Source organism: Paenibacillus rhizoryzae (assembly GCF_059686995.1).
Map to the genome: position 1 here is coordinate 691,567 of NZ_JCAALT010000001.1, position 57,671 is coordinate 749,237.

General features: G+C 50.9%; 56 protein-coding genes (2 of these 56 only partly in view). 50 read left to right on the forward strand and 6 right to left on the reverse strand.

The genetic code is table 11. From position 1 onward, the window contains the following. The 10 genes from AC6ESO_RS03070 to AC6ESO_RS03115 form a co-directional block, all read left to right on the forward strand. A protein-coding gene (locus AC6ESO_RS03070) for an SAM-dependent methyltransferase (protein WP_497090089.1) crosses the window boundary here: on the forward strand, positions 1 to 794 show its 3' portion. The gene continues 223 nt to the left of window position 1, outside the view; 794 of the gene's 1,017 nt are visible here — the last part of the coding sequence; its start codon lies off the left edge, out of view; it ends in the stop codon at positions 792 to 794. A gap of 163 nt (positions 795 to 957) precedes the next feature. Beyond that, positions 958 to 2,589, forward strand: coding sequence for a serine/threonine protein kinase (locus AC6ESO_RS03075; protein ID WP_497090090.1), 1,632 nt, complete (start codon positions 958 to 960; stop codon positions 2,587 to 2,589). Positions 2,590 to 2,643: 54 nt separating this feature from the next. Next, positions 2,644 to 4,203 (forward strand): ABC-F family ATP-binding cassette domain-containing protein, encoded by a 1,560-nt coding sequence (locus AC6ESO_RS03080; protein ID WP_497090091.1) that lies wholly within the window; start codon positions 2,644 to 2,646, stop codon positions 4,201 to 4,203. A 132-nt stretch (positions 4,204 to 4,335) separates the two neighbouring features. Beyond that, the gene (locus tag AC6ESO_RS03085) at positions 4,336 to 5,034 is read left to right on the forward strand and encodes a response regulator transcription factor (RefSeq protein WP_091215739.1); all 699 of its coding nucleotides are present in this window, start codon (positions 4,336 to 4,338) and stop codon (positions 5,032 to 5,034) included. After that, positions 5,031 to 6,386: an ATP-binding protein gene (locus AC6ESO_RS03090; protein WP_494817305.1), complete on the forward strand. Its 1,356-nt coding sequence runs from the start codon at positions 5,031 to 5,033 to the stop codon at positions 6,384 to 6,386. Before AC6ESO_RS03085 ends, AC6ESO_RS03090 begins: the two co-directional genes overlap by 4 nt. A gap of 31 nt (positions 6,387 to 6,417) precedes the next feature. Continuing rightward, entirely contained in the window at positions 6,418 to 7,281 is an 864-nt protein-coding gene (locus tag AC6ESO_RS03095; protein ID WP_497090092.1) for a carbon-nitrogen hydrolase family protein, read from the forward strand. A gap of 38 nt (positions 7,282 to 7,319) precedes the next feature. Then, positions 7,320 to 7,985 (forward strand): GNAT family N-acetyltransferase, encoded by a 666-nt coding sequence (locus tag AC6ESO_RS03100; protein ID WP_497090093.1) that lies wholly within the window; start codon positions 7,320 to 7,322, stop codon positions 7,983 to 7,985. Between the two features lie 17 nt (positions 7,986 to 8,002). Continuing rightward, the gene (locus AC6ESO_RS03105) at positions 8,003 to 8,671 is read left to right on the forward strand and encodes a GNAT family N-acetyltransferase (RefSeq protein ID WP_497090094.1); all 669 of its coding nucleotides are present in this window, start codon (positions 8,003 to 8,005) and stop codon (positions 8,669 to 8,671) included. Between the two features lie 45 nt (positions 8,672 to 8,716). After that, entirely contained in the window at positions 8,717 to 9,496 is a 780-nt protein-coding gene (locus tag AC6ESO_RS03110) for an MBL fold metallo-hydrolase (RefSeq protein WP_497090095.1), read from the forward strand. A 458-nt stretch (positions 9,497 to 9,954) separates the two neighbouring features. Then, on the forward strand, positions 9,955 to 11,943 hold the full coding sequence (locus tag AC6ESO_RS03115; protein WP_497090096.1) for an endonuclease MutS2: 1,989 nt from the start codon (positions 9,955 to 9,957) through the stop codon (positions 11,941 to 11,943). Positions 11,944 to 11,988: 45 nt separating this feature from the next. On the opposite strand, the gene AC6ESO_RS03120 is transcribed toward AC6ESO_RS03115, so the two are convergent. Continuing rightward, positions 11,989 to 12,630: a thiamine diphosphokinase gene (locus AC6ESO_RS03120; protein WP_497090097.1), complete on the reverse strand. Its 642-nt coding sequence runs from the start codon at positions 12,628 to 12,630 to the stop codon at positions 11,989 to 11,991. A gap of 211 nt (positions 12,631 to 12,841) precedes the next feature. Here AC6ESO_RS03120 and AC6ESO_RS03125 point away from each other — a divergent pair, with 211 nt between their 5' ends. Beyond that, positions 12,842 to 13,522 (forward strand): TRIC cation channel family protein, encoded by a 681-nt coding sequence (locus AC6ESO_RS03125; protein ID WP_494817779.1) that lies wholly within the window; start codon positions 12,842 to 12,844, stop codon positions 13,520 to 13,522. Next, the gene (locus AC6ESO_RS03130) at positions 13,519 to 13,995 is read left to right on the forward strand and encodes a low molecular weight protein-tyrosine-phosphatase (RefSeq protein WP_497090098.1); all 477 of its coding nucleotides are present in this window, start codon (positions 13,519 to 13,521) and stop codon (positions 13,993 to 13,995) included. Before AC6ESO_RS03125 ends, AC6ESO_RS03130 begins: the two co-directional genes overlap by 4 nt. A gap of 66 nt (positions 13,996 to 14,061) precedes the next feature. Here the strand turns inward: AC6ESO_RS03130 and AC6ESO_RS03135 are convergent, their stop codons facing one another. Then, positions 14,062 to 14,802, reverse strand: a complete 741-nt coding sequence (locus tag AC6ESO_RS03135; RefSeq protein WP_497090099.1) for an alpha/beta hydrolase — start codon at positions 14,800 to 14,802, stop codon at positions 14,062 to 14,064. A 282-nt stretch (positions 14,803 to 15,084) separates the two neighbouring features. On the opposite strand from AC6ESO_RS03135, the gene pdhA reads away from it, so the two are divergent. The 11 genes from pdhA (at position 15,085) to AC6ESO_RS03190 (ending at position 27,687) form a co-directional block, all read left to right on the forward strand. Next, the gene (gene pdhA, locus AC6ESO_RS03140) at positions 15,085 to 16,152 is read left to right on the forward strand and encodes a pyruvate dehydrogenase (acetyl-transferring) E1 component subunit alpha (RefSeq protein WP_091215764.1); all 1,068 of its coding nucleotides are present in this window, start codon (positions 15,085 to 15,087) and stop codon (positions 16,150 to 16,152) included. Positions 16,153 to 16,194: 42 nt separating this feature from the next. Next, a complete protein-coding gene (locus AC6ESO_RS03145) occupies positions 16,195 to 17,172 on the forward strand; it encodes an alpha-ketoacid dehydrogenase subunit beta (RefSeq protein WP_497090100.1) in 978 nt (325 codons plus the stop codon). Between the two features lie 54 nt (positions 17,173 to 17,226). Next, a complete protein-coding gene (locus AC6ESO_RS03150; protein WP_497090101.1) occupies positions 17,227 to 18,561 on the forward strand; it encodes a dihydrolipoamide acetyltransferase family protein in 1,335 nt (444 codons plus the stop codon). 4 nt (positions 18,562 to 18,565) lie between these two features. Next, on the forward strand, positions 18,566 to 19,981 hold the full coding sequence (lpdA, locus tag AC6ESO_RS03155) for a dihydrolipoyl dehydrogenase (protein ID WP_497090102.1): 1,416 nt from the start codon (positions 18,566 to 18,568) through the stop codon (positions 19,979 to 19,981). Between the two features lie 112 nt (positions 19,982 to 20,093). Beyond that, the gene (locus tag AC6ESO_RS03160) at positions 20,094 to 20,588 is read left to right on the forward strand and encodes an acyl-CoA thioesterase (protein WP_497090103.1); all 495 of its coding nucleotides are present in this window, start codon (positions 20,094 to 20,096) and stop codon (positions 20,586 to 20,588) included. Positions 20,589 to 20,647: 59 nt separating this feature from the next. Further along, positions 20,648 to 21,442 (forward strand): thymidylate synthase, encoded by a 795-nt coding sequence (gene thyA, locus AC6ESO_RS03165; protein WP_497090104.1) that lies wholly within the window; start codon positions 20,648 to 20,650, stop codon positions 21,440 to 21,442. Between the two features lie 15 nt (positions 21,443 to 21,457). Next, on the forward strand, positions 21,458 to 21,955 hold the full coding sequence (locus AC6ESO_RS03170) for a dihydrofolate reductase (RefSeq protein ID WP_497090105.1): 498 nt from the start codon (positions 21,458 to 21,460) through the stop codon (positions 21,953 to 21,955). Positions 21,956 to 22,180: 225 nt separating this feature from the next. Further along, positions 22,181 to 23,668, forward strand: coding sequence for a glutamate synthase small subunit (locus AC6ESO_RS03175; protein WP_494817320.1), 1,488 nt, complete (start codon positions 22,181 to 22,183; stop codon positions 23,666 to 23,668). A 68-nt stretch (positions 23,669 to 23,736) separates the two neighbouring features. Beyond that, the gene (locus AC6ESO_RS03180) at positions 23,737 to 24,054 is read left to right on the forward strand and encodes a hypothetical protein (RefSeq protein ID WP_497090106.1); all 318 of its coding nucleotides are present in this window, start codon (positions 23,737 to 23,739) and stop codon (positions 24,052 to 24,054) included. A gap of 57 nt (positions 24,055 to 24,111) precedes the next feature. Then, complete coding sequence (locus AC6ESO_RS03185; RefSeq protein ID WP_497090107.1) at positions 24,112 to 25,251, forward strand: hypothetical protein; 1,140 nt, start codon at positions 24,112 to 24,114, stop codon at positions 25,249 to 25,251. 12 nt (positions 25,252 to 25,263) lie between these two features. Further along, positions 25,264 to 27,687, forward strand: a complete 2,424-nt coding sequence (locus tag AC6ESO_RS03190) for a DNA topoisomerase 3 (RefSeq protein ID WP_497090108.1) — start codon at positions 25,264 to 25,266, stop codon at positions 27,685 to 27,687. 72 nt (positions 27,688 to 27,759) lie between these two features. Here AC6ESO_RS03190 and AC6ESO_RS03195 read toward each other — a convergent pair whose 3' ends face one another. Next, positions 27,760 to 28,503 (reverse strand): HAD hydrolase-like protein, encoded by a 744-nt coding sequence (locus AC6ESO_RS03195; RefSeq protein WP_494817324.1) that lies wholly within the window; start codon positions 28,501 to 28,503, stop codon positions 27,760 to 27,762. Between the two features lie 128 nt (positions 28,504 to 28,631). Here AC6ESO_RS03195 and AC6ESO_RS03200 point away from each other — a divergent pair, with 128 nt between their 5' ends. Beyond that, positions 28,632 to 28,772 carry a hypothetical protein gene (locus AC6ESO_RS03200; RefSeq protein ID WP_494817325.1) on the forward strand — a complete coding sequence of 47 codons (141 nt, stop codon included), beginning with the start codon at positions 28,632 to 28,634 and terminating at the stop codon, positions 28,770 to 28,772. Between the two features lie 88 nt (positions 28,773 to 28,860). Here the strand turns inward: AC6ESO_RS03200 and AC6ESO_RS03205 are convergent, their stop codons facing one another. Beyond that, complete coding sequence (locus tag AC6ESO_RS03205; protein ID WP_091215788.1) at positions 28,861 to 29,082, reverse strand: hypothetical protein; 222 nt, start codon at positions 29,080 to 29,082, stop codon at positions 28,861 to 28,863. Positions 29,083 to 29,254: 172 nt separating this feature from the next. Here AC6ESO_RS03205 and AC6ESO_RS03210 point away from each other — a divergent pair, with 172 nt between their 5' ends. From AC6ESO_RS03210 to AC6ESO_RS03265, 12 genes are all read left to right on the forward strand, one after another. Beyond that, positions 29,255 to 29,980, forward strand: a complete 726-nt coding sequence (locus AC6ESO_RS03210; protein ID WP_497090109.1) for a phosphonate ABC transporter ATP-binding protein — start codon at positions 29,255 to 29,257, stop codon at positions 29,978 to 29,980. Then, positions 29,977 to 30,477 carry a GNAT family N-acetyltransferase gene (locus AC6ESO_RS03215; RefSeq protein ID WP_497090110.1) on the forward strand — a complete coding sequence of 167 codons (501 nt, stop codon included), beginning with the start codon at positions 29,977 to 29,979 and terminating at the stop codon, positions 30,475 to 30,477. Before AC6ESO_RS03210 ends, AC6ESO_RS03215 begins: the two co-directional genes overlap by 4 nt. A 53-nt stretch (positions 30,478 to 30,530) precedes the next feature. Continuing rightward, entirely contained in the window at positions 30,531 to 31,142 is a 612-nt protein-coding gene (locus AC6ESO_RS03220) for a DUF3298 and DUF4163 domain-containing protein (RefSeq protein WP_497090111.1), read from the forward strand. Between the two features lie 19 nt (positions 31,143 to 31,161). Further along, the gene (locus tag AC6ESO_RS03225; RefSeq protein WP_497090112.1) at positions 31,162 to 31,755 is read left to right on the forward strand and encodes a response regulator; all 594 of its coding nucleotides are present in this window, start codon (positions 31,162 to 31,164) and stop codon (positions 31,753 to 31,755) included. Between the two features lie 104 nt (positions 31,756 to 31,859). Continuing rightward, positions 31,860 to 33,533, forward strand: coding sequence for an APC family permease (locus AC6ESO_RS03230; RefSeq protein WP_497090113.1), 1,674 nt, complete (start codon positions 31,860 to 31,862; stop codon positions 33,531 to 33,533). Positions 33,534 to 33,810: 277 nt separating this feature from the next. Further along, positions 33,811 to 34,470: an MOSC domain-containing protein gene (locus AC6ESO_RS03235; RefSeq protein ID WP_497090114.1), complete on the forward strand. Its 660-nt coding sequence runs from the start codon at positions 33,811 to 33,813 to the stop codon at positions 34,468 to 34,470. A gap of 50 nt (positions 34,471 to 34,520) precedes the next feature. Next, entirely contained in the window at positions 34,521 to 35,540 is a 1,020-nt protein-coding gene (locus AC6ESO_RS03240) for a phosphotransferase (protein ID WP_497090115.1), read from the forward strand. A 130-nt stretch (positions 35,541 to 35,670) separates the two neighbouring features. Further along, complete coding sequence (locus tag AC6ESO_RS03245; protein ID WP_497090116.1) at positions 35,671 to 36,591, forward strand: polysaccharide deacetylase family protein; 921 nt, start codon at positions 35,671 to 35,673, stop codon at positions 36,589 to 36,591. Positions 36,592 to 36,818: 227 nt separating this feature from the next. After that, a complete protein-coding gene (locus AC6ESO_RS03250) occupies positions 36,819 to 37,829 on the forward strand; it encodes a 2-oxoacid:acceptor oxidoreductase family protein (RefSeq protein ID WP_494817334.1) in 1,011 nt (336 codons plus the stop codon). Between the two features lie 38 nt (positions 37,830 to 37,867). After that, complete coding sequence (locus AC6ESO_RS03255) at positions 37,868 to 40,174, forward strand: thiamine pyrophosphate-dependent enzyme (RefSeq protein WP_497090117.1); 2,307 nt, start codon at positions 37,868 to 37,870, stop codon at positions 40,172 to 40,174. Between the two features lie 79 nt (positions 40,175 to 40,253). After that, positions 40,254 to 40,544 (forward strand): hypothetical protein, encoded by a 291-nt coding sequence (locus AC6ESO_RS03260; RefSeq protein ID WP_497090118.1) that lies wholly within the window; start codon positions 40,254 to 40,256, stop codon positions 40,542 to 40,544. A 26-nt stretch (positions 40,545 to 40,570) separates the two neighbouring features. Beyond that, positions 40,571 to 41,098, forward strand: coding sequence for a hypothetical protein (locus AC6ESO_RS03265; RefSeq protein ID WP_494817337.1), 528 nt, complete (start codon positions 40,571 to 40,573; stop codon positions 41,096 to 41,098). Positions 41,099 to 41,192: 94 nt separating this feature from the next. On the opposite strand, the gene AC6ESO_RS03270 is transcribed toward AC6ESO_RS03265, so the two are convergent. Next, a complete protein-coding gene (locus AC6ESO_RS03270) occupies positions 41,193 to 42,179 on the reverse strand; it encodes a YpdA family putative bacillithiol disulfide reductase (RefSeq protein WP_497090119.1) in 987 nt (328 codons plus the stop codon). A 198-nt stretch (positions 42,180 to 42,377) separates the two neighbouring features. On the opposite strand from AC6ESO_RS03270, the gene AC6ESO_RS03275 reads away from it, so the two are divergent. Beyond that, complete coding sequence (locus AC6ESO_RS03275; RefSeq protein WP_497090120.1) at positions 42,378 to 42,911, forward strand: ADP-heptose synthase; 534 nt, start codon at positions 42,378 to 42,380, stop codon at positions 42,909 to 42,911. 66 nt (positions 42,912 to 42,977) lie between these two features. On the opposite strand, the gene AC6ESO_RS03280 is transcribed toward AC6ESO_RS03275, so the two are convergent. Further along, positions 42,978 to 43,190 (reverse strand): hypothetical protein, encoded by a 213-nt coding sequence (locus tag AC6ESO_RS03280; RefSeq protein WP_497090121.1) that lies wholly within the window; start codon positions 43,188 to 43,190, stop codon positions 42,978 to 42,980. A 72-nt stretch (positions 43,191 to 43,262) separates the two neighbouring features. Between AC6ESO_RS03280 and AC6ESO_RS03285 the strand changes: the two genes are divergently transcribed. The 13 genes from AC6ESO_RS03285 to AC6ESO_RS03345 form a co-directional block, all read left to right on the forward strand. After that, positions 43,263 to 45,011, forward strand: a complete 1,749-nt coding sequence (locus AC6ESO_RS03285; protein ID WP_497090122.1) for an ABC transporter ATP-binding protein — start codon at positions 43,263 to 43,265, stop codon at positions 45,009 to 45,011. 57 nt (positions 45,012 to 45,068) lie between these two features. After that, positions 45,069 to 46,877, forward strand: coding sequence for an ABC transporter ATP-binding protein (locus AC6ESO_RS03290; protein WP_497090123.1), 1,809 nt, complete (start codon positions 45,069 to 45,071; stop codon positions 46,875 to 46,877). Positions 46,878 to 47,075: 198 nt separating this feature from the next. After that, a complete protein-coding gene (locus AC6ESO_RS03295; RefSeq protein WP_210658353.1) occupies positions 47,076 to 47,348 on the forward strand; it encodes a hypothetical protein in 273 nt (90 codons plus the stop codon). 323 nt (positions 47,349 to 47,671) lie between these two features. Then, positions 47,672 to 48,949: a serine--tRNA ligase gene (gene serS, locus AC6ESO_RS03300; protein ID WP_497090481.1), complete on the forward strand. Its 1,278-nt coding sequence runs from the start codon at positions 47,672 to 47,674 to the stop codon at positions 48,947 to 48,949. Between the two features lie 93 nt (positions 48,950 to 49,042). After that, complete coding sequence (locus tag AC6ESO_RS03305; RefSeq protein ID WP_497090124.1) at positions 49,043 to 50,008, forward strand: AAA family ATPase; 966 nt, start codon at positions 49,043 to 49,045, stop codon at positions 50,006 to 50,008. A 28-nt stretch (positions 50,009 to 50,036) separates the two neighbouring features. Continuing rightward, the gene (locus AC6ESO_RS03310; RefSeq protein ID WP_497090125.1) at positions 50,037 to 51,131 is read left to right on the forward strand and encodes a DUF58 domain-containing protein; all 1,095 of its coding nucleotides are present in this window, start codon (positions 50,037 to 50,039) and stop codon (positions 51,129 to 51,131) included. Then, positions 51,128 to 52,444, forward strand: a complete 1,317-nt coding sequence (locus tag AC6ESO_RS03315; protein WP_497090126.1) for a DUF4129 domain-containing protein — start codon at positions 51,128 to 51,130, stop codon at positions 52,442 to 52,444. Before AC6ESO_RS03310 ends, AC6ESO_RS03315 begins: the two co-directional genes overlap by 4 nt. 77 nt (positions 52,445 to 52,521) lie before the next feature. Further along, positions 52,522 to 52,872 carry a hypothetical protein gene (locus AC6ESO_RS03320; RefSeq protein WP_497090127.1) on the forward strand — a complete coding sequence of 117 codons (351 nt, stop codon included), beginning with the start codon at positions 52,522 to 52,524 and terminating at the stop codon, positions 52,870 to 52,872. 219 nt (positions 52,873 to 53,091) lie between these two features. After that, positions 53,092 to 54,090 (forward strand): XdhC family protein, encoded by a 999-nt coding sequence (locus AC6ESO_RS03325; protein WP_497090482.1) that lies wholly within the window; start codon positions 53,092 to 53,094, stop codon positions 54,088 to 54,090. Then, a complete protein-coding gene (locus AC6ESO_RS03330; protein ID WP_497090128.1) occupies positions 54,087 to 54,725 on the forward strand; it encodes a nucleotidyltransferase family protein in 639 nt (212 codons plus the stop codon). Before AC6ESO_RS03325 ends, AC6ESO_RS03330 begins: the two co-directional genes overlap by 4 nt. Before the next feature lie 116 nt (positions 54,726 to 54,841). Further along, positions 54,842 to 56,023 (forward strand): BMP family ABC transporter substrate-binding protein, encoded by a 1,182-nt coding sequence (locus AC6ESO_RS03335; RefSeq protein WP_497090129.1) that lies wholly within the window; start codon positions 54,842 to 54,844, stop codon positions 56,021 to 56,023. A 25-nt stretch (positions 56,024 to 56,048) separates the two neighbouring features. Further along, on the forward strand, positions 56,049 to 57,596 hold the full coding sequence (locus tag AC6ESO_RS03340; RefSeq protein ID WP_497090130.1) for an ABC transporter ATP-binding protein: 1,548 nt from the start codon (positions 56,049 to 56,051) through the stop codon (positions 57,594 to 57,596). After that, positions 57,593 to 57,671: the beginning of an ABC transporter permease gene (locus AC6ESO_RS03345; protein ID WP_497090131.1), read on the forward strand. The gene runs 1,034 nt beyond the window's last position; 79 of the gene's 1,113 nt are visible here — the first part of the coding sequence; the start codon lies at positions 57,593 to 57,595; the stop codon falls past the right edge of the window. Before AC6ESO_RS03340 ends, AC6ESO_RS03345 begins: the two co-directional genes overlap by 4 nt.

Genomic DNA, 57,671 nt, shown 5'->3' on the forward strand with positions numbered 1-57,671 from the left:
GCAATGCCGATGATTTGCAGGCGCTTTCGGAGCTGATGCGCAGCGCAAGAATGCGCTGCGAGGAAGGGACGACGGCTATCCATCTCAGACGAATGGACGGAACGCCGTTCATCTACTCTGCCGCTGATACAAAGGCAGTGCTGGATGCTGTGATCATGGAGCTGGGCGGAGAAACGACGATGCAATCGCCGGAGCAAATCTTCTCCATCTTTGCAGCGTCCGAGGAGCTGTATGTGGGCTGGGGTACGCCTGCCGAGCAGCTGTCGGACTGGCCGGGCGGCGCGGTACGGTTTCAACGCGAGGAAGGCCAGATTTCGCGGGCGAAGTTTAAACTTCTTGAAGCGGAGCGGGCTTTTAAAGTGTACTTCGAAACGTTCCGCGAAGCGCTCGATATCGGAGCTGCGCCAGGCGGATGGACGCATTTGCTGCTGGAGCGCGGACTGCGCGTGACGGCGATTGACCCTGCGGAGCTGCACCCAACGCTGGCAGCTTACCCGCGTCTTACGAAGATGAAGAAGAACGCGTCGGATGTGAACTTCCCGGCGAATACGTTTGACTTGCTCGTGTGCGATATGAGCTGGAGTCCGATGCAGATGGCGAAGCTTGTATTGGAGAAAACGGATGCGCTGACAGATGGCGCAACGGCGATCATCACAATTAAGCTAATGCATAAGAAGCCGCTGCAGACGATTCGCGACGTGATCTCCAAGCTGGAATCGGCATTCGAGTTGAAGAAAGCGAAGCAATTGTTTCACAATCGCGACGAAATTACGTTATACTTAGTGAAACGATAGAAGGTACGGTATATCGATGAAAGATTACCGATCATCGCTCGCCGATTACCGGAGTTACAACCACACTTAAACAATTTCAAGATACGGGAAAGCATCCCGAATGAACAGACCATGTCTGTACGTTCGAGGTGCTTTTTTGCGTCTTGTCTGGGGAGGCGATTGGATGAGCACAACAAACAGGAATCAGGATTTGCTGAAGGATGGCGTTATTATCGGAGGCCGATACCGCATTGTCCGATTAATTGGCAAAGGTGGCATGGGCGAGGTCTATGCGGCAGAGGATCTGCGTTTACATGGGAAGCTCCGTGCGCTCAAGGCTTCAACTGCTAAACTCGAAAGTGTGAACGGAGCAGAAGAGGCAGCACTGCTGATGCGATTGAACCATCCTCATTTGCCGTTAATAGTGGATTATTTTCCGTGTATCGAAGAACTGGGCTGTGAAGTTGTTGTCATGGATTTCATTGACGGAATCACGCTTCAAGCTGATTTGACTTCTCGCGGCGGTGAAATTCGTCTCGCGGACATCGTTGCAATCGGAAGTCAACTGTGCGACGCGCTGCACTACCTGCACAGCCAGCGCCCGCCGATCATTCATCGGGATTTGAAGCCGACGAATGTGATGATAGATCGCGGAGGTTTTGTGCGTTTGATTGATTTTGGGATTGCCAGAGAATTCAAGCCGGGGAAAGCACACGATACGGTCATGCTTGGAACGCCGGGCTTTTCGGCACCGGAACAGGAAGGGGTGCATCAAAGTGATGCGCGTACGGATGTATTTGGACTAGGTGCACTGCTCTATTACCTACTAAGCGGTGGCAACCGGTACAACACGAAGGAAGGAGCCGTAACGAACAGATCATTACCGAGCTGGTTGCCCAATAAGATGTCTGAGGTTTTATCCCGCATGCTGGATCCGAATCCAATAAGCAGATACAGCACAATGCTGGAGGCGAAGTATGCCCTTGAAGCATGCTTAGCCAACGAGCCACCTACAGCACATCATTTCATGGTCCAAACTGTTCATCACCGGAAGATTCACCGTCGTGCCATCATGGTGGCTTCACTTTCACCCGGCGCAGGTGCGACCTTCACAACCCTTTCGCTTGCACATTTACTCGAGCGCCAAGGGATCTCTTGTACAGCGATCGAACATCCGGAGCTCGAACCGGAATGGCATGCCTTATTGTACGCACCGGATTTACAGCTTCGACTTAGGTCGACGTCGCAGCAAGCATGGCAAGGCAAATACCGAACCTTTCATTCGCCATCTCGGCTGCTCAAATGGCATGCACTTGAGCCTGATCGCCGCCTATCTGCTGATGCGGAACCCACAATTAAATATCGGCTTATTTCAGAGTCGGCAGAATCGCCAGTCGTTCTTACGGATATTTCCAGCAAATGGACTACTAACTCTGAACTGGCACTTGAATTAACGCAATGCGATGAATTGATCTTCGTGGTGGATCCCTCCGCCTATAAATGGACGCCGCAGCGATTGCAATCGGCGGAACGCATTTGCTTCGAACGCTCGAAGGCCGGCCGCAAGACTTACTGGGTTGCAAATAAAGACATATCGTTTCGCAATCGGAGTGAATGGCTGAATGCTATTCCTGAGAAACCGGCTTGTTCTGTTCCTCTGCTTCCGCCCGATCAACTGGCCGATTTGCTCTGGTCAGGCAAGTGGGCAACGTCCCACAAAAATTGGCTAAGCCTTCTGGAACGCGCCTTTCAGCCTATTTTGCAAGAAATAGTTGCAGTCTCCCGGCACATTCCATCACATCCTGTGATACAATGAGTTGCGAGCGCAGCAATTAAGGCGCTTAATTATCATTGGAAAGCGAGCTTGATCATGAGTTTATTGACGATAGAGGAATTATCCCATAGCTTCGGTGACCGCACTTTATTCAAAAATGTATCCTTCCGGCTGCTCGCCGGCGAACGTGTCGGACTTGTTGGCGCGAACGGTACGGGCAAGTCGACGATGATGAATATACTAACAGGGAAATTGTTAAAGGACAGCGGGAAGGTCGAATGGACACCGCGCGTCAGATACGGCTATTTGGATCAACATACGAAGCTTGTTCCGGGCAAGACTATACGTGATGTGCTGAAAGATGCATTTCTTCCTTTGCTGGAGTTGGAACGGGAGCTCAATGAGATCGCGGGCCAAATGGGAGATGCCGATCCCGATCAGCTTGAAGTGCTGCTCGTTCGTATGGGCGAAATTCAAGAGGAGCTTGAAATCGGAGACTTCTATCTGCTGGATGTGAAGGTCGATGAGATGGCCAACGGTCTCGGATTGAGTGTCATTGGTCTTGATCGTGACGTCGCATCGCTAAGCGGCGGACAGCGTACGAAGGTACTGCTGGCGAAGCTGCTGCTGGAGAAACCGATGGTTCTGCTGCTCGATGAGCCGACGAACTACTTGGATGAAGAGCACATTACATGGCTGACGCACTACTTGAAGAACTATCCATACGCCTTTATTCTTATATCCCATGACACGGGCTTTATGAACGAGGTCGTGAATGTTATTTATCACTTGGAGTTCACGAAGCTCACGCGTTATGCCGCTAATTACGAGAAGTTCTTGACGATGGCGGACATGAACAAAGCGCAGCATATCGATGCTTACGAGAAGCAGAAGGAATACATTAAGAAGCAAGAAGAGTTTATACAGAAGAATAAAGCGCGTGCTTCAACGAGCGGCCGGGCTAAGAGCCGTGAGAAGCAGCTTGACCGGATTGAGCGTATCGAGAAGCCGGAGGAAGCTGCGAAGCAGACCTTTGTATTCAAAGAAGCGCGCACAAGCGGCAAAACCGTCTTCGAAGCAACAGGACTCACGATCGGGTACAGCAAACCGCTGATTCCGCCAATGAATATGCTTGTGGAGCGGGGAGATAAGATTGCGATTGTCGGCAGTAACGGCGTAGGTAAATCGACCCTGCTGAAGACGATTCTAGGCAAAATCGATCCGCTTGGCGGCACGATCTACCGCGGTGACTATTTATTCCCTGCTTATTTCGAGCAAGAGGTGAAAGCACCGAATTTAACGCCGCTGGATGATGTGTGGAACGAGTTTTCCAGCATGAATCAGCATGAAGTACGCGCTGCCCTGGCACGCTGCGGCCTGAAGAATGAGCATATTACGCGCGCGCTGAACCAGCTCAGCGGTGGCGAGCAGGCTAAGGTTCGTCTATGTAAGCTGCTCATGCGTGAAAGCAACTGGGTTGCGTTCGATGAGCCGACCAACCATTTAGACATCCATGCGAAAGCAGAACTTAAACGTGCGCTCGCGTCCTACAAAGGGACCATCATTCTCGTTTCCCATGAACCTGATTTCTATGAGGATTGGGTAACGAAGGTGTGGGATGTTGAACAATGGTCGTTGCAGCACGCAATGAACTAAACGGGTAGAGTACAAAGCCGCCAAGCTTTTGATTGGCGGCTTTGCTGCTTGCAAAGGCGCTTTTGCTTCTTTATGATAGTGGGAACGGGCTAGTCCTGATTAAGTCTATAACAAAGTGGGTGTACAGCGAGAATGAACGAACGCATTCTTGTCATCGAAGATGAGGACGGTATTGCACGGGTTCTTCAGCTTGAGCTAGAGCATGAAGGTTATTCGGTCGGTCGTGCCGCAGACGGCAGGAGCGGACTTGAACAAGCCAATAACGGCGAATGGGATATGCTCCTGCTCGACGTGATGCTGCCAGAGCTCAATGGAATCGAAGTGCTGCGCAGACTGCGGCAATCCGGCAATCAAATCCCGATTATTTTATTAACGGCGCGTGACACGATCCCAGACAAGGTAAGCGGTTTCGAGCATGGTGCCAATGACTATATTACCAAACCGTTCGCGATGGAAGAGCTGCTGGCGCGCGTTCGCAATTTGCTGCGGATTTTCCAGCAGCAGCCGAAGGAGACGGAGAGTCCGGATGTGCTGAAAGCAGCGGATCTCTCGATCGAGCTGCGTACACGCAAGGTATTCCGCAAAGATCTGGCGATCGAACTCACCCCGCGTGAATTCGAGCTGCTTGTTTATTTGGCGGAGCATCGGAATGAAGAGAAGTCGCGAGAAGATATTTTGTCCGAAGTATGGGGCTACGATTTCATCGGCGAGACGAATTTAGTGGATGTATACATCCGTTATTTGCGCCAGAAAATCGATAAAGGGTACAGGCATAAGCTCATCCACACGGTTCGTGGTGTCGGCTATATGCTCAAGGAGCCGGATGCATGACGCTGCGCAGAAGGTTTACGTTTTTCACGATTTTTTGGCTCATTTTTATATTGATCCTGTTTAACATTTTTGTTTATTTATTTGTGATAAAAATCACGATTCGCAGCGAAGATCAGCTGCTGACGAATAAAGTGAATATTTTGCTCGAGGATCCTCGAATCGTCGACCCCACGCAGTTAGCCAATGGTGAGCTGCTGCGGGATTTCTATAACATCAGTGAGCTCATTCGCATCGTCGATCGAGGCGGACGAATAGTGAATTCGCAAGGCTCTGACTCCGAGCTGCTTGCGCTGAAGTCGGAGTTTTCCAGTCAGCATGATACCGGAATGTTCTTTCTGGAAGGTCGACGCGTGCTGTTTATGAAGGTACCGCTTTTTCACGACGGTCAAGTGATCGGTACGCTGGAGCTCTACCGGAAACTGACGCTGCTGGACAGCTATTTGCAGGTGCTCGTCATTGCGCTGACAATCACAAGCATCGGCGCGATCCTGTTCGCGATCTTCGGAACCTATTGGTTTACTTCCAGATTAACGTCGCCGATCCAGCACATGGTGCAGACGATGAGGGAAATTGACCGCAGCGGGAAGCTGCGACAGATCGAGCTCGCTCAGCGTGATCAATCCGCTGAGTTGCTTCAGCTTGCGCGTGCGTTCAATCAGATGATCGACCGGCTGGATCGTACGTTCGAACGGCAGAAGCAGTTCGTAGCCGATGCCTCCCATGAGCTAAGGACGCCGGTAACGGTTATTACCAGCTATGCAGACATGCTGAAAAGATGGGGACGCGATGATGCCAACATTCGGGATGAAGCGATTGAAGCGATCAGCAAGGAATCACGAAGATTGCAGAATTTGACCAAATCGATGCTGCAGCTGGCGCAAGCCGAGCAGGAAGATTGGCTCAACTTGGAAAACTTCAATCTCGTGCAGCTGACGGATGAAACCGCGGATATGCTTCATATCACTTTCCAGCGCATGATTCGTGTACATACAGGCAAACAAGATGTTCGCATGATCGGAGATAAGGACAAAATCAGGCAGCTGCTGGTCATCCTCATTGACAATGCAATCAAATACAGCAAAGATCCGATCGATGTTACCCTTGGCGCTAATAAAGGCGTTATTCGGATATCGGTTTCGGACAAAGGAATGGGTATACCCGAGGATGAAATTCCGCATTTGTTCGAGCGTTTCTACCGCGTAGACAGCGCCAGAAGCCGTTCGACCGGCGGTGCCGGACTTGGATTGTCCATCGCAAAACGGATCGTGGATTTGCATGAAGGTCAAATCGATGTATTCAGCAAGCCTGAACAAGGAACAACCATTTCAATTGCGCTGCCATTGCGCAAGTAATGTTCAAAGCTAACAAAGGCGGGGGAGAACTATGGGGAGTTTGCGTGTCTGTGCCGTCCAGTACAAGCTGGCGGATATCGAACGCTTCGAACAATTTGCCGATCAAGTTCGGCACTACGTTCGTAATGCATCTGAATACGGGGTTCAATTTATTCTGTTTCCGGAGTTTTTCACGACACAACTGCTCTCCATCGGGGATGAAGAGGGGCGTCCGCTGTCCATTGAAAGACTACCTGACTTTACGGAACAATACCTCGATTTGTTTAAAGCACTTGCGGCAGAATATCAAGTGCACATCGTTGGCGGCACACATGTCATTGATGCCGGGGACGGCAAGCTGAACAATGCGGCGCATCTGTTCTACCCGAACGGGCGCGTGGAGCAGCAGGCAAAGCTGCATATGACGCCGACCGAACGCGAGGAATGGAATATGTCGCATGGCGAATCCCTGCGCGTATTTGATACGGAGCATGGCACAATTGCGATGCTTACTTGCTACGATATCGAGTTTCCGGAAGTGGTCCGGATGGCCCGGGCGAAAGGGGCGGACATTATTTTCTGTCCTTCCTGCACCGATGACCGGCATGGCTTCTACCGCGTTCGTTACTGCTGTCATGCAAGGGCAGTCGAGAACCAGGTTTATATCGTGACGACAGGAACGGTGGGGTCGCTGCGCAAGGTTGATTTTATGCGGGCTAATTATGGTCAAGCGGCCGTTATTTCACCGAACGATATTCCATTTCCTCCTGCCGGCATCATGACGGAAGGCGTCATTAACGATGATATGCTTGTTGTCGCCGATCTTAATGTACAGCTGCTCCATGATGTGCGTGCTGCGGGTTCGGTCACGACTTGGCGCGATCGTCGCACCGATTTATACTGTGATTGGTCTTAAATCGTAGGCAATATTACCGGAGGAGGGGAGGGTGAGAGATGCGTAAGCAGCTGATTGTCTACCTGATGGGCAAACCAATCGAGATTGTGATTCGCAACTACGATTTCTCTGATATTGAAGGGATGATCGCCATTCAGCGCGAATCCTTTCCGCCCCCGTTTCCTTCCGAGCTATGGTGGAATGAGACGCAGCTCCGCGAGCATATCACTCGGTTTCCGGAAGGCGCTCTGTGCGCGGAAATGGATGGCAGGTTAATCGGCTCTATGACGGGACTGCGAGTGAACGAGCAGCAGTTAGAGGGCGAGCATACTTGGGAAGCTGTCACGGACAGCGGCTACATACGCAATCACGACCCGGAAGGCTCGACGCTTTACGTCGTGGATCTATGCGTCATTCCTGAAATGCGTAAAGCCGGCATCGGCAAATGGCTCATGCAAAGCATGTATGAGGTTGTCGTTCATCTTCAGCTGCGCAGACTGCTTGGGGGCGGTCGGATGCCTGGTTATCATCGGTATTCGGATACAGTGTCAGCCGCGGATTACGTAACAGGTATTACTACGGGGCTGTACAACGATCCCGTGATTTCGTTTCTATTGCGCTGTGGGCGTATGCCTGTCGGCGTTGCGGAGCACTATCTGGAGGATGAAGAGTCCTGTGGATATGCCGCGCTCCTGGAGTGGAAGAATCCATTTATACACGAATAGAGAGGACGTTATAAGCCATGGACTACATACGCATTCAATCGATCGATCATCCATTATTCAAGAACATGCATGACTTGATGAAAACGATTTTCCCGAAGGAAGAAGTACTCGCTTATGAGAAATGGGTTGGACCTCTTGAAGATCCGGGCATTCACGTCTATGTAGCTGTTCACGAGGGAGAGGTTGTCGGCACAACAGAATATCGCTATTATCCCGGCATGCAAGTCGCGATGACGGATTTTACAATCGTCGGTCGTCCAGGGCTGGGCGTAGGCCGGTTTCTGATGCGCAACCGCGCGCGTGATCTAGAACGGTTGGCACAGCAAAGCGGTACCGAACCGATCGGGATGTTTGCGGAAATTTACAATCCTACTGTGGCAGAATATGAATTTGGCGGCGTCTATCCGATGAATCCGTTTGTTCGTCGTGAGGTGTTATCGCACATCGGCTACATGAGAATTGACTTCCCTTATGTGCATCCTTCTTGGGAAGAGGATGGAGCGGCTGTCGGCGGACTTGATCTATGCTTCTTGCCTCAAGACGAGAACCGTACTGAACTGGACGCATCGCTCGTGGTGGCGTTCTTGACGGAATACTATTCGGCATTGCCTAATAAGCCGGATGAATGGTATGCCATGGTCGAAGGCTTGAAAGGACAATCCAAGCTTGCGCTAAAACCACTGTAGAGAGGCAGTGCGTCAACAGCGCAGGTAGGAATGGGGGAATCCGTCTTGGCGACGACAATCACCTTCTGGGGAACAGGTGATGCAATGGGCGTTCCTCGCGTCTATTGCTCGTGTAAGGTATGTGAGGAGGCGAGGTCAGGCGGAGTGAATCGCAGATTGCGTTCGCTCGTTCATCTCGCCGATGAAGAGTTTGGGACGATGCTGATCGATTGCGGTCCGGATTGGCGCGCTCAAATGGAAGCAGCAGGGCTCAAACGGATCGAAACCGTATTAATTACGCATGCTCATTTCGACCATATCGCTGGCTTGCCGGAGTGGGCAGATCTATGCAGATGGCTGGGTTGCAAAGGGAAAGCATACGCGATGCCTGATGTTATTCGGGATATACTAACTCGGTTTCCGTGGTTATCTTCGCATATTGAATTTCACCCGATTACAGGACCGCTTCAATTCGGCGGTTGGGATGTGCAGACGTGGAAAGTAAACCATGGCAAGAACGGATATGCGTACGCGTTCCGATTCACGCATGCCGAACGAGGAAAAGCATTCGCGTATTGTTCGGATTCGATTGCGCTTGAAGGCGATGAGCTGGTCCCGTTGGCAGACTTAGACTTGCTCATATTAGGGACGAGCTTCTATCAAGAGCCATATCCTTTCGAGACGCGCTCCGTCTATGATGTCGTAGAAGCATTGGCTTTGCTCAAGGAGATAAAGCCCGCCAAGACAATGTTTACGCATATGTCGCATGATATCGATCTACGGCGAAACTACGGATTACCCGCAAATGTAACATTTGCGCATGCCGGACTCTCGGTCATTGTCTAGGCAAATGCCGCTTGACTTGGGACGAATACAGACGCTATTATAAAGGTAACTTTAAGCAGTAAGGGGAAATTTTAATGCGGGTTATGGTTCTTAACTTCTAAATTGGATAATACCCGGCGCCTGAAGCGCTGCCGGGTGCACGGCTTTTGTTAGATATACAAGTGGACTTTCTCTAATTGGAGTAGGTTTATATTGCTGTATCTCACGGAAGCGTGGCAACCAATGAGTTAAGAACATGACAATTTCCGCCTACTGGACGGTAAATTCGCGTGCTCTTTCGAGCACGCCTTTTTTCGTTCTACGGGAAATCCGCATTCTGCCAGCCGGGAGCAGGTTTCTTCGTCGAATCGAAGAGTGAGTTTACTGAGAAGTCCATGAACAGGGATGGGATGCGTATGCGTTCCGTCCCTGTTTTTTTAGCTTTAAATACAAACACCAAAAAGGATGGGTAACCACACATGAATAACGCGTCATTAACTAAATTGGAATTCGATAAAATCAAAAACATGCTGCTTACTTATACGGTTTCTGAAGCAGGCAGAGCGCTCGCCGAGCGACATGAACCAAGCGCAGAGCCCGGCAGGGTGAAGGCGTGGCTTGGAGAAACAGAAGAGGCTGCGGCGCTGCTGGCCACCGGTGCAAGCGTTCCGATCTCTGCCATGGAGGGGATGGAAATCTTCATGGCGCTGCTAGGAAAAGGGAAAATCTACAGCGAGCAGGAACTCGGCAATCTGGCCGTTTGGCTTACCTCTATCGGGCAAATGAAACGATATATGGACAGCAAACGAATGACTGCGCCGACGATCAGCAGCTACGCCGATTCGATGTATGACTGTCCGGAGCTCGCCAAAGAGCTGCAGCGCTGCATCCGACATGGCTCGCTGACTGATCAAGCCTCTCCTGCGTTGGGGGACATTCGCAGGCATCTTGCAGCCGCCGAAGAGCGAATAGAGCGCAAGCTCAATCAGCTGCTAGGGAAATACAAGAACGCGCTGCAGGATCAGTTGGTCAGCAAACGGAACGGCCATTACGTGATCCCGGTGAAGCGCGATCTTCGAAGACAGGTACCAGGTACGGTTTGGGATGAGTCGGCAAGCGGTCAAACGTTATTCGTTGAACCGGTGGATGTGGCTGATCTCCAGGCAGAGTGGCAAATGTGGAAGAGTGAAGAGGAGCGGGAACGCACATTGATCCTCTCACAGCTCTCCGATCTGGCAGAAGAACAGGGTGAACAGTTGAAATGGAATGTGGAGGCGATGGCATCTTTTGATTTTATTTTTGCCAGAGCGAAGCTTTCTCGTACGTTTAATGGCGTTAAAGCTGCGATTGTCGACAAACCCTATGTGAAACTGATCGGCGCTAAGCATCCCCTGTTAGGGAGCAAAGCAGTGCCGCTTACGATTGAAATCGGAGGCGATTGGCGTCAGCTCATTATTACAGGGCCCAATACAGGAGGCAAAACCGTCGCACTCAAGACGATTGGGCTATTCGCGCTGATGGTGCAATCCGGGCTGCTTATCCCTGCCGAGGTTGGAACGGAGCTGGGGTTATTCCAGACTATCATGGCAGATGTCGGCGATGGTCAGAGTATCGAGCAATCGTTAAGCACGTTCTCTGCGCATATGGAATGCCTCAGCGACATGCTGCGCAGAGCGAATGCTCACTCGCTTATTTTGCTGGATGAACTGGCTGCGGGAACCGATCCCGGTGAAGGCATCGCTTTGTCCATTGCCGTTCTGGAAGAGCTTCTGAAACGCGGCTCCCTCGTGGCCGCAACGACACATTTTAACGAAATTAAACGATTTGCTTCCGTCATGAAGGGCTGCACGAATGCCCGTATGGCTTTTGATGCCGATACGCTTCAGCCGATCTATAAGCTTGAAATCGGGGAAGCAGGAGACAGCTATGCTTTTGCAATTGCGAGGAGGTTTGGATTGCCTGAGCATGTAATCAAACGAGCGGAGGAACGCGTTGTGGCAGCTAAAGCCGCTAGCTCAAACCAACAACAGCCGTTAAACGCTGGCGAGTTTGACGCTAACTCTGCCTTGCGATGGGATGAAGAACTGAAGCGGGTAAGTAACAAAGAAGAGGCAAAAGCTCAAGTTAAACGCAATGAGGCAGTTGCAAATGCAGCGGTCATCAAGAAACCATTCGAAGTCGGGGATTGTGTCTGGATTTATCCGCTCAAACGGACAGGAATCGTTTATCAAACGGCAAATGAACGTGGCGATGTGGTGGTTCAGGTGCAGAAGAACAAGATGACCTTCAACCGCAAGCGGTTGTCGCTCTACATTCCGAGTACACAGCTGTACCCGGAACTGGAAGAGGGCTATGACATGGATATCGTGTTCGATACGAAGGAGAATCGTAAATCACGCAAGCTAATGGGGCGTAAATACGTCCCGGGATTAACCATTGTCACACCGCCGGATGAACCGAAAGCTTAATTGTGTCGAAAGAGCTTGATCGGGTGGCTTTTCACCAAGCCACCTTTAGTCCCGGCTTTGTATGACGAGCAGCATCCCTTGCTTGACGGAGATTTGACCTTCCTCGCCTAGCAGCTTGTTGCTAATGCCAAGGGATTGCCCGATTTCAAGCGTAGCCTCGTCCAGCGGATATTGAAAGCCAGTCAACGTTATGCCTGTAACACATTCAGATAAGGGCAGCAAGGATACGTAAGTGTAGCTGCCGTTAAATAGTTTTGTCTGATCCGCGGTAAGCTGAATACAGTTGTGTTCATCTACAATGGAGGCAGCGATTCCTTGCTGCTGCGCCATTCGGAGCAGGTGAACATTCGCCAGCGAGTGGTCGAACCTTGTACCGAGGGCGCCTGCCATGACGATTTGCTGCGGCTGTTTAGATAGCGCAAGACGCCAGGCGAGCTCCGTATCCGTATAATCCTTGTCGATCGGATCGTAGTCATGTGTTTCACCGCTGTTCGCGCGAATGTATGCCAATTGAGCTGATGTAACGGAATCGAAGTCGCCAAGCGCAATATACGGCTTCAGACCGTGCTCGACGAGGAATAATGCGCCGGCATCTGCTCCGATCAGCAAGTCGTCAGGGGTAATAAGATCAAGCGCCCACCGGCCAAGTCGTCCGCCTGTAAAAATCACTATCCGCTTAGAAATCATAGGTAGACCTGCCTTTACAATCGTTCGTGTCCATTCGAGAACCGAAGCGTTTTACGCCAGTATACTTCCCGGGAGAATCATTGACCAGACGAAATGCTTAGGAAGTGGAAAATGTAACGCTTGAAGATTCGACGAGCCGCGGCTAAAATGAGTAAGGATCATATTGAGCGGAGACACGCGGAGGCATCAAGCAATGAATCTACAGATGGACATGGACATTTTCACCGTATTCAGTATTATCGGAACGATTGCATTTGCGGTCAGCGGTGCGATTGTAGCAATGGAAGAAGAGTATGATATTTTGGGCGTGTATGTGCTCGGACTTGTTACTGCGTTTGGCGGCGGGGTAATCCGAAACCTATTGATCAACGTCCCGATTACGACGATCTGGACGCAGGGCATGCTGCTGAAGACCGCCGTAATTGCAATGACAATCGCATTTGTCATGCCGGTCAAGTGGATCAATAGATGGAAGAAGAGCGAAGCTTTCTTCGATGCCATCGGGTTATCGGCCTTTGCCATTCAAGGGGCGCTGTATGCAACGGGCAAGTATCCGCTAAGCGCAGTTATGGTTGCGGCTATGTTGACCGGTATTGGCGGAGGCATGATTCGCGATGTACTGGCAGGCCGTAAGCCGCTGGTGCTGCGCGATGAGATCTATGCCGTCTGGGCGCTTGCCGCAGGCGCTGCGATCGGGTTGGGGTTTTTCGAATCCCCGGTGGAATTATTAATTTTATTCGTCATCGTTATTATTTTCAGAATGCTCTCCGTGCACTACAACTGGCGGCTGCCGAGGCGATCATTGAAATACGCGCTCGCGCAGTCGGTTTATTCGGATAAAGAGCGCGCTGAAGCTGCCAAGATTGAGCAACAAAAAGGAGAAGAATCATGATTAGCGTATTATTTGTTTGTCTGGGAAATATTTGCCGGTCGCCGATGGCCGAAGCCGTGCTGAGGCATCAACTGAAGGCACGCGAGCTGGAGGACCGGATCAAAGTCGATTCCGCCGGAACGGGAGATTGGCATCTCGGCAAGCCGCCGCATGAAGGTACGCGCGGGCTGCTGGATCGTTACGGTATTTCGTACGAGGGAATGCGAGCTAGACAAGTGCTTATCGACGACTATCAGACCTTCGACTATATCATCTGCATGGACAGTGCCAACGAGCGGGATGTGCATGCGCTCTTCGGAAGCCGTTCTGATCTACATGCCAAAGTGTTCAAGTTTATGGATTTGCTGCCCGATGAGTCGAGCGATGATGTGCCAGACCCGTATTACACAGGCAATTTCGATGAGGTCTATGGCCTTGTATCGAAAGGCTGCGAGAATTTGCTGGAGCGAATTCGGCGAGAACATCAATTGTAAACGAAACAAAGAGACCGCACTCCCGTTGAACGATGGGATGCGGTCTCTTTGCATATGAAGCGTCTATTAAGCCTCAGGGTGTAGAAACGTTCGAAGAGCGTTAGGAATGTACTGCTGCCAGAAGCCCCACACATGATCGCCATCATGCTCGCTGTAATGGGTTGCGGCTCCTTTGGCGTCAAGGATTGCTTTCATCTCTCGGTTGATCGCGACGAAATCGTACACACCGCTATCCGATTTAAACGCCGTTTCCTGCAAACCTACGATCATGAACAATTCAAGCTTGCTGAGATCGGAAGCGTTCTTGGCAATCTCGCGCGATGCGGGATAAAACGCCCCTGACAAGGAAATAACTTGATGGAACAATTCGGGGTAGGTGAGCGCGATATGCAGGCTGACAGATCCTCCTAAGGAATCGCCTGCGAGGATCCGAGCGTCAGAATCCCGCCTGGCTGCATACTTGGACTCGATATAGGGGATCAGTTCATCACCGAAGAAGGTGACATATCCGTGATGGCGCTCGCCATTCGGTGCATATTCCGCTGTTCGCAGCTTAATGTCCACATCAACGCCAACAATGATGAATGGCTCAATGCCTTCATCCAGAATGAGCTGGTTGGCAATCGTTGCGATGCGGCCAAAGTTGAAAAATTGTTCGCCGTCTTGGCAATAGACGACCGGATAACTAAGTAATTCATTATAGCCCGGTGGTAAATATACCCTTAGATCACGCGAGCCTTCCGGCAGCATTCGACTGGTAATGACATCCTTTACAATCGTTCTTTTCAAATAACGAGGATCGGTCATGAATAAAAACTCCTTTGCCCTTGCATGGTTTGGACGTGTTGTGGGTAAACAAAAGGGAGGAAACAAATGCAGCTTTTGCTAGGATTATGCCCTGTTGTACTATACTGTAATACTAGTTCGATAGTTCTGTTACATATACAATTTAGCAGGCTAATAGATCAAATGTTGCAAAATACAACGGTTTATTGTGCTTTATGCTTTGACCATTTCGGTTAAACAGGTTTATAATCATTCTATAACAGGGATACTCGTTTTTTCAAATATTCAACTGAGGTGAACAATATGAGCAAGCTGCCTTATGAAGTTCAGACGGAGCCGGTAACTCCACTTTCCGTTTTGTCTCCTGAAGGGGAAATTGTCAACGAAGCGCTTATGCCGAATTTGTCGGATGAGCAATTGAAAGAAATTATGTATCGTATGGTTTTCACGCGCACATGGGATGAGCGTGCCGTAAACTTGGGAAGACAAGGTCGTCTTGGCTTTTATGCACCTGTTTCGGGTCAAGAAGCTTCCATGATCGGAAGCGAATATGCACTTAACAAAGATGATTTCATTTGCCCGGGCTACCGCGACATGCCGCAAATCGTATGGCACGGATTGCCTCTGTATCAAGCATTCCTGTACTCCCGTGGACATCAGCACGGTGGTCAAATTCCTGCGGACGTTCATGTTCTTATGCCGCAAATCATTATCGGCGCTCAAATTCTTCATGCTACCGGCGTTGCTATGGCATTTAAGAAAAAAGGCGAGAAGCGCGTTGCTATTACTTATACAGGTGACGGCGGTTCTTCTGAGGGCGACTTCTACGAAGGCATGAACTTTGCCGGCGCATTCAAGCTCCCTGTCATTTATGTTGTTCAAAACAACGGTTATGCGATCACTACGCCATACGCCAAGCAAACCGCTGCATTGTCGGTTGCACACAAAGCAGTAGCTGCCGGTATTCGCGGCGTGCAAGTTGACGGTATGGACGTTCTTGCTGTTATCAAAGCGGTATCCGATGCTGCTGAGCGCGGCCGCAACGGCGAAGGCGCTACGCTGATCGAGATGCTGACCTACCGTTTCCGTCCGCATTCCATGGCGGATGATACAACGAAGTACCGTACGAAGGATGAAGAGGGCGAATGGAGCCTGAAAGATCCAATCACTCGTTTCGCGAAATTCCTTGAGAAGAAAGGTCTGTGGTCTGACGAAGATACAGCCCGCGTGAAAGAGGAAGCGAAAGCGACTGTAAACGAGCACATCAAGAAAGCAGAAGCAACAGAGAAAATGACTGTGAACGGACTGATTGATTCCATGTTCGAGCACACACCTGCTCACCTGGAAGCGCAAAAAGCCGATTTCCAATAAATGGGATGACTATCGAAGTTAGCTAAGGAGGAACTCGCGACAATGGCTCAAATGAATATGAAAGAAGCGATCCGCGACGCAATGCGTGTGGAACTAAAGAATGACCCGAACGTTTACATTTTCGGTGAAGACGTTGGTAAGGTTGGCGGCGTTTTCCGTGCGACAGAAGGACTACAAGGCGAATTCGGCGAAGATCGCGTTTTCGATACACCGCTTGCTGAATCCGCAATTGCGGGTATGGCAGTAGGGATGGGGCTTCAAGGCTTCCGCCCGGTTGCAGAAATTCAATTCGTAGGTTTTATCTACGAAGCGATGGATCAAATGTTTATCCAAGCAGCACGTATGCGTTACCGCTCAGGCGGACGCTACAACTCGCCAATCGTATTCCGTACGCCATTTGGCGGCGGCGTTAAGGCAGCTGAGCTTCACACCGATTCCCTTGAAGGCTTGGCGATTCAAACGCCTGGTATCAAAGTAATCGTGCCTTCGAACCCTTATGATGCAAAAGGTCTTCTAGTTGCGGCTATCCGCGACAACGACCCTGTATTCTTCATGGAGCATTTGAACCTATACCATGCTTTCCGTCAGGATGTGCCTGAAGAGGCATACACGGTCGAAATCGGTAAAGCAAATGTGGTTCGCGAAGGTTCCGATGTCACGATCATTGCTTACGGTCTTATGGTTCACACCGCTGTTAAAGCGGCTGAAGAGCTTGAGAAAAGCGGCGTGAAAGCAGAGGTTATCGATCTTCGTACACTGCTTCCGCTTGATATCGAGACGATCGTTTCCTCGATCAAGAAAACAAACCGCGCAATCGTTGTACAAGAAGCACAGAAAACATCCGGTGCAGCTGCGGAAATCATTGCTCAAATCAACGAGAACGCAATCCTTCACCTGGAAGCGCCGGTACTGCGCGTAGCGGGTCCGGATACGGTTTACCCGTTCGCACAAGTGGAAGACGCTTGGCTGCCAAGCCCTGCTCGTATCGTCAAAGCAGTAAACCAAGTGTTGAACTTTTAATAGATAAACCCACCATAGAGCAGGTTGTGAAGACAGAGAAGGAGGTCACGGGACGTGGCAAAATTCGAGTATCGTTTCCCGGAGCTGGGCGAAGGCTTGCATGAAGGCGAAATCGTCAAAATGCATATTACGCCAGGCGCTACGGTAACGGATGAAGATATCATCATGGAAGTACAGAACGACAAGGCAATTGTTGAAGTTCCTTGTCCTGTAAATGGTAAAGTGCTTGAAGTGCTCGTAAAGGACGGACAGGTTTGCCATGTTGGCGAGCTTGTTGCCATCATCGATGCAGAAGGCGATGTGCCTGAGCAAGCAGCACCGGCTGGCGACAGCCACAGTGCACCAGCTCCGGCGGCAGAACCAGCTCCTGCGGCAGCACCGGCACCAACGACTGCAGCGGCTCCTGCTCCTGCGCCGGCAGCACCAGCGGCAGCTCCGGCTCCTGTTAAAGCAGCTGGCGGTTTGGTTCTGGCAACGCCAAGCGTGCGCAAATTTGCTCGCGAACAGGCCGTTGACCTGTCTGGCGTAGCGGGCTCCGGCAAGAACGGCCGCATCACACGCGAGGACGTGACTGCAATTGCTGCAGGCGGCGGCACGGCGGCACAAGCAGCACCTGCGGCTCAAGAAGCAGCAGCAGCACCAACAGCAGCAGATTCGAAACCGGCAGCGGCTGTAGTAGTCGGCGACCGTGCTGAGGAGCGCGTGCCATTCAAAGGCATTCGCAAAGTGATTGCGAACGCGATGGTTAAATCGGTTTACACTGCGCCTCACGTAACCCTGATGGATGAAGTGGATGTCACTGCACTCGTTGAGCTTCGTACGAAAGCGAAGCCGATCGCAGAGAAGAAAGGCGTTAAGCTGACTTACCTGCCATTCATCGTGAAAGCTCTTGTAGCGGCTTGCCGTCAGTTCCCGATTATGAACGCGACGCTTGACGAAGAGAAACAAGAGATCGTGTACAAGAAATACTACAACATCGGTATTGCTACCGATACAGATAACGGTTTGATCGTTCCGGTTATCCAGGATGCTGACCGTAAGAACGTATGGATGGTTGCGGATGCAATCAAGGATCTGGCTACTCGCGGCCGTGATGGCAAGCTTACTGCTTCCGAGCTCAGAGGCAGCACAATCAGCATTACGAACATCGGTTCCGCAGGCGGTATGTTCTTTACGCCGGTTATCAACTTCCCTGAGGTAGCCATTCTTGGTACTGGCCGTATCTCCGAGAAGCCGGTTGTGAAGAACGGCGAAATCGTGGCAGCATCGGTTATGGCGCTTTCCCTAAGTTTTGACCACCGTCTCATTGATGGCGCAACAGCGCAAAACTTCATGAACTACATTAAACAGCTGCTGGCTGATCCGCAATTACTTGTAATGGAGGTTTAAAACCATGGTAGTAGGAGATGCATCACTCGATATTGATTTGCTCGTCATTGGAGCAGGCCCCGGCGGCTATGTAGCGGCAATTCGCGCTGCGCAGCTTGGCCAAAGTGTGCTTGTTGTAGATAAACAATATGTAGGCGGCGTATGCTTGAACGTAGGCTGTATCCCGTCCAAGGCGCTAATCTCGGCGTCTCACCAATATGAATCCATTTCTCACGCATCTTCCTTCGGTATCACAGCATCCGATGTGAAAGTGGAGTGGAGCAAGGTTCAAGAGTTCAAGAACGGCGTAGTCAAGAAATTGACCGGCGGCGTTGGGCAACTATTGAAAGCCAACAAAATTCAATTCTTCGCCGGCGAAGTGATGTTCATCAGCGATACAGAAGCACGTGTATTCAATGAACAAGAAGCTCCGCGCTACCGTTTCAAGAACTGCATCATTGCAACAGGCTCCCGTCCAATTGAGCTGAAAGCATTCCCTTACGGCGGCCGTATCGTTTCTTCGACAGAAGCGTTGTCCTTGCCTGAAATTCCGAAGAGCCTCGTTGTCATCGGCGGCGGCTACATCGGTATCGAGCTTGGTCAAATGTACGCTCGTTTCGGAACGAAGGTTACGGTAATCGAAGGCTCCGATACGATTCTTCCCGGCTTTGACAGCGATATGTCTTCGCTCGTGGCGAAGAAGCTTAAAGGCGCGAAAGCAGATATCGTAACAGGTGCTCAAGCGAAGAGCGCGGTTCAAACAGACAACGATGTAACCGTAACATACACAGTCGGTGGCGAAGACAAACAAGTGACAGCGGATTACCTGCTCGTAACGGTTGGACGCCGTCCAAATACAGATGGCGAGCTTGGCCTGGATATGATCGATGTGAAGATGACTGATCGCGGTCTGATTGAAGTCGACGAGCAGTGCCGTACAAGCATCCCGCACATCTACGCAATTGGCGATATCATCGCAGGACCTGCGCTTGCGCATAAAGCGATGTATGAAGGCCGCGTTGCCGCAGAAGCCATTGCCGGACAGCCAAGCAAGATCGATTACAAGTGCATTCCGCTTGTGGTATTCTCCGATCCTGAATGCTCTAGCGTAGGCTACAGCGAGAAGGAAGCAAAGGAAAAAGGCCACAACGTGAAGGTTGGCAAATTCCCGTTCAACATCAACGGACGCGCGTTGTCCCTTGGCGTAAACGAAGGTTTTGTCAAAGTTATCGCGGATGCGGATAACGGCCTTGTACTCGGCGCTCAAATCGCGGGTATTGAAGCTTCCAACATGATCGCTGAACTGGGACTTGCAATCGAAATGGGCGCAACGCTTGAAGATATCGCCCTGACGATCCATGCACATCCAACGCTTGGTGAAATCGTTCTGGATGCGGTTGAAGTGGCGCTGGGACACCCGATTCACGCAATTGCCAAATAAGATGAACATCAATAAATAACCAAGGCTTACAGGAATGCAAGAGGTCACGCCGCAGTTGTTCTGCAGCTGGGCCTCTTTCTTCTTTAGCATATAGCCAAGGAGGCTGCCTGCAATGACGAGCGAAGTGATGAAGAAGACCACGGACGAATCGAGATCAACGATGATGCAGCTGATCTTCCCGTCGGATACGAATTACCACGGGACGATGTTCGGCGGTAAAGTCATGGAGTACATGGATAAGATTGCGGCGATTACGAGCATGCGTCATGCACGCGGACCGGTCGTAACCGCATCGACCGATAGTTTGGATTTTGTTGCGCCAATTAAAGTCGGCGATATGATCGACGTCGTAGCTTTCGTCACATGGACTCGTAAAAGCTCGATGGAAATCTACGTGAAAGTTCAAACCGAGAATGTCTATTCGGGAGAACGCAAAACAGCTGTCACCGCCTTTTTCACCTTTGTTGCGCTTGATGAGCATGGCAAGTCGACCCCTGTTCCGGGCATAATTCCGCAGAATGAGGAAGAACAAGCGCTGCATCTGTCCGCACCGGATCGCTACGAACTTAGAATGCAGCGAAAACAGGACAGACAGAAGAGCCTTTAAATGTTAAACTAATAGGAAGCGGTTTTTTTGTAGAGAGATGGAGAGGGGGTAGACGGACGTTGAAAGCTTATTTGGATTTGCTTCAGGATGTCTTGGATAACGGGGTAGTGAAAGAAGATCGCACAGGAACAGGAACAAGATCCGTGTTCGGTCGTCAGCTTCGCTTCGACTTGAATCAAGGCTTTCCGCTGGTAACGACGAAACGGATGCATGTGAAATCCATTATTCACGAACTGCTCTGGTTCCTTAAGGGAGATACGAACGTTCGCTACTTGCAAGAGAATGGCGTTCGGATTTGGAACGAATGGGCAGATGAGAACGGTGATCTGGGTCCGGTCTACGGGTCGCAGTGGCGGGCTTGGGAGACACCTGATGGTCGCCGTATCGATCAGATTGCAGCCGTAGTACAATCGATCAAGAATAATCCGGATTCAAGGCGCCATATTGTCAGTGCGTGGAATGTTGCGGAGATCGACAATATGAAGCTTCCGCCGTGTCATTTTGTATTCCAATTCTATGTGGCTAACGGGAAACTCTCATGCATGTTGACGATGCGTTCATCCGATACGTTCTTGGGGCTGCCGTTTAATATTGCGCAATACGCGCTGCTCACCCATATGATTGCCCAGCAGTGTGATCTGGGTGTGGGGGAGTTTATTTACTCCGGTGCGGATGTTCATATTTACAGCAATCATATTGAACAGGTAAAACTACAATTGACTCGTGAACCGCTGCCATTGCCGAAACTGATCATTAAGCGGAAACCGGAATCGATTTTTGACTATGTCTATGATGACTTCGAGATTGCCGATTATCAGCATCATCCTACGATTAAAGCGGAAGTAGCGATATAAGGGAGGGTGCCAATCATGACAATTGCAATGATTGCCGCAATGGCACGTAACCGCGTGATAGGAATCGACAACGGCATGCCGTGGAGTCTGCCGGCTGAGATGGCGCATTTTCGGCGTTCGACAGCGGGCAAAACGGTCGTAATGGGGCGTAAAACGTTCGAATCGCTTAGCGGACCGCTTAAGAACCGTCGCAATGTCATCTTGACCCGCAGCATGGATTATAGGCCGGATGGCTGCGAGGTTGCTCATTCCGCCCAAGAAGTGATCACTCAGTATGGCCATAATGAAGGCGAAGAGCTTGTTATTATGGGCGGCGCAGAGATCTATTCGCTGTTTATGCCTTATGCGGACAAGCTATGGTTAACGGAAGTCGAAGCGGATGTGGCAGGGGATGCCTATTTTCCGACTTTCGATATGGATGAGTGGACTGTGCAGGATCGAGAGCATTTCTTGAAAGATGAGAAAAATGCATACGATTTTACGATCGTTACATATGTCAGGAACGCACGCTAGTGCAAATTCGATTTGTTTGGCAAATGCCTAACATTATGTGATAAAGTGCAAATGATTGTACGGAAAATCCATTTATTGCGTTAGGCCAAGTTGCTAAGATATTGTAAATAGTTATCAGGTTTTATATGGTAAAGTTTGATATTGAATTCAATGTCGATTCCCGATATAGTTTTAGAGAGATAACGAACATTCGGTAATGGGAAAATGGATGGAGGAAAAGCGATCATGTCTACACCTACTGGATTTATGGACTACAAACGCGAGCTGCCTGCTGACCGCGATCCGCTAGAACGGATTAAGGACTGGGATGAATTTCATAAGCATTTTAGTGAAGATCAGCTGAGAACGCAAGGCGCGCGCTGCATGGATTGCGGTACGCCTTATTGCCATACAGGTATCGAGCTTCCGGGAGGCGCATCGGGCTGCCCGGTGAACAACCTTATTCCGGAATGGAATAACCTCATCTATCGTGGACTTTGGCGCGAGGCACTGGATCGTTTGCACAAAACGAACAATTTCCCTGAATTCACTGGCCGTGTTTGCCCGGCTCCGTGCGAAGGCTCTTGTACGGTTGGCTTGATCGGTGATCCGGTTACGATCAAAACAATCGAGCAATCCATCATCGACAGAGGCTTCGAAGAAGGCTGGGTCGTTCCGCAGCCACCGCTTATGCGTACCGGCAAGAAGGTTGCCGTAGTTGGCTCCGGTCCTGCGGGAATGGCTTGCGCGGCGCAGCTTAACAAAGCGGGCCACACGGTAACGGTTTATGAGCGTGCAGATCGCATCGGCGGCTTGCTCACTTACGGTATTCCAACAATGAAGCTCGACAAGAAAGTGGTTCAGCGTCGCGTGGATCTGATGGAAGCGGAAGGCGTAAACTTCGTTACAAATGCGGAAGTCGGCACAAACGTACCGGCTGAGCAATTGATGAACGAATTTGATGCTGTTGTCCTTTGCGGCGGTGCTACGAAAGCGCGCGAAGTTGATATTGAAGGCCGCGATCTGAAGGGCGTTCACTTGGCAATGGATTATTTGAACGGTACCATTAAGAGCTACCTGGATTCCAACTTGGAAGACGGTAATTATATTTCGGCTAAAGATAAAGATGTTATCGTGATCGGCGGCGGCGACACAGGTACTGACTGTGTAGCAACAGCGCTTCGACACGGTTGTAAATCGGTGACGCAATTCGGTACAGTTGGTAAAGCACCGCTAGTGCGTGACCAAGAGAAGAACCCATGGCCGCAATTCCCTAACGTGTATACGCTTGACTATGCACAAGAAGAAGCTCGCGCGCTTTATGGTGAAGACCCTCGCGCATTCTCCGTACTGACGAAGAAATTCGTTGGTGACGAGAACGGCAACCTGAAAGAATTGCACACGGTACAAATTCAGCGGACAGTCGATGAAACAGGTCGCAGAATCTATACCGAAATTCCGGGTACAGAGAAAGTTTGGCCGGCTGATCTTGTTATGATCGCGGTCGGTTTCGAAGGTCCTGAGAACACGCTGATTCAGAAGCTTGGCCTTGAGCAAGACCGTCGTTCGAATGTAAAAGCCGAGTATGGCAACTACAAAACGAGCGTTGACAAAGTATTCGCTGCAGGCGACATGCGCCGTGGACAAAGTTTGGTTGTTTGGGCAATCAACGAAGGCCGCGAGGCTGCGCGTGAAGTGGACCGTTATTTGATGGGAACAACGATGCTTCCTTAATGAAGCGATTCGGAATGCAAAGCGCCTACGGGCGCTTTTATTTCGTTTAACGAAGGAGTGGACGAAAGATGATTCAATACGGGTCCGAGCAAATTACGCAACTGCGATTTATGACGTTTATTCCTCGTATCGAACGACGCGATGAGCAATGGATCGATATCGAGCTGCATATGATTGTGGATCAAGCCACACCTGTACCTGACGGATTAATAGATTTAACGGCATTAGTGATTTGTACGCATGGCGGCGTCATTGCTCAGATTGTACCGCTGGATGAGGGCTGTGATTGCGAGTTCCAGTTCACCTCGGACGAGAAGGAACAGATCACTGCGTATATTGAATCCGCAGAAATCCAAGGGCAGATCGCAAATCTCTCTATCGGTTAAGGTAAGATGTGGTAAAATGAGCTGTAGGTTATCGTTTCTTGGTGGGAGGAGATTCGATTGCGCACCACAGCTGCAGGTGTTCTTACGCCGACGGATATTCATAAAATTAGGCATTATGTTCAGCATAAGTACGGTGACTTGCCTAGCGATCGCCGTGCTGAGATTGTAGCGGATGCGATGCAGCGTATTGTCCTGCGACAATTGCCGGCGTTTCCGCAGGAACAGAAGCTGGGCGTTTCGACCGAGTTGATGCGCTGCATCGCGGTGCGGAAGCAAGTCCCCGTTCATGAGAAGCATATTTTTGAAGCATGCCTGAGGCTCGATTATCGTGATCCTCAGCTTTTCCATGCCCTGCACGAATGGGTGGAGCAGCGACTTGGCGTGACGATCGAAACGGATGTGTTCAAAGGGATTATCGATGAAGGCGTTCATATTGCGAACTCTCCCCACTTGCAAGTTGAAGCCTGGGATGCTGTTATTGGCACAGTGGCAGGCTATTATCGGGCGCCGGATCGAATGGCTGAGATCATCGCGCTTCCCGGCAGCCGTAATGGCGCTACAAGCAGCAGGACGAAGACGAGTAGCTATCTGTTCCTTACTGTGGCGCTTAGCGCATCAACGCTGTTCTATGGCTGGTGGACCTTGCATCCGCCAACTGCTCCTGCTCAGCTCCCTAAGATTGGACAACCTATCGTTGCGAGCCCGCCAATCCCCCAATCGCCTAATACTATCGTGCAGAAGTATAAGAATGAACTGCCCAGTGAGCTGAGATATGTAGATGTAAACAAAGAACGGCTTGTTCAGTATTTGACGGGGAAATCTTCTTTGCTCGCAGAAGAGCCTTATTTTAGCGCAATCGTAAATGCGGCCAAGGAGCATGATATCCATCCGCTATTGCTGTTCGCCATTACCGGACAAGAACAAGCTTTTGTACCGAAGACGCACAAAGACGCAAAGAAGATCGCGAACAATCCGTTTAATGTGTTTCACAGCTGGAAAGAGTTTAATACAACAATCAGCGAGTCTGCGAAGATCGCAAGCAATACGATTGTACATAAAAGTCAAGGAAGACCTGACGATGTCGACGCACTCACTTGGATCAATACGAAATATGCCGAAGACGTCAATTGGTCGAAAGGCGTTAGAGCGATATTGGATGCGATGAAACGTCAGATTATGTTGGTTAACGAACGGTAAAGAGGCGATTGCTTGAAAACATTGATTATCGCAGAGAAACCCGATATGGGCCGGACAATCGCCGCTGTCGTAGAACCGAAGGCGCAGAACAAACGCGCCTATTTGGAGGGCGAGCACTACATTATTACGTGGGCGATCGGCCATTTGGTCAGTCTCGCAGAGCCGGATCAGTACGATCCTAAGTATAAGAAATGGAATGAAGCGGATTTGCCCATTATTCCGGATCGCTTCAAGCTGTGGCCTAATGCGCGGACGAAGGATCAGCTTGCTATCATTGGCGAGCTGTCGAAGCGCTGTGATCGGCTTGTTAACGCATGCGATGCCGGGCGCGAAGGTCAGCTGATCTTCCATCTCATCCGGCAATATTTGAAAATGCCGCAGCCGACGGATCGGCTGTGGATTTCCGATTTGACCCCGGAAACGATTCGCCGCGGGTTTGACGGGCTGCGCAGCGACCAGGATTATGATGATCTGACACGCGCTGCCAAAGCCCGAAGCGAAGCGGACTGGCTGGTTGGGATGAATGCTTCGCGGGCATTTACCATTCGCCACAAAACGCTGCTGTCGGTTGGACGGGTACAGACACCTGTATTGGCGCTGCTTTACGATCGGCATAAGGAAATTACGGCTTTTGACAGTGAGACGTATTTCGTCGTTCAAGCTTCATTCAGTCAGCAGGACTTTACTTATAAAGGCGTCTGGCAAGGTGATCGCATCACGAAACGCGAGCAGGCTGAAGCGCTTGCCGCGAAGGTATCGGGGAAGCCGGCTAAGATTGTCAGCTATACCGTAACGGAATCGAAGGAATATCCTTACCGGCTCTATGATTTGACGCTGCTGCAGCGCGAAGCGAACGGGAGGTACGGTTATCCGGCGAAGAAAACGCTCGATATTGCGCAGTCCCTCTATGAGAAACATAAAGTGATTACGTATCCTCGGACAAGCTCTAACTATGTGACGGAAGAGAACCTTCCAATAATGGGAAATGTTCTTAACATGCTTAAACAAACGTCTTACGGTGATTTAGCCAATGGTGCGGATCGCAGCAGGGTGCATAAAGGCAATAAGGCCGTTTGTAATCCGGCGAAGGTTGAGGATCACCATGCGATCTTGCCGACGCCGAAGCGTCCCGGCACCTTAAGCACGGAAGAGCAGAACATATACGATATGATTGTTCGTCGATTCCTCTCTCATTATTATCCTCCGGCTGTCTATAACAATCATGAAGTGTTGACAGAGGTGGAAGAGGAGCAGTTCCGCACACGTGCGAAGGAACAGCTGGATGCCGGGTGGCGAGTCGTGCTTGGCGATCAGGATGACGGCAACGCGAGCAAAGCAAAGAGCAGGTCGAAGAAGAAATCCGATGATGCGACGGACGAGCAAGAGGATGATCTGGTTGAGACCGATCGTCCGTTCTCGGTTGACCCCGATGCGCCGGTGCATTGTGAGGGCGCAGATGCACTTGAGAAGGCGACGAAACCGCCGAAGCCGTATACGGAAGGTACATTGCTCAAAGCGATGGAGAGTGCCGGCAAATCGATTGAGGATGAAGAGCTTCGTGATGCGATGAAGCAAACGGGGCTGGGTACACCGGCAACTCGTGCCGCGACAATCGAGCGGCTGAAGTATGTCGGGTATATCAAGCCGACTGGCAAACGGCTTGATATCACGACGAAGGGCTGCGCAGCCATCGAGCTGATTCGCGGTGCCGGCGTCGAACTGCTCGCTTCGCCGGAAATGACGGGGCGCTGGGAACAGCGTCTGCATCAGATATCGAAGGGCGAAGCGTCGGATGAGCAGTTCATTGCGAAGGTGAAGCAGTTTGCCGAGATGATTGTCGGCAAAGTGAAGCATCAGCGACAAGCAGACGCGAGCCTGTTCGAAGAGCCTGGGCAAGCTGGCGGGGAAGCTAAAGGCAGAGGCAAGGGAGCGCGAGCATCCGCTTCGGGCGAGAAAAGTACGCGGACATCTTCGAAGGAGAAAGCTGTGAAGACGAAAGAGGCTGGCTCGAGCTCGGGCTCGGGTCCAGCCGCAAGAAGTACAGCTTCATCTCGATCGAAGTCTGCAAGCACCTCGGCGGCTGGAAGCAGCGGTGCCCAAGCTCGTACTGCCACAGCCACACGAGCGGCATCAACTTCGGAATCGGCGGCAAGCTCGCCGAAGGTTATTGCAACTTGTCCTCGGCCAGGCTGCGGCGGTGAACTTGTAGAAGGTAAACGCGGTTATGGCTGTATGCGATTTAGGGAAGGCTGTACGTTCGTCATCTGGAAGGAACAACAGGGACGTCTCGTTACCGCGGCTATGGCGAAGGCGCTGGCAGTTAGCGGTACTACGAGATCCTCCACATTCAAGCGGGAAGACGGTACCAGTGAGACAGGCAAACTGACGCTGGTGAATAACACAACCGGGGCAGTGGAATTTGTACCTGCCCAGTAAGAACGAACAAGAGGCTTGTCCTCACAGGAGTCATTGACTCTTGTGCAGGACAAGCCTCTTCTTGTTTGCTGGTTAGTTGGAACCGCGTTGATTCAGGTAAGTCTGAATACTTGTCGGAACATCCCGGAGCTGGTCCAGTGTGAGGAATGCGCCTTTCGGCTCCACATCAATACCGACAATATTGTACGCCCACTCGGAATCAGTCTTCATGTGGATAGCGTGTATGCCCGAAGTTAGGGCGGGAATCACGTCGGTACGAATGGAGTTACCGATCATCCAAGTCGATTTGCGATCGAATTTACCGTCGCGCAATATGTTCTCCATCGCTTCGATATTCTTCATTGAACGCACATAGATGCGCGGTCCGAAATACCGTTCCAGCTGCATTTGCTTGATTTTACGTTGTTGAATCAACATTTCCCCGCCGGTGTAAAGGTGCAGCTCGTGACCTTTGGAAGCCAATTCATCGAGGGTCTCCTCCATGAACGGATAGGGTTCAACCTCATGATCGTAAACACTTCTTCCTAATTTCCACATCATATCTACTTCTACAGGGGATATTGCTCTCCCCAGTAGATCGGAGAAATGCTGATAAGTTCCAATAAAGGATTGCGGGAAGTGATCGCTCTTAAAGCCGGATACATGTACGCCGGCAATATCGATTTCGGTTTGTTTGTCACGGATTTCCTGAGCCGAAATTCCATAACCCCTGAACCAGTCTGTCATGAGATCTGTGAATTGATCAATGACGAAGTAAAAATACTTGTTGCAGTAAATAAGCGTATCATCGAGATCGAATAAAATACTTTGTTTCATCTTAGGCACGGCTCCTTCCCCAGATGATTTCCGCTGTGTAGATTCAATCTACCGCATCTTGGGATTCGCCGTCAAATCGAATAGTACTGGGAACATTTACAAATACTGTAGGTGGAGGTGAATGATGAATGCCAACAAATCGGAACAGCAATAAGAAAAACGGTGGAAGTGAATCGGAGGGGAGAAGTTATTCTTCCGAATTAAAGAAGCTGGAGAAATTAGCTAGCAGACCTTCAAGCTTAAACGGCATTAACAAACAGCTGCCTTAATACATACGGCAGATTAGGAACAGGGAACAGTCTCTATATGGTCAGCAGCCAGAAGGCATCTGAGGACACATATAGAGACTGTGAGTTGTTAGGCATACTTATTTAATTTAGCAGTGAGATCCTGCTTAATATATGCGATTCTCTTACGAACATAGAAGTCGTAGCTTGCTCCTTTCAATTCGCGAGGGCTAATGACTTCATCAGCACTGTTGTCGATAATGGTCAAGGAGCCGTTGGAATAAAACTTAAAAGTTAGATCCCGGAATGGTCGATGCGTTTCGATAAATCGATAGTTTTCACAGTTATTCATGATGGTTAGCCTCCTCACAATTGGCGGGAATTTAGAACGTGTGTTCCTGTTTTTATTATAGCAAACATTTGTTCGTATGGAAACTATTATTTTTTTAACTTAAACTAGATTAATAGCTTACATAGAACACTTCGCATTCAACAGCAAATGCATTCATAAAGGAGCGCCACTCATGATAAAAGTCGATCAATTATCCAAACAAATTCCGGGCGGGCCGAAGGTGCTCTCCGGGATCAGCTTTAACATAGAACCCGGTGAATTTATCGCCATCAAAGGGGCGAGCGGAAGCGGTAAATCCATGCTGCTCCGATGCTTAGCGTTAAGAGAGTCATGGAGCGGCGGCTCCTATATCGTGGACGGCGTCGATATCCTCAAAAAAGGTCTGCTGGGCAAAATGAAAATCCGCCGCGAGATGGCTTATCTCGAAGAGAAGCCTACCTTAATCGGCAAACGGACCGCGCTCAAGAACGTATTAATCGGCACCGCGCACCAAACACCGATTTGGCGCAGAGTGACAGGCATGATCCGCAGCGATGACTATATGGGTGCCATGGATATGATCGAGAAGATGGGACTGCTCGAGAAAGCGCATCAGAAGGGCGATAAGCTGAGCGGCGGAGAGAAGCAGCGCATTGCTATGGCACGCGCTTTGGTACACGGTGCAAAGACGTTGCTCACCGATGAACCGGTATCCGGACTTGATCCGCATGCGGCAGAGCAAGTACTCTCCGATTTGAAGAAGATGTGCCAGACGCAAGGGATTTCGGTCGTAGCGGTCATGCATCAGGGTGACTGGGCAGAACGGTTCGCGGATCGAATTATCGGCTTGAACAACGGAAAGCTCGTGCTGGATATCAAAGGCAGAAGAATGACGGAGCGGGAGAAAATGCTGCTGTGAGTACTTCCGTAACCTACGAGCTGCGACCGATAGAACCTCATGAGCTGGATGCCGCACATAAGCTAGAACTGGCTTGCTATTCAGTTGAGGCAGCGGCTACCCGGGAATCGTTTTCGTTCAGACAGAAACATTTCCCAGGCTATTTCTGGTCCGCTTGGCAGAACAACAAACTGATTGGACTGTCGTGCGGTGTTCGTACAGCGGAGAGCAGCTGCAAGAGCGATGCGGTCAAGAGTGCGCACAGTGCTGAGAGCGGTGGAAACCATCTCGTGATTCTGTCCGTTGCAGTCGCTGCTGAGCATCGTTCCAGCGGAATCGGGACTGCACTTATGAGAGCGCTTATTCAACAAGCTGAAGCCGATCAGCTCGCTACAATCGTTCTTATGTGTGAACCGCATCTAATCCCTTTCTATGAAGGATTAGGGTTTGAATATTTAGGTGTTTCGGCATCCACGCACGGGGGCATTGAATGGCATGAGATGAGAAGAGTCATCTAAATGGGAATCGGCATACAATGGAGCATTAACCTAGAATAGGCAGGTGTTCCATCATGGCATTCCAGTTTCCGGCCGTTATCCACGCTTCCCGTGTCACGTTCCCGAAAGCCGAGCTTTGGGTTCCGGTCGTAAGCGGACTTCATAACACAGCGGCGCGCAATACGATTAACGGTAAAATACGCAGAACGGTAAGCGAGCTTGTGCAAAATCAAGGCTCTCTTGAGGATCCGCGCGCTGATATGCAAGGCTATTTTGAGATTAAGACGAACGAGAAGGACATTCTAAGCTTATCGTTGTTTAATTATGCCTTTACGGGCGGAGCACACGGGCTGACGCTTCAGGAGTCTCTAACTTTCGATACGGGCAGCGGCAAGTCATACACGCTGTCTGAGCTTTTCAAACCAGGCAGTAACTATGTCGGCAGGCTTTCCGATATCATCAAGGCTCAAATCGATGAAAGACAAATCGCCACGTTAGAGCCATTCCATTCCATTCGGCCGGATCAGCCTTTCTATATCGCGGATCGCTCGCTTGTCATTTATTTTGCGTTATACGAGCTTGCTCCTTATGCTTTCGGGTTTCCGTATTTTCCGATTTCCGTCTATGACCTAAGCGATATCATTAATCCGAACGGACCGCTTGGCCGAATGGATGTGAACAATTAACTGTATTAGAGGAGATCCTATGATTTATGTTCTCATATTGCTGCTAATCTGCGTTATTCTGACTATTACCCTGATCAGACGAAGACAGCACGAGAATAATAAACCGGTCATTGACCGTAACCATCGAAGCCAGATGTATCAAGTCCTGACGCAGCAAGATCCAGCGGAGCTTAATCGGACATCGAATGCCGAATCGGATGCGCGAGGTAGCTGGCCGACGTGCAGTATTCTCATTGTTGACGACCAAGCGGCAATCCGAATGCTGCTCCGAGAGTTGTTCGAGCTTGAAGGGATGAAAGTCTATGAGGCGACCTGCGGCACGGATGCGATTGAAACCGTTCGTACGACAGCGATTGACTTCATTTTGCTTGATTTGAAGATGCAGGATATGGATGGAATTGAAGCGCTCCATGGCATTCGCCGATGGAATGAACAGGTGCAGGTTGCGATGATTACAGCATTCGGGGATCCGCTTAAAATGGAGGAAGCCAAACAGCTGGGCGTGCAATCGTTTTTCACCAAGCCGTTTGATATCGAGCAAGTGAAGAATCGGGTGTTGAACAGCTTGAGGAAAAAGGATTGCAACGTTGAGCATAACCCTCCAGTTGAATAAACATGTATGATTTAATCCGTCCGGGCAGCTTCGATGCCGGCGGATTTTTTAGTTGTGCTGATGGGATTGCCGCGCTCATAGAGTCAAGTAGGGGGGTGGCGACTTTGTTTTTGCTATGGGCTGGTTGTTTGATTTTCGCATGTGCATGTGGTCTCGCCCTCTTCATCGCACGGACGGCGGAGCGCGGCGCGAAGCGGTCCTTGCACCAATCCCTGCATCACTTCTCGCCTTATGTGCGCTATATGCAGGATAAGCATGATCTGAACGGAATCGGGTTTGCGCAGCAATTGACTCGGCATATGGGCGGACGATCCTTGTTTGGGCTGTCTTTTAGCTCCTTATCTTTTATCGGGGGAGCGGCTCTGTTGCTTGGCCCTGCTTTAGCTGCCGGTGGTCCGGCGGTCATCGGAATCGGTTGGCCGATTCTTACTTTCCTCGGTATCGTGACGGCAAGCTCTATTGCCGCACTTGCTTCTGCCGTGCCAACCGCAGGCGGCTGTTATCACTGGGCATTATCCGCGGGCGGACGCCGAATGGGCTTATGGTCGGGCTGGCTGCATTTCCTGGGTACGGTAATCATGCTGGTGACGACAAATCTGCTGCTGGCAGATTGGATATATAATGTGATGGTTCAGCGTTTAGGCTATGCCGGCGGCGGGGAGTTGTACTATGTGCTCCTTATTGTTCTGTTTCTCACGCAAGCTCTACTGAATGTGAGAGGGGTTCATTCCCTTGGCAAACTGGCAGGAATATCTTCCGGGCTGCAGCTGTTGTTAGGGTTGATGATCCTTCTATTCTTCGTTGCAGCAGCTTGGCCGGCTAACTATCCGTTTCAGATGTTGGCCGGCACGGATCCAATTGCAGGCATCACGGCCGATAGCCGGCCTGTGATCTTAATCGGGATGCTTATGCTGCAGCGACTGTTTCTGGGCAGCGACTTTGCAGGTCAGATGGCTGAGGAAACGAAGGACCCTCGGATTAACGTCCCGTGGTCCATTTTCTTCTCATCCGTTGCGCTTGGTTTATTTGGCTTTATATTGTTCGCGCTTGTGTTCATGTTTTTTCCGCTGGGTAGTGAAGGATTAGCCGCTTATTCAGACATCAGTACTTGGTTCGTGACGCTCTGGACCAAATGGGGAGCGCTGAGCAATGCAATCCTACTGCTGCTAATTGTTTCGTTCGTATGGATGAATGGAAATGCGTCTATGGCGGCAGCGACTCGTACGTTGTTCGCCATGGCAAGGGATGAAGCCGTGCCTTATTCAGGCAGACTTTCCGCGGTGTCCGTACTGTATCGTACTCCGCTTCGCGCGGTGCTTGTTGTATCTATTTTCGCAGGTATATCTTCATTGGTGCTCAAAGCGTTAGCAGCCGGTGCGATGACACCGCAGCACACACTTGCGCAACTGATTTTATTAAGTGTAGGAACGCTGCATATCGCACTGGCACTTCCAATTGGAGCTAAGTTTTATGGGGAAATAACGCACAGAAATCTTTCGAAGCTAAAAGGACCGTGGAACCTTGGCGCGTATGGGAAGTACGTCGATTCGATCGCGGTAATCTGGCTTGCAGGGAGCGCGGCTGCCTCATTTGTATTGCTGGATCCTGTTCTTCTTCTTTACTTAGCTTTCGCAGTGTTGATAGGCGGCCTACTCATCGAGTGGAAATACCGTGCGCTGCTCAAGAAGGTCCCGTTCAAGGTTGTGGGCTCGATTCGATTCAGCCGAAGATCGATTGATGAATGTATCAGAATTGAAAGAAAATTCCCGCAACATTAGGAATCCGCTCTTTCTACTTCTAAAACATGGCCCGGACATTGGGGAAATATAGACGCTGTCCGCGGAAAATATTTCCCCAAATGCTCGCGACTATTTCCCGGGGAAGCGCATGAAACAACACGAAAGGAGCACTTTCGACACGATCTGTAACAACGTGATCGAATAGGGGAAATCGTGTCAAAATCAGTATTGTTAACGGCATTAAGGATTGCAAAGCTTCCATATTCCGGCTTATAATTCGTTGTAATATACAGTTCTCGTTGAAGGAGGAGCAGGTATGGAGCTTGGAACATTGATTTCGATTAATACGGCTTTACCGGAAACCGTACAATTCGGTAAGAAAGATATAAGCACTGGCATCAATAAGAACCCGGTTGGAGCGCAGCCTATATATCTATCTCGTACCGGCTTGAAGGGTGATGGGCAAGGCGATCTCGTCTTTCATGGCGGCGCGGACAAGGCTGTTTGTGTGTACCCGGCAGAACATTTCCCCTATTGGGAAGAACGCTGGGAGCGCGAAGTACTCCCAGGGGCTTTTGGCGAAAATTTCACCGTTTCCGCACTGACGGAGCATGAAGTGTGTATTGGAGATGTTTGGAGCGTAGGCGAAACCGTGGTTCAAGTCAGCCAGCCCAGACAGCCCTGCTACAAGCTCGGGATGAAGCATCAATTGCCGGACCTTGCGCTTGAGGTGCAGACAAACGGCTATACCGGTTTCTACTTGCGCGTGCTTACTGAAGGCCATGTCAAGCAAGGGGACGAGCTGCTCCTAACGAAGAGGCATCCGGCTGCAATTACGATTGCAGAAGCAAACCGGGTCATGCACATCGACAAACAGGACAAAGCTGGTATGCTCACGCTGCTGGCTATCCCGGAGTTGTCGGAAAGCTGGCAGCAAACGCTGAATAAAAGGCTGGAGAAACTGGAGGCCGAATAAGAGCATTTGCAGAAGGTAGTCATGGCGACCGACAGGGGGCAGCAGCTTACATGGTTCAAATCAAAGAGGGCGAATATGCGGAATACTTGAAGGCTTATACGCTTGATTCCAATCGGAAGCTTGTACAAGAAGAGAGCGGGATGAACAATACAACTCGCATGGTTTACTCCGGTGCGGACAAGTTCGTACTCCGCATATATGAGAACCATCGTGACGAAGCGCTAATTATTACGGAGCATGCGATATTAAATGCACTCCAGAGGCAGCAGTTATCATTTGAAGTACCTCGAACGGTTCTCAATCACGCAAACAACTCGATAACGATAGGCTCAGACGGCAAACTGGCAGCCTTATATCGGTATATTTACGGGAACAGGCCGAAACCTGAGCTTGAATCGCATATAGCCGGTCTTGGCCATGCGGCCGGAGAGCTTTCTAATGCGCTGGCCCATTTAACTTTGAATCCGGAAACAGTGCCTCAATATAAACCGTATTACGAGCTCGAAGAAAACCACGGCTCGATGACGCGCGATGTTCTAATGGGGTTTTGTGAACGCTCTGAACGACTCTTAAACAGCCGAGAGAAGCTGGATGGACTTCTGCGTGAGCGCGAACAATTAACGGCGTTAAGAGAGCAGCTGGCTTCTCTGCCGGAGCAATGGATCCACGGCGATATTGTGTTCACGAATGCTGTAGCAGTTGGAAATCAGATAACGGGTCTGCTGGACTTTGAATTTTGCACGATCGATGCAAGAGCGATGGAGCTCGCCGTTGCATTAGCCGAGTTTCCAAGTGAAGACCATGAAGAAGCCCTTCGGCGCATTCAGCTGTTTTGCAGCGGCTATGGTGAAGCGGCGAAACTGACGGTAGAAGAAGTAATGATGCTTCCTGCGTTAATCAAACTGCGGATGATCGATGTATGTCTTCATTTTGCAGGCAGGCTGTTCGCAGGACTGGATTCGGACGCTATTTGGCAGGAACAGATTGATCGCGCGTCTTTCGTTTGCGTATGGGTCGATCGTTGGCATGATGAGCTGATGAACTCGTTTCGTCGCCATTTGATCTCATAGGACATGTAAGGCCGATCTATCTCCGCCGCGGAGAATGATCGGCCTTGTTTTATTCATATAGATAACATTATAATGTGATATTTCGGAAAACCGGAAGCATACATGCTGAAGCGGATGGGGAGGCATGCAGATGAAGAGTACGGCTGAGCTGCTGGGTTACGGACCGAATGATCGATTGTTGATTATTAACGCGGATGATTTTGGCTTGTGTCATTCCAGCAATAAAGGCATTCAGAAGCTGCTTGAGGGCGGAATTGTTTCATCGGCTACCATCATGATGCCTTGCGCATGGGCAAGAGAAGCGGGAGTATGGAGCGCCAGCCATACGCTCATGGATGTCGGCGTCCACTTCACGCTGACGAGCGAATGGGATGTGATGAAATGGGGGCCGGTTTACCGCGGCGGATCAACGGAGTCACTAGTAACGATGGAAGGGTATTTTCACAGGGATTCCAAATCGTTCGAGCGCAGGGCTGACGCGGAACAGGTGAAACAGGAGCTCATTGCACAGGTTGAGATGGCGCTGCAGATGGGCGTTAATGTAACTCACACGGATAACCATATGGGAAGCTTATATGGACTGCAGACCGGAAGACATTTTCTGGGGGAAGTGTTTGATGTGTGTGCCGGCTATCGGCTGCCATTTCGGCTTCCGCGGTTCTTGCAGCTGGAATCGGGCGCACCTGCGCCTCCGGAGCTGGCTTTGCAGGCACTTAAGCATGCAGCAGAAGCTGATCGAAGAGGGGTCGTCGTGCTGGACTATCTCGTGGCGCTGCCGTTTCAATCGAAGCCCGGGGAAACGTATGCGCAGTTTAAGGATCAGATGATTGCCTTGCTGAAACGGCTAAAGCCAGGCGTATCCGAGCTAATTATCCATCCGGCGCTTGTGACTGACGAGCTGACCGCCTTTCACTCAGAGCCGCTGAAACGTGGGATGGAAATGGATATTTTCCGTGATAAAGAAGTACAAGATGTGATGCATTACGAGGGAATCAAACAAATCGGCTGGAAGGAATTAAGGCACTATCAGCGCCGCAATTCGCGGCCATGATTCGGGAATGCAGGGCTGTCCATGTCGGAAATGAACAGCTGCTGTGTTAGCTTTGTTTATTGAATTGGGACAAGCTGTACTAGAACAGCATGAGGGACATTCGTCTGTATTACTGTTTTTGCGATCCTGTTTAGGAAAGAAACGCTATTCGCCACTTCCATGTAATGGTATACTGATAGTTGTGAATTATATAAGTATTCAGTTAATTCGGGAAGGGAGTGGAGCAAGTGGCGGTACTTCCAAAACAGAATGATCTTGGATTCTTTGAAATTCGATTGGAATCAATAGGCGGATTGGGCGCTAACTTGGCCGGAAAGATGTTAGCTGAAGCGGGTGTAGTTGGAAGCGGTTTCAATGGGGTCAGCTTCTCCTCCTATGGATCAGAGAAGAAAGGCTCGCCGGTAAAGGCGCATATTCGGTTCTGCGATATGGAGACGAATATCCGCGACACGACACCGGTCGAGCGCCCTCATATCGTTGGGGTGTTTCACGAGAACTTGTCCAAAACCGTTAATGTAATCAGCGGGATCTACGAGGACAGCATGGTGCTGGTGAATTCTAGCAAAACAACCGATGAATTGAAGCAGAAAATGAAATTGTCCGCTGGTACACTCGCAGTAATTGATGCTACAGGCATTTCGCTTGAAGAGAACAATCGCGTGAACATGGCGATGCTTGGCGCTTTATTCCGACTCTGCACCTTCCTGGATTTTGAGCATATGAAAGGAATAATCCGGAAGTCGCTGGAGAAGAAATATCCGCAGGCTGTCGAACCGGCACTGCGAACGTTCCAACGCGGGTTCGATGAAGTGAAGTTCCAGACGTATGTGCTTCCTGAGGGGGAGAGCATGCCTCAGCCGACACGGTGGGATGTTCCATCACTTGGCTATGAGACGCAGCCAATGGGCGGGATGATCATAAATCCCGGGAACAGCGTGCTGAAGGATATCAGTATTTCAAGGCAAGGCATGATGCCGCATTTTGACGATGAGAAATGTATTCACTGCGCAGCTTGCGACACTGCGTGTCCGGACTTCTGCTTCGTATGGGAAGAGCAGCCGGATAAGAAGGGTCGTCCGCAAATGTTTCTGCAGGGAATCGATTACCAATATTGCAAGGGTTGCTTGAAATGCGTCGTAGCTTGTCCGACCGAAGCGCTTGCTTCTGAACGCGAGACGGATGGTTACGGCGAACAACACCGAGTGCCGCACAAGTTTGATTGGGCAAAAGCGAATTAACGTCGTGTAGGGTTTGCACGGAAGAGAGGAGCGATACAATGGCCATTGAAATCAACAAAGAAGTGAGCAGAGGTAAAGTAGAGCAGCGTATGGTCTATGAGTCAGGGAATGAGATGGCGGCGTACGCCGCACATCAAATTAACTATCACGTTATGGGTTATTTCCCGATTTCACCATCAACAGAGGTTGCCCAGTTCCTCGATCTGATGAAAGCGAACGGGCAGCATGATATTAAATTGATTCCCGCAGACGGCGAGCATGGTTCCGCAGGAATTTGCTATGGCGCGTCCGCAGCCGGCGGTCGCGTATTTAATGCGACAAGCTCCAATGGGTACTTATATATGCTGGAGCAAATGCCGGTCCAATCCGGTACGCGTTTCCCGATGGTTATGAATCTCGTATGCCGTTCGGTTTCCGGACCGCTCGATATTCATGGCGATCACTCCGATTTGTACTTCGCACTCAATACCGGCTGGCCGATCTTGATGTGCCGCGATCCGCAAGCTGTGTATGATATGAACATTATGGCGCTTAAGCTTGCCGAAGATCCGCAGGTGCGTCTGCCTGTTCTTGTCGCTTCAGACGGTTACTTCACTTCGCATCAGAAACGCCGCGTTCAAACCTTTGCCCATCGCGCCGATGTACATGCTTTCGTTGGCGAGCATTCGCCGGAAGGCTTCAAGCATGTGCTCGACCGCAACAATCCGATCACTGTTGGTCCTTACATGAACGAACCCGATTATATCAACAACTGCTATCAGCAGTCGATGGCGATGTATAACGCAGGCGAGGTGTTCGATCGTATCCGCGCCGAGTATGCGGAACTAACCGGACGCGACTATCCAATTCTGGATCAGTATCGGATGGATGACGCTGAAGTCGCAGTGTTCTTGATGAATTCCGCATCGGAAATTATCAAAGACGTCGTGGATCAGCTGCGTGCGAAAGGGATTAAAGCAGGCTCGATTGCGCCGAATATGATTCGTCCGTTCCCTGCGAAGCAAATCGCCGAAGCGCTGCGAGGCGTCAAAGCGGTCACGATCGGCGATCGCGCAGATTCCTATGGCGGTCATGGCGGCAACATGACGAATGAAATTAAAGCGGCGCTGTTTACGCAAGGCGTTCGAGACACGCTCGTCATCAGCCGGATTTACGGTTTGGGCGGCAAAGATTTCTACGCGGAAGACGGGCATCACCTGTTCGAACTGGCTATCGAGGCGGCACAATCAGGCAAAGTCGATGTTCCGTTCGACTATTGGGGCCACACGCCGGGTGATCCGGAGAAGGCGCCGAAGCGCGTCCTTGAACCGCTCAAGTATGAGGAGCTGAAGACAGGACTGATTACGGTTGACCGTGATGAGACTACCGGCAAGCTGAAGGTTAAGGTTCCTCCTGTACGCCAGCTGACGAAGAAACCGAAACGGCTTGCGCCGGGTCATGGAGCTTGTCCGGGCTGCGGTATCTTCTCCGGCTTGGAGTTATTCTTCAAGGGGATTGAAGGCGATATTGTCGCCCTCTACCAAACCGGCTGTGCAATGGTTGTAACGACAGGTTTCCCGTACTCCTCGCATAAAGCGACTTATATCCATAACTTATTCCAGAACGGCGCTGCAACGCTGTCAGGCGTTGTTGAGATGTTCTGGGAACGCAAACGCCGCGGCGAGCTGGATCAATATGGCTTGAAGGATGATTTCACCTTCGTCATGATTACAGGCGACGGCGGGATGGATATCGGAATGGGGCCAGCAATCGGAAGCGCGTTGCGTAACCATAAGATGATCATTCTGGAGTACGATAACGAGGGATACATGAATACGGGCGCTCAACTTTCGTATTCAACACCGCTTGGACACCGTACTTCTACTTCCAACGTAGGCAAACATCAAGGCGGCAAGCTGTTCCACCACAAGGATACGGCGCAAATTATGGCAGCTACGAACATTCCGTACGTATTTACAGGCTCGGAATCGCTGCCGCAGGATCTGCTCCGCAAAGCGGCTAAGGCGCAATATTATGCGCAGAATGTCGGACTTGTGTATGGGAAAATCCTCATTTCCTGTCCGCTGAACTGGCTTTCGGAGGAGAAAATCGGTCAAACCTTGATCGATGAAGCCGTTAACACGTGCTTCTTCCCGATGTATGAGGTTGAAGAAGGCGTCACGACGATTACGTATAACCCGGAAGAGAAGGGGAAACGAATCCCGCTTGGCGACTGGCTTAAGAATATGGGCAAAACCAAACATATGACGCGCCCGGAATATGCCGAAGCGCTCAAGTCGTTCGAGGATGAAGTGGAACGCCGCTGGCTCCGCCTGAAAGCGAAACACGAGAATTTATACTTGTAGGATCTGATAGGCGCGGCGGCGAATAATCGGCCGCGCCTTTTGTTTTGAACTTTACCATTAGAAGGGGAGCCGGAGCACAATGCCCATCGTATTGCGTCATCGCATAACCGGAGAAATCGCATGTGGAATGCTGAGAAATGTGTATGATTTTGCATACTATGGCGCTCTCTGGTGGGAGGATATAAATGCGGCGGAACAGCTGGCCGAGCAGGCCCTTGTCGAGAGGAGTTTCATCGAGCCATACGCAGACTGGGATCTTCTTGAAGTGAAGGAAGAGCGGTTAAAGCTGTTTAATGTGAAGCTGAACAATAATCCGGCTAGAAAAATAGTGCTAGAGCAAGATGGAGCCATCACGCTGCTGAAGTCATAGTGTTAGTGTAGGAGGGTAAGAGGCGAATGGATGTGACGGATCATTCCTATTTTCAGCAGATCAAAGGGCTGAGCTCTGATGTGGAAATAGAGGCGTTCGGCTTGGAGCTCAGATCGGGAGGATTCACGGCAATTCGAAGATTTCTGGATGACTTCCGGCAGTATTTACGTGCATTTACCGATGAGGAAGGTGAGTTTGCGCTAGAACTGCTGCGGCGCGGGCAGCTTGCAGTACCCGAGCCAGGCCGGACAAGCCCGTCGTGGACATACATTTGGCGCGAATTCACAGGCATCATTCGGACTAAGCGGCATGTGTTTGAATCCATATCGGAGGACCAGCGGAGCGGGGAATGGCAGGTGCTGCTCGATAATCCGTTCAGCAATCAGAACATCACGGTTTATCCGGCATTAACCTTCATCGAAGCCGTCTACATGTTTGCGTATTTCCGAACGGAGCTGCTGCATAATGAATATATCCGGCTGCAGAAGATCGCGACGGTGATGACCTTCCAGGGCATCGATGAGGACGGCGTTCAGCCAATCGTGAGTCTATAAAAGTACCAAAAAGGCTTTGAATCTACCGAAAGCGGCTGCGCCGTATCGGGATTCAAAGCCTCTTTCGTTTGCTAAATATGCGCGCTTGTGATGATTACGATAATGCGCCAGTTCGCATGAGATGCGCGGCGATCTTCCGACCATGGAACCGCCCGGATTCGATAAAGATCTCGTTGGCTTCCCGCCGCGAAGCGACAACGCCGGCCAAATAAATACCCGGAACATTGCTCTCCATCGTCTCATCGTTGAAAGTCGGGTAACCTTCTTCCTCGATCGTTACGCCGAAGGAGGCAAGAAATGCGCGATCCGGATGGAATCCGGTCAAAGCAAGCACGAAATCATTTGGCAGCTCGTCGCATCCGATGTTACTTTCGATCGTGACGCTTCGCGGATGGATCGCAATGACGCGGGAAGCAAAGCGCATCTGGATGCGTCCTTTCGAGACGAGGCTCTCGAAGATCGGGCGCACCCAAGGTTTGATGCTCGAAGAATATTGCTCGCCACGATAAACGACGGTGACCTTCGCGCCAACTCGCTCTAGCTCCAGAGCCGCATCAATCGCCGAATTGCTGCCGCCGATAATGGCGACCTGCATGCCGGTGTAGGGATGGGCTTCGCGGAAGAAATGCGTCACTTTATCGGACTTCTCACCGGGAATACCAAGCTCATTCGGGTGATCGAAATAGCCGGTCGCGATGATGACGGCTTTGGCTTGATAGCGGTGTAACTCGCCGTGACGGTTGGAGCTCTCTAAGACGAAGCTGCCGTCTTGCTGCGGATGAATTGCCGTAACGGCTTCATACGCATTTATGCGAACTTCACGCCGCAGAGCAACGCTGCGATAGTAATTGAGCGCTTCAACGCGGGACGGCTTCTCGTTCGCCGTCGTAAACGGTATACCGGCGATTTCGAGCAGCTCCGGGGAGCTGAAGAAGTGCATGTAGGTCGGGTATTGCGATATCGAATGAACGACATTGCGCTTCTCGATCATAAGCGGGTCGATGCCTATTGCCTGCAATTCAATAGCTGCAGCCAGCCCGCATGGACCGGCACCGACGATGATTACTTGTTCGTTATGCATAAGTTCGGGATCAACTCCAATACACATTTAACATTAGGGCAGGGACCAGTCTTATTTTAGCACAGCTTCCAAGCAGTTGCTTCCTGTAAAACAAGCATTTAGCTCTGTGTACGTGATTGGTTATGTTGTATAATAAGCTAACACTTATCAGAGAGAGTTTGACTACAGTCAAACTCCCTATTACAAGGGGGAGATAGAATGCGACGGCGATTTGTCATTGAAGCCGTAATGGTAGCAACATATGGTCATTTGCTCGTACCAAGCCGGCCTGTCGATTTTGTCTTGCCATATTCGACAATTATGGAACTCTACGATATGAAAGCGGGAACGGATCCCGTTATGGATGATCCCGAGGACGACGCCCATGTGAAAGGTAAGATCGGCGAGCTTATCGCATTCTTCGAGGACCCGTTCAACAAGAAGAAGATTGAGCGCGCGCTGCAAATGCCTTGGCGTGAAAGTTCACCGCTGCTGCTGGATGATAAGATCCAATTCACCATCGTGCATGCGGTGGATAACGCGCATTACGGCGAATACTTTGACCCGATCGAAACGGAGCTGCTGCTGACTTCCATGAAGCTTAGCGTGCCTCTGCTGTCGGATCAATTCGAGTTTCAAGATAAGCTCCTGGAGGCTGAAGTGCCTGTCCAGGTATATGATATCGAGGATTTCGAATTCGCGGTTGAACAAGGAATTACGGCTGCGGATTTCGAGCCTTCCAGCGATTTGTAAACCGCTGATAAAGGGAGCATGACCGTATTTGGGCTGATATAGACCGATTATCGGCGAAAATAAATTTCACGAGAGCCTCTTGCGCGCTGCCGGAAGTGGTGTTAAGATTTGGATGTTCCAATTAACGGAAAACGACGAAAGGAGGGCGATGGACATGGTAAACACTTTTGTTGATGTGCGCATGAAGAATTTATTCAGGTCCATCGGCCCGACTTCTTTCACAGACTGCAGCCTTAAGTAGCTGTATACCCGTCTGTGTATAAGGAGATCTTGAGCCATGTGGCTTGAGGTCTCCTTTTTTGTTGCCGTCATGGAACCTGCGCATGTGTTGTTTAAAGGGGGAATACAACAATGAAAAATTTGGTTCGCTTATTGCGCTACTTACGTCCGAGTACGCGATGGGTCGTCATCTCGCTGCTGATGATGCTGCTTGGAACGCTGATTGATTTGATCGCGCCATGGATGCTGAAGCTGATCTTCGACGAAGGCATTGCCGATAGCAATGTGAAGCTGATCCTTGCTTTGATACTAGGTTTGGCGGGCATTCAAGTCGTGAAAAGTATCGCGATGTTCGTCCAAGGCCGAGCGCAAGAGCTTGTCGGGCAAAATGTCGTCTTTACGCTGCGGGAGCAGCTCTATAACCATCTGCAGCGGTTGTCCTTCAGCTACTACGATAAAGCGCAGACGGGGCAGCTGATGTCCCGGATGACAGGCGATATCGAATCCGTGAAGAACTTTATCGGTTTCGGTGCGATGGCAATGTTTACAGGGGTCATGACTTTTGTAGGCACAATCGTCTTCATGGCGTTCATCCAGTGGCAGGTTACGCTGCTCTGTATGGCGAGCGTTCCGCTGCTGCTGCTGGCGCTGTTCCAGTTTAACAAGAAGGTTGGTCCGGCTTGGGGTCAGATTAGAGAGCAAATGGGCAAGTTGACGACAACCTTGCAAGAGAATATCTCGGGTATTCGCGTTGTTAAAGCATTTGCCCGCGAGAACGTTGAACAATCCAAGTTCGAGGAACGCAACGATCAGAACTTCGAAACGAATATGGACCGGGCGAAGCTTGAGGCCAAATCGTTCCCGCTGATGAACTTCTACGGAGGTCTTGTCTTTCTGACGATGGTGTGGGTCGGGGCTTATTTCGTGGCAAAGGGTAAAATGTCACTGGGTACGTTCATGGCGTTTCAGTGGTATACGTGGGGAATCATCTGGCCGCTTAACATGCTCGGCTGGCAGATCAACATCATGCAGCAGGCGATCAAAGCCGCGCCTCGTGTGTTCGAAGTGCTGGATACGCCGGTAGATATCAGCTCGGAGTCAGGCGCGAACGAGGATACGGAACGAATCGAAGGGAATGTCAGCTTCGAAGGTGTCTCCTTCCACTTCGCCGATCAAGATCCGGAGCAAGACGCCGGTATTCTGGAGGATATCTCGCTTGGGGTGAAGCGGGGTGAAGTGATCGCCGTGCTTGGCGCAACAGGCTCCGGCAAGAGCAGCTTGATCGCTTTGATGTCGCGGTTCTATGATGTCAGCCAAGGGCGGCTGCTGATTGACGGCGTGGATGTTCGGGACTATGAGCTTGAAGGGCTCCGCCGCAAAATCGGCATCGTACCGCAGGAGACGTTCCTGTTCTCCGCGACGATTCGGGAGAACATCGCATACGGGGTGCCGGAAGCGATGCAAGAGCAGATTGAATGGGCATCGCGCAAAGCTCAAATTCATGGCTTCATCGAAACATTGCCGCATGGCTATGACACCATTATCGGCGAGCGGGGCGTCGGACTGTCCGGCGGACAGCGGCAGCGTGTCGCGCTTGCGCGCGCCATTCTGATGGATCCGCCGATTCTCGTGCTGGATGAAGCAACGGCAAGCGTCGATACGGCTACGGAATCCGCTATTCACGAGGAGCTGCTCGAGGTTATGAAGGGACGCACAACGTTCATTATCGCGCAGCGACTATCCTCCGTAAAACGTGCGGATCGTATTGTCGTGCTTGACGGAGGCAAGATTGTGCAGCAGGGAACGCATAAAGAACTATTCGAGCAAGAAGGGTTCTTCCGAAATCTGTTCCAGATGCAAGAGGCTGCAGCAGCCAGATAATCGTTACATTAATGGCATAAAAAATAATCATTAACGTCATAAAGGAGGGAAACCTCAATGAGTCAAGTCGAATGGGATTCGGGCGAAGATTTAGAAGAGAAGCCGTTTAACCGTGCGTACATGAAGCGATTGTTTCGCTATGTCCTCCCTTATCGCAAAGTCCTTGGCATCGTCCTCGTTATTGTCCTATTCAACATGGGTCTTAGTCTCGCGGAGCCGCTGCTGCTAAGGTATATCATTGACGAAGGGATCTTGAAGCAAGACTTCTTCGTCATTAATATGATTGGTTTTACCCTGCTGGGGATTAGAGCAGCAGGCTGGCTGTTTGGCTACCTGCACACCAGATTCATCAATTTTACCGGACAACGAATTTTGTTTGATCTGCGTCAGCAATTATTCAATCACTTGCAATCCTTATCATTCCGCTTCTTCGATGGCAGACCCGCCGGTAAGATCATGTCCCGCATCACGAACGACACGAACGCGATTGGCGAGCTCATCAACGGTGGATTAATTACGCTGGTGATGGAGTTTACGCATCTGATCGGCATCGTCGTCATACTGCTCTGGATGGATTGGAAGCTGGCCTTGTTATCCTTCATTACACTGCCGCTCCTTTACTTGGTTGTTGGCAAAATGCAATCCAAAATCGAAGGCTCTTGGTCGCGTTCCCGTAAAACGATGTCCGCAATCAACGGCAATTTGAATGAGACGCTGCAAGGCATTCGCGTCATTCAAGCGTTCTCTCGTCAATCCGAGAACAACAAGCGGTTCGAGAAGCTGAATACGCGCAACAAGAATGCGTTCATGCGGGCTGTGACGCTGGAATCGATCGTTTTCCCATCCGTTGAGATGATCGGGATGATCGGCACCTGCATTGTGCTGTGGTTCGGCGCGCAAGCTGTAATGGATAACGAATTAACGCTGGGCTTCATTATGGCGTTTATCAATTACCTGTGGCGTTTCTGGGGACCGCTCAGCGCGCTCTCCAAAGTGTATAGCCAGGTACTATCCGCAATGGCTTCGGCTGAACGGATTTTCGAAATTCTGGACTCTGAGCCGGAAGTGAAGGATCGTTCGAATGCGAAGCCGATGAAGACGATCCAAGGCGAGGTTGTATTCGAGAATGTAGCGTTCCGCTATGAAGCGGATAAACCGGATGTGCTGAAGGATATCAATCTTCATATTAAACCTGGGCAGCGTGTTGCGCTTGTGGGTCCCACCGGTGCAGGAAAGAGTACGATCGTCAATCTGCTCATGCGTTTCTATGATACAACCGGAGGCCGTATTCTGATCGATGGCCAGGAAGTGAAGGATGTTACGCTGGAGTCGCTAAGACGTCAGATGGGGATCGTGCTGCAAGATTCGTTTATCTTCTCCGGTACAATAGAAGAGAACCTGCGCTACGGCAACGAGGATGCATCCGATGAGGCGCTGCGCCGCGCTGCGGAGAATGTGCGCATCGACAAGTTTGTCTCCCAATATGCGGACGGTTATCAGACCCAGGTGGAGGAACGTGGTTCGAAGCTGTCCGTCGGCCAGCGCCAGCTGCTTGCCTTCGGGCGGGTGCTGCTCTCTGATCCGCGCATTCTGATTCTGGATGAGGCTACATCTAGCGTAGATACAGAAACGGAGCAGCACATTCAAGCCGCGCTGCACACGATGCTCGAAGGCCGTACAGCCTTTATTATTGCGCATAGGCTCTCCACGATCCGCGATGCCGATATCATTCTCGTCGTTAAAGACGGCCGCATTTCCGAGCAAGGCTCACATGATGATCTAATGAAGCAAAATGGTCTCTACAAGAAGCTTTATATGACGCAATTCGAGATGCAGCAGTCGCTTGCGATGCAAACGGGTGCTTAAGATTCGCTTGGACAGCAGCTCCTGACTCGGGGGCTGCTCTTTATTTGTTGCTAGATAGGCTCTTAATCGCGAGATTGGACAGATGTTCACGTTTCGAGCCGTTCCCGCATGGGTAAACTATATAAATGAATTGACATTCGACCGCAAATTTAATAAGCTTACAAGGAATTTTCAAATCTACAAAACAGGAGATTGATTATGAAATTCAATATGAAAATTAAAGATTTTGCAGCTGCAGACATTAATGTAGCAGATGGACTATATCATTTTGTCGTTACAATGTCCGATAACACCCAATGCCGACTGATCTTCACGAAGAAGCCGGATTGGAAATTGATTGGTGTTAACCGTCTTCTTACGGTTCCTTGCCCAATCTGCAGAAGAGATTACTATTGCAACTGCATGACCAAGTATGTAGAAGCATTTGAGCGCGAAGTGCTCGACAAAGAGCTTATTTCTTCCGTTCTGTAATTTTTCAAGCCGTCATTCATGACTGCCCCTTGCATCGCGAGTATCGCTCTGCTATACTAACGAGCAATAAGCACACAGGCCGATGATGAGCATCCAACTCGGAGGCGTTGCGTACAGAGTTTGACGGCAATTCGGTTGCCGTTCCAGGCTCTCCAAGCATTCCGGTACCGCACCGTTATCGGCGGATCTGAGAGAGTCGATCATGCGATTGGCTAATTTGGGTGGCACCGCGAGCGCGTTCTTCGTCCCATTGTTATGGGACAAAAGGAACGCGTATTTTTGTTTGTCTCCATCGACTAAACAAAACAAAGGGAGTGCTAACCATATTAAACATCACGACGATCAGACAGCAAGCGAAGGAATATCAACAAGCCGCAGATTGGAAAAAGATATGGATATCGATCGAAGAGCTCCTAGTGGTCGATGACCGCAGGCGAGAGCTGCTTCAAATAACGGAAACGCTTCGTGCGGAGAGAAACAGACGCTCGAAGGCGATTGAGCAGTTGATGCTCGAAGGCCGTAAGGAAGAAGCGGCGCCGTTGAAACGGGAAACGACGGAGCTGCTGCAGCAGCTTAAGCAAACGGAGGCGCAGTATCGGCAGACTATGTTCCGCTACGAGGATCTGATGCTGCGCGTCCCTAATTTGACTTCGGCGGATACTCCGCTTGGAGCCAGCGACGAGGACAATGTTGAGCTTCGCAGAGTCGGGGACATTCCCGACTTTGCGACTTTCCTGCCACAAAGCCATGTGGAAATCGGACAGCGGCTGGGAATGGTGGATTTTGCGCGCGGGGTTAAGATTGGCGGGACGCGGCAATATGTGCTGGCCAATTACGGACTTCAGCTGCACCGAGCCGTTCAGCAGCTCGCGCTCGACATGCTGATGGATAAAGGCTTCGACCTGATGGATGTGCCCGCTATGGTGAAAGAGGAAACGCTTGTTTCGTCGGGGTATTTTCCGGCCAATCGCGACCAGACGTTCGGCATTCAAGGGGAGGATAAGTGGCTGATCGGGACGTCGGAGGTGCCGCTTATCTCGTTGTATAGCGGGGAGCTTCTAGATCTCGCGACTCCGAAACGGCTTGGCGCTGTTAGCCCATGTTATCGCAGCGAGGTTGGATCGGCGGGTCGCGACGTGCAAGGGCTATATAGGGTTCGTCAGTTTGCGAAAGTGGAGCAGGTCGTCTTGTGTGCTGCCGATCTTCCGCTGGCGTTATCGCTGCTGGAGCAAATGACAGCGACGAGTGAAGAGCTGCTGCAGCTTCTCGAGCTGCCGTACAGAGTGGTTGCGGTGTGCGCCGGCGATATGTCGCAGAAGAATTATAAGCAGTACGATATCGAGACTTGGATGCCGAGCCGCGGCAGCTATGGAGAGACGCATTCGGCTTCGCTGCTGCTTGATTTTCAAGCCAGACGCTCGAATATTCGCTATATGGATGAGAACGGCAAACCGCAATATGCCTACACGCTTAATAATACGATGGTCGCCACGCCGCGAATTCTGATACCGCTTCTGGAGAACCATCAGCGCGAGGATGGTTCGATCTATATCCCGCCGGCACTTCGTCCTTATATGAGGGGACTTTCGGAGCTTCGCTAACGGTCTTCAATCGGGTCTAGCCTCTCTACTAGAATGGGGGTATACTTGAGAGGATGTACTTCCATTCGCTGGAAAACGAGAGGAGCAGGCAGGATGAGTTTAAGTAAAATCAGTCAAACGGCAGATCGAATTCGTTCCAATGTCAGTAAAGTCATCGTAGGGAAAGAAGATATCGTCGACAAATTAATTATCGCTATTCTAACGTCCGGCCATGTGCTGCTGGAGGATGTACCGGGGACTGGGAAGACGCTGCTCGCCAAAGCACTTGCCAAGTCGATTGACGGCGCGTTCAAACGGATTCAATTTACGCCGGATTTGCTCCCGTCCGACCTGACGGGCATACACTTCTATAATCAGAAGGCCGGCGAATTTGAATTTCGGCCGGGTCCGCTGTTCGCGAACATCGTGCTGGCAGATGAGATCAACCGCGCAACTCCGCGGACGCAGTCCAGCTTATTGGAGTGTATGGAGGAGCGACAAGTAAGTATCGATGGCACGACCCATGCGCTTGGTCGTCCGTTTCTCGTTATTGCGACGCAGAATCCGATCGAGCAGCAGGGGACGTTCCCGCTGCCGGAGGCGCAGCTTGACCGCTTCCTGTTCAAAATCAAGATGGGCTATCCGACTACGGAGGAAGGCATTTCCATCATGAAGCGGTTTATGGCGGACAGCCCGCTGGAGCAGTTGGAGCCGGTTATCGGAGCGGACGAAATAGAAGCCGCCAAACAGCTGTACACGAGCATTCAAGTGAGCGAGGACCTGCTGGGCTATATGCTTGCGATCGTGGAAGCGACCCGCGTACATCCGGATGCGGCGCTCGGCGCAAGTCCGCGAAGCAGCCAGGCGCTGCTGCGTGCCTGCCAGGCGCATGCGGCAATCAAGGGCAGGGACTATGTCCTGCCGGATGATGTTAAGGCTATGGCGGTGCCGGTGCTCGCTCACCGTATCGCGCTGAGAAGCGTACAGCGGATGCGTCCTGAAGCCGCGGAGCAGGTCATCAGAAGCATTCTTGGATCTGTCTCGGTGCCAGCGGATTCGCCGCTTGTCGGCCGGACTTAAGGAAGCCGGCCGTGGAGGGAGATGAAGCATGGGCATTCATTGGTATATTCTAAGCGCGCTCTTCGTCATCGTGGTGCAGCGGTATATTTTCCGCTACTTCGGGATGAAAGGCGTGACGTACTCGCGGACGTTCAATGTGGCGACCTGCTTTGAGGGCGACCGCATTGAGATGGTGGAGCGGTTAGTGAACCGTAAATTAGTGCCTGTGCCGTGGCTTCGTGTCGAATCGTTGCTGCACACCGGATTGAAATTCGAAAGCGATTCCAATTTCGCGGTAAGCCACGGACAATTTTATCAAAATCATCGCAGCCTATTCAGCCTTATGGGCAATAAACAATTGAAGCGCCGCCACACGGTTCTGGCAGCTTCGAGGGGCTGTTACCGGCTCACCAGCGCTTCGCTGACGTTTGGCGATCTGTTCGGGATGTTCAGCTCATGGCGGTCCGTACCGCTTGAAGTGGAGCTGCTCGTGTACCCGCAGCCTGCTGATCGTTCGCTAATTCAGCTTCCTTCACGGAGCTGGCAGGGCGATATCGCGGTGCGCAGATGGATCGTGGAAGATCCCTTCTACATTAGCGGCGTTCGGGAGTACCGTCCGGGCGATTCTTTCAAAATGATCAATTGGAGCGCCACCGCGCGCACAGGCTCGATGCAGGTCCACCGTCGCGACTACACGGCAGATTACCGGCTTATCGTCTTGCTGAACGTTGAGGATCATGCCGGGATGTGGGAAGCAGTCAACAATCCGGCTCTCATAGAAGAAGGCATCCGTTATGCGGCTGCGATTCTGCAATATGCGACCGAGCAAGGCGTTGAAACGGCCTTCGCGAGCAACGGCCATGAGCTGGACCATCCGGAAACGGTCATGAAGGTGGAACGAGGAAGCGGAAGCGAGCATTTGACGCATTTGTACGGTCAGCTCGCGAAGCTTGTTATTGTGCGTACGCAGCCTTTCGATGCGATGGTGGAGCAGCTCAGCTCCCAGTGGGAGGAACGCTGCGATGTCGTCATCATCTCGGCCTTCATGAGTGATCCCATCGAGCGGGAAATGGCAAAGCTTCGCAGTGACGGCCATTCGGTAGATTGGCTGCCGATTGCGGGAGTGGAGGTCGCTGCCGGATGAGTGCCCAGCATGCAAAAGGAAACGTGCTTCAGCCTATTTTCTCGCTAATCGTATCGGGTTTGATCGAATTGTTGCTGCTTATGCCGATCTATCTTGCTATTTATGTATGGAAACCGAAATTTGAATTGCCGTTGCCTGAGATGATGCTTCTGCTGCTTGCAGGCTATATGGCCGGATGCGGGCTTAACTTGCTGGTGAAGTTTGCGCATTCGTTTGGCAGAGGCGTCCTGGCTGTGATTCTATCGGCCGCAAGCTGCTTTCTATTGTTTGGTTTGACGGTAGATGCAATTGTTCCGTTCCTTTATTTGACGGCTGCCCTGTTTCGGGGTTCGAGTTACCCGGTGACACACCCGTTATTGCGTCACCTGCCGCGAACCTATGTGATGGGGACATCGTTTTATTTTGCCGGATCAGTCGTGTATCAATTTAAGGATGGCTTCAGCACGTATCACACCTTTTATCTGATTGCAGGCTTGCTTACGCTTGGCCTGACGCTGTATCAGACGAATCGCAGTACGGTTAGCCGAGAGACGCTCTCCGGAGATGCGAAACCGATCGTAGACTATACCGTGCGCAGACATAATCGGCTCTTCGTCGGCGTTGCTGCAGCGGTATCCGTTCTCATTGTGCTCAGTTACCAGCTGCAGGCGATGTTTGGGGCTCTCGGCCGAGAAGTCAAGGATCTTCTGGGGGGGCTATTAAGCGGAAGCGGGGACAAATCAGCCGCGCCGCCAACCGGGGCCGAGACGCAGCAAATGCCCGAAATGCCGCCGATCGATGGTGCGTCGAAGGGACTGCCGCTATGGGTAGAGATCATCCTGTACGGCATCGCGGCTATCATGCTTGGATTTGTACTCTGGCTCGTGCTTCGCAAGCTGAAGGAGCTGCCGGAGTGGTTGAAACAACTCCGTAATAAACTCGCCCAGCTGTTCCGCAGGGATGCGGCCCGGACGACAAGCGGGTATGTCGATGAAGTGGAACGGATTCGCAGCACCGGCAATCGGTTCACTTCATGGCGCAACCGTTCCAAAGAGCAGAAGCTCAAGTGGAAGGATCTTGCGGATAATGAAGCGCGCGTTAGGTACTTGTATCGCCGCTGGGTGGGCAGTTTCGTGAAGAAGGGGTATTCGTTTAAGCCGCATTTGACGCCGAATGAAATTGGTTCGGATGTGCAGTCGCTCAGCAGGATAAATGGCGCTGTTGAAACAAATCCGCTCCTTGCTGCTTACCAGCGCGTGCGTTATGGAAAACAACCGATTTCGGATGAATTGCTGGAGGAGCTTGTCCGCCGTGATGGAGGGCTAAAGCGCTGATTGGTACGAAATGACATAATCATCCTCTTGAAGGGGCAATCTAATGCGGAATAAGGATACCGCACAGGAGGCTCACTATGGAGATGCAAGGTCAATCGAACATAAACAGTCAACAGCTGAGTTATGAGCAGTTCCAAGAACAGATCAAGCAAAGACAGCAGCAAGAGCAGCTTCAGGCCCAGCAGGCGCTTCGCAATGCTGGCTTGGACCCTAAATCACAGCAGGTTCAGCAGGTTGTTCAGGAGCTGTACAACATTGAGCGCGAGCTGAAGCTTGCCGAGAATCAGCTGCAAATGCAAATGGATGCGCAGAAGCGTCAAATTCAGCTCATTCAACAGAAGATCCAGCAAGCCATGGCACAAGTGAAGAGTTCGCTTGGCTCGCAGTCGAACCAAGCCGGCTCTCAACCGAACCCCTATATGCAATAAGATTCGCGGATTAAGTTCAATAAAACCTTCTCACTGCAACGTCTGGGACGTGCAGCGAGGAGGTTTTTTTTGCATACAATATGTAAATTAACATTACATTATTCTCTTGAATATTTTCATAGAGCATCCTATTATGTTATATAACATGACATATATGGCTAGTTGATGTTTTCCTTTATGATACCTGTATGTGAGATCTAGGAGGTGGCGGCGGTGGATATGGCTCCGATATTGGTCGAACTGGCAGATAAACGAAGCGAAGAAGCGGCTGTTCTGGCCACGATTATTCGTGTAAGCGGTCACTCCTATCGCAAAGAAGGGGCGGCTATGCTGTTTTTTGCTAACGGCAGGAGGGTTGGGAGTTTAAGTCCCGGCTGCTTGGAAGAGGATCTGGATGCGAGAGTGGAAGAAGTGCTGAGGAGCGGAAATCCTGTCTTAGTGAGCTACAACCTCATGTCCGAGGCGGACGTGATTTGGGGCGAAGCAGTCGGCTGCGGTGGTGAGATAACCGTACTTATGGAGGCTGTGCGAGATGGATTGCGGCGATTGCTCCAAGAAGCGGATTGGCGCATGCAAATCGGGCAAACGATTGCACTCAGCAGACGGTGGGATGGCGCACGAATCGAGTATACGCTCGTTGATGAAGGTGGCGCGTGTATTGGCAGTAATGTTGTGATCGCTTCTATCGAATTAGATACTTGGCAGCGAGGAGGCAGTCTTGTCTGTGTTTGGTCGCCGAAGCCGAGGTTAATTCTTTTCGGGGATGGCCAAGATGCTGCTGCTATAGCAAAGGTAGCTATAGATATTGGGTTTCGCATCGTAATTGCTGATTGGCGAGAACGGGGGCGTAACGCCAGCTATTGCGCTAACGTAACGGTTGTCATCGGGACTCCTAGCGAGTTAATGGATAAGCTTAATCTCGGAAGCGAGGACTATCTGATCCTGTGCAGCCATCAATTGCGGCAAGATCGCGAAATGCTTAGTCAGGCGATTCCTTTAGGGCTGCGATATATTGGACTGTTAGGCTCGAGATCAAGGGCGGCGCGTTTACTTGAAGGGTTGGAGCATTCTGCAAATGTGTTTGCTCCTATGGGGCTGCCGATCCGTGCAGAAGGGCCGCAGGAAATTGCAATCAGCGTAGCGGCGCAGTTGATTTCAGTGCGTGCTTCGGCGCTGCTTGCCGGGCAAACCAAAACTGAGGGGGCGAAACTGGGATGAAAATTGGCAGTATCTATCTCGCTGCAGGTTCGAGCAAACGGATGGGGGAGGCAAAGCTGTCTCTTGAATTGGCCCCGGGTATCACGATGGGTAGTCGTGGATTACAGGAATTACGCAGCTGCGGATTTCACCCGTTGACTGTAGTTGTGCGGCCGGATGATCCTCTTCTTTGGCTATATGATCGGAAAGAACGGCTTGGTGTATTGCCTAAATATCGGATTACACCATGTAAAGAAGCGCATGGCGGGATGTCGTACTCCATTCGCAGCGGCATTCAAGCGCTGTTGCCGGAAAATCCGGATGCCGTGTTAATTGCGCTAGCAGATCAACCGTTTGTATCCGCAACGCTGCTTAGGCGTTTGGTATCGGTGTTTCAAGAGGATCCGACTGTCGATTATGTGGCCAGTGGATACGGGGACATTGCAGGTCCGCCGGTAATTTTCAACAAGTCCATGTTCCCGCTGCTGAGTGAACTTGAAGGGGATGCCGGAGCGAGGAAGCTGCTGAAATCGCCTGATTATCGGGGGAAAGTTGTTCGCTATGCCGCGGAATGGGCGTTCATCGATATTGACACCAAAGATCAGCTGGAGAAAGCGAGGCTGATATGGTCGCGGATGCAATGGAATGCGAAGTAACATACGAGTGATGTTAATGTAATATAAGTTGACGTATTCATGACGTGGACTTATAGTGGAATTACGTCCCAGGCAGAACCTGGGATGAATATAGATAAGGTTTGGGGAGGAACGGTATGAAACTTCGTAACCGGGCAATGACGTTTGGTTTGACTGCCATTCTCGCTTTTGTCATGGTGCTGGCTGGCTGCAGCAGCAAGAACGACGAAGATAAGACATCAACCTCTACTAACACGGCTAAGGCAGAAGATTCGAATGCAAGCACGGCGACAAACACAGACACGGCCGCCACGGAAACAGAAACGAAAACACCTCGTGTCGCGTTTGTTTACATCGGACCGCCGGGCGATGGCGGCTGGACGTATCAGCATGATCAAGGGCGTAAGTATATGGAAGAACAGACGGGCATCAAAGCCGACACGGTAGAAAACGTACCGGAGAGTGCGGATGCGGAGCGAATCATTACAGAGCTGGCGCAGAACCACGATATTATTTTCACAACAAGCTTCGGTTATATGGATTACACCTTGAACGTGGCGAAGAAATTCCCGAAGGTCATCTTCGAACATACGGCTGGCTACAAAACAGCTGACAACATGGGTACTTATTTCGGTAAAAATTTCGAAGCCAGTTACTTAGCCGGCATTGCGGCAGGAAAGGTAACGAAGAAGAATCATCTCGGATATGTAGGCGCTTTTCCGATTCCGGAAGTTATTTATAATATCAACGCGTTTGCATTAGGAGCTCAAAGCGTGAATCCGGAAATTAAGGTTGATGTCGTATGGTCTAACACTTGGTTTGACCCGAATACGGAGCGCCAGGCGGCCATCAGTCTGCTGGATAAAGGTGCGGACGTGTTGATGGCTTATCAAGATTCGCCTGCTACCGTTCAAGCGGCGGCCGAACGCGGTGCGTTCGCAGGCGGCAACGACTCGGATATGAGCCAATATGCGCCGGATGCGTATTTGACCAACCCCGTTTGGAATTGGGGACCGTATTACACCAGCATCGTGAAAGCCGTGCAGGACGGAACGTGGAAGAACGAACAATTTATGGGTTCGATGGCAGACGGGATGGTCGATCTTGCGCCGCTGGGGGCGAAGATTCCTGAAGACGTAAAGAAGCAAGTGGAGGATGCGAAAGCGAAGGTATTGGACGGCTCGCTGCAAGTGTTTACCGGTCCGATTGCGGATGCAAGCGGAGCAGAGAAAGTGAAAGCCGGTGAAACCATGAGCATGGATGCTGTTCTCAAAATGGATTGGTTCGTCAAAGGGGTCGTCGGCACGATTCCGAAGTAATTCAATCGTCGGGAGGCGTTTCGTCATGCAGGGAAGCTTCTCTGTTGAAATGCGAGGCATTGTGAAGCGCTTCGGAAGCGTGATCGCTAACGACGAAGTGGACTTTCGAGCAAGAGCAGGTGAAATTCACGCGCTTCTCGGTGAGAACGGGGCAGGCAAAAGCACCTTGATGTGTATGCTCTCAGGTGTGTACCAGCCGACTGGCGGCGCCATCTACCTCCGCGGCGAGCAGGTGAGAATTCGTTCGCCGAAGGATGCGATGAAGCAGGGCATCGGAATGGTTTTTCAGAACTTCAGACTCGTTCCTACGCTTACTGCCGCGGAGAATATTATACTCGGCGAGCAAACTTCCATCTGGCGAGGTGTCGGCTGGATGAAGAGAAAGCAGGAAGAAATCGAGGCCATTGCGGCGAGATTCGGTCTTGCGATTCATGTTGATCGTCCGATCTGGCAGCTCTCCGTTGGCGAGCAGCAGCGCGTAGAAATTATGAAAACCTTGTACCGGGGAGCGGATATCATCGTCTTGGACGAACCGACCTCCGTGCTCACACCGGGTGAGGTGGAACTTCTCTTTCAGACGCTGGAGGCGATGAAGAAGGAAGGCAAAACCGTCATTATGACCACGCATAAGCTCGGTGAAGTGATGCAAGCCTCGGATCGAATCTCTGTCATGCGTAAAGGCAAGATGATCGTAACAATGGAAACAACCGATACGAATGAACGGGATTTAGCGAAGCTGATGGTTGGAAAGGCGATCATCGACATGCCGCATACCGCAAACGGGCATCTGCGCGGGGAGCTGCTGCTCTCCGCGCAAGAGCTTGAAGTGATGGCTGATCATGGCCGGACGGCGTGCAAGGGTCTCTCGCTTCATGTACACGAAGGGGAAATCGTCGGCATCGCCGGTGTGGCAGGCAATGGACAGAAGGAACTGGCGGAAGTGCTGACTGGACTTCGCTCGATAAGCCGAGGAGCCATCCGTTTTGCAGGCAAGGATATGCGTTCTGCTTCAGTTAGAGACTTCATCGAGGCCGGGATTGCACATATTCCCGAGAACAGGATGCGCAGCGGATTGGCCGGAAGCTTGGGATCAACGGATAATCTGTTGCTGAAGTCCTATCGTTCCGGTGAACGGACGAGAATAGGATTTCTTCGGATCAAACGCAATTTGGCTTGGTCACAGCAGCTTATTGCGCAATTCGATGTAAGAACGCCTGATGTCGGCACGCCTGTAGGTCAGCTCTCCGGCGGCAATCAGCAGAAGTTGGTATTCGCGCGTGAAATCCATCAGTCCCCGAAACTGATGATTGCGGTGCATCCGACGCAGGGCTTGGATGTTGGAGCTGCAAACAGTGTGCACCAGCTGCTGTTTCGGCTTCGCAATTCAGGTGGAAGTGTCCTTCTCATCTCCGAGGATCTCGATGAGGTGCTTCGTCTATCTGACCGTATTCTGGTCATAAGCCGAGGGTCGATTGTTGGGGAGATGAAGCGGGAGGAAGCTACGCGAGAGCAAATCGGTCTCTACATGGCAGGGGTCCGAGATGAGAGCGGTGAAGGGGAGGAAGTGATATGAACGACCAACCCGTTGTCAGTCATTCACTGCCGCAGCAGGTTGAAACAAAGCGCCGGTTCCCTCTCCGGCTAGTAG

Bases quoted from the DNA above. Each gene is read 5' to 3' on its own strand.
- AC6ESO_RS03075 (WP_497090090.1), top strand. From the start codon at position 958: ATGAGCACAACAAACAGGAATCAGGATTTGCTGAAGGATGGCGTTATT.
- AC6ESO_RS03080 (WP_497090091.1), top strand. From the start codon at position 2,644: ATGAGTTTATTGACGATAGAGGAATTATCCCATAGCTTCGGTGACCGC.
- AC6ESO_RS03085 (WP_091215739.1), top strand. From the start codon at position 4,336: ATGAACGAACGCATTCTTGTCATCGAAGATGAGGACGGTATTGCACGG.
- AC6ESO_RS03090 (WP_494817305.1), top strand. From the start codon at position 5,031: ATGACGCTGCGCAGAAGGTTTACGTTTTTCACGATTTTTTGGCTCATT.
- AC6ESO_RS03095 (WP_497090092.1), top strand. From the start codon at position 6,418: ATGGGGAGTTTGCGTGTCTGTGCCGTCCAGTACAAGCTGGCGGATATC.
- AC6ESO_RS03100 (WP_497090093.1), top strand. From the start codon at position 7,320: ATGCGTAAGCAGCTGATTGTCTACCTGATGGGCAAACCAATCGAGATT.
- AC6ESO_RS03105 (WP_497090094.1), top strand. From the start codon at position 8,003: ATGGACTACATACGCATTCAATCGATCGATCATCCATTATTCAAGAAC.
- AC6ESO_RS03115 (WP_497090096.1), top strand. From the start codon at position 9,955: ATGAATAACGCGTCATTAACTAAATTGGAATTCGATAAAATCAAAAAC.
- AC6ESO_RS03120 (WP_497090097.1), bottom strand. From the start codon at position 12,630: ATGATTTCTAAGCGGATAGTGATTTTTACAGGCGGACGACTTGGCCGG.
- AC6ESO_RS03125 (WP_494817779.1), top strand. From the start codon at position 12,842: ATGGACATTTTCACCGTATTCAGTATTATCGGAACGATTGCATTTGCG.
- AC6ESO_RS03130 (WP_497090098.1), top strand. From the start codon at position 13,519: ATGATTAGCGTATTATTTGTTTGTCTGGGAAATATTTGCCGGTCGCCG.
- AC6ESO_RS03135 (WP_497090099.1), bottom strand. From the start codon at position 14,802: ATGACCGATCCTCGTTATTTGAAAAGAACGATTGTAAAGGATGTCATT.
- pdhA (WP_091215764.1), top strand. From the start codon at position 15,085: ATGAGCAAGCTGCCTTATGAAGTTCAGACGGAGCCGGTAACTCCACTT.
- AC6ESO_RS03145 (WP_497090100.1), top strand. From the start codon at position 16,195: ATGGCTCAAATGAATATGAAAGAAGCGATCCGCGACGCAATGCGTGTG.
- lpdA (WP_497090102.1), top strand. From the start codon at position 18,566: ATGGTAGTAGGAGATGCATCACTCGATATTGATTTGCTCGTCATTGGA.
- AC6ESO_RS03160 (WP_497090103.1), top strand. From the start codon at position 20,094: ATGACGAGCGAAGTGATGAAGAAGACCACGGACGAATCGAGATCAACG.
- AC6ESO_RS03170 (WP_497090105.1), top strand. From the start codon at position 21,458: ATGACAATTGCAATGATTGCCGCAATGGCACGTAACCGCGTGATAGGA.
- AC6ESO_RS03175 (WP_494817320.1), top strand. From the start codon at position 22,181: ATGTCTACACCTACTGGATTTATGGACTACAAACGCGAGCTGCCTGCT.
- AC6ESO_RS03180 (WP_497090106.1), top strand. From the start codon at position 23,737: ATGATTCAATACGGGTCCGAGCAAATTACGCAACTGCGATTTATGACG.
- AC6ESO_RS03195 (WP_494817324.1), bottom strand. From the start codon at position 28,503: ATGAAACAAAGTATTTTATTCGATCTCGATGATACGCTTATTTACTGC.
- AC6ESO_RS03200 (WP_494817325.1), top strand. From the start codon at position 28,632: ATGCCAACAAATCGGAACAGCAATAAGAAAAACGGTGGAAGTGAATCG.
- AC6ESO_RS03205 (WP_091215788.1), bottom strand. From the start codon at position 29,082: ATGAATAACTGTGAAAACTATCGATTTATCGAAACGCATCGACCATTC.
- AC6ESO_RS03210 (WP_497090109.1), top strand. From the start codon at position 29,255: ATGATAAAAGTCGATCAATTATCCAAACAAATTCCGGGCGGGCCGAAG.
- AC6ESO_RS03220 (WP_497090111.1), top strand. From the start codon at position 30,531: ATGGCATTCCAGTTTCCGGCCGTTATCCACGCTTCCCGTGTCACGTTC.
- AC6ESO_RS03225 (WP_497090112.1), top strand. From the start codon at position 31,162: ATGATTTATGTTCTCATATTGCTGCTAATCTGCGTTATTCTGACTATT.
- AC6ESO_RS03235 (WP_497090114.1), top strand. From the start codon at position 33,811: ATGGAGCTTGGAACATTGATTTCGATTAATACGGCTTTACCGGAAACC.
- AC6ESO_RS03240 (WP_497090115.1), top strand. From the start codon at position 34,521: ATGGTTCAAATCAAAGAGGGCGAATATGCGGAATACTTGAAGGCTTAT.
- AC6ESO_RS03245 (WP_497090116.1), top strand. From the start codon at position 35,671: ATGAAGAGTACGGCTGAGCTGCTGGGTTACGGACCGAATGATCGATTG.
- AC6ESO_RS03255 (WP_497090117.1), top strand. From the start codon at position 37,868: ATGGCCATTGAAATCAACAAAGAAGTGAGCAGAGGTAAAGTAGAGCAG.
- AC6ESO_RS03260 (WP_497090118.1), top strand. From the start codon at position 40,254: ATGCCCATCGTATTGCGTCATCGCATAACCGGAGAAATCGCATGTGGA.
- AC6ESO_RS03265 (WP_494817337.1), top strand. From the start codon at position 40,571: ATGGATGTGACGGATCATTCCTATTTTCAGCAGATCAAAGGGCTGAGC.
- AC6ESO_RS03270 (WP_497090119.1), bottom strand. From the start codon at position 42,179: ATGCATAACGAACAAGTAATCATCGTCGGTGCCGGTCCATGCGGGCTG.
- AC6ESO_RS03275 (WP_497090120.1), top strand. From the start codon at position 42,378: ATGCGACGGCGATTTGTCATTGAAGCCGTAATGGTAGCAACATATGGT.
- AC6ESO_RS03280 (WP_497090121.1), bottom strand. From the start codon at position 43,190: ATGGCTCAAGATCTCCTTATACACAGACGGGTATACAGCTACTTAAGG.
- AC6ESO_RS03285 (WP_497090122.1), top strand. From the start codon at position 43,263: ATGAAAAATTTGGTTCGCTTATTGCGCTACTTACGTCCGAGTACGCGA.
- AC6ESO_RS03290 (WP_497090123.1), top strand. From the start codon at position 45,069: ATGAGTCAAGTCGAATGGGATTCGGGCGAAGATTTAGAAGAGAAGCCG.
- AC6ESO_RS03295 (WP_210658353.1), top strand. From the start codon at position 47,076: ATGAAATTCAATATGAAAATTAAAGATTTTGCAGCTGCAGACATTAAT.
- AC6ESO_RS03305 (WP_497090124.1), top strand. From the start codon at position 49,043: ATGAGTTTAAGTAAAATCAGTCAAACGGCAGATCGAATTCGTTCCAAT.
- AC6ESO_RS03310 (WP_497090125.1), top strand. From the start codon at position 50,037: ATGGGCATTCATTGGTATATTCTAAGCGCGCTCTTCGTCATCGTGGTG.
- AC6ESO_RS03315 (WP_497090126.1), top strand. From the start codon at position 51,128: ATGAGTGCCCAGCATGCAAAAGGAAACGTGCTTCAGCCTATTTTCTCG.
- AC6ESO_RS03320 (WP_497090127.1), top strand. From the start codon at position 52,522: ATGGAGATGCAAGGTCAATCGAACATAAACAGTCAACAGCTGAGTTAT.
- AC6ESO_RS03325 (WP_497090482.1), top strand. From the start codon at position 53,092: ATGGCTCCGATATTGGTCGAACTGGCAGATAAACGAAGCGAAGAAGCG.
- AC6ESO_RS03330 (WP_497090128.1), top strand. From the start codon at position 54,087: ATGAAAATTGGCAGTATCTATCTCGCTGCAGGTTCGAGCAAACGGATG.
- AC6ESO_RS03335 (WP_497090129.1), top strand. From the start codon at position 54,842: ATGAAACTTCGTAACCGGGCAATGACGTTTGGTTTGACTGCCATTCTC.
- AC6ESO_RS03340 (WP_497090130.1), top strand. From the start codon at position 56,049: ATGCAGGGAAGCTTCTCTGTTGAAATGCGAGGCATTGTGAAGCGCTTC.